The organism is Kitasatospora phosalacinea (genome assembly GCF_000716545.1).
Lineage (GTDB): Bacteria > Actinomycetota > Actinomycetes > Streptomycetales > Streptomycetaceae > Kitasatospora > Kitasatospora phosalacinea.
In genome coordinates this window covers 1-57215 of the sequence record NZ_JNWZ01000030.1, presented here as the reverse complement: position 1 = coordinate 57215, position 57215 = coordinate 1, and the positions used below count along the sequence as shown (strand labels likewise).

Annotated in this window: 47 protein-coding genes, 2 tRNA genes, 1 rRNA gene and 1 riboswitch (1 of these 51 running past the window's edge); of the genes, 13 read left to right on the top strand and 37 right to left on the bottom strand. The window is 72.5% G+C overall.

The window, feature by feature from the left end:
* Window positions 1-2135, bottom strand: partial view of a valine--tRNA ligase gene (locus tag OO48_RS16970; protein ID WP_033217030.1) — the 5' portion only. 505 nt of this gene lie to the left of the window's left edge; 2135 of the gene's 2640 nt are visible here — the first part of the coding sequence; it begins with the start codon at window positions 2133-2135; its stop codon lies off the left edge, out of view.
* Window positions 2136-2294: 159 nt separating this feature from the next.
* Here OO48_RS16970 and OO48_RS16965 point away from each other — a divergent pair, with 159 nt between their 5' ends.
* Together OO48_RS16965 and OO48_RS35205 are read left to right on the top strand one after the other, a co-directional pair.
* Window positions 2295-3215, top strand: a complete 921-nt coding sequence (locus OO48_RS16965; protein ID WP_033217028.1) for a proline-rich domain-containing protein — start codon at window positions 2295-2297, stop codon at window positions 3213-3215.
* A 37-nt stretch (window positions 3216-3252) separates the two neighbouring features.
* Entirely contained in the window at window positions 3253-4077 is an 825-nt protein-coding gene (locus tag OO48_RS35205) for a hypothetical protein (RefSeq protein ID WP_051732220.1), read from the top strand.
* Window positions 4078-4180: 103 nt separating this feature from the next.
* Here OO48_RS35205 and clpX read toward each other — a convergent pair whose 3' ends face one another.
* From clpX to OO48_RS16935, 5 genes are all read right to left on the bottom strand, one after another.
* Window positions 4181-5467, bottom strand: coding sequence for an ATP-dependent Clp protease ATP-binding subunit ClpX (gene clpX / locus OO48_RS16955; RefSeq protein WP_014135752.1), 1287 nt, complete (start codon window positions 5465-5467; stop codon window positions 4181-4183).
* A gap of 280 nt (window positions 5468-5747) precedes the next feature.
* A complete protein-coding gene (locus OO48_RS16950) occupies window positions 5748-6410 on the bottom strand; it encodes an ATP-dependent Clp protease proteolytic subunit (protein WP_033217026.1) in 663 nt (220 codons plus the stop codon).
* 44 nt (window positions 6411-6454) lie between these two features.
* On the bottom strand, window positions 6455-7084 hold the full coding sequence (locus OO48_RS16945) for an ATP-dependent Clp protease proteolytic subunit (protein WP_033217098.1): 630 nt from the start codon (window positions 7082-7084) through the stop codon (window positions 6455-6457).
* A gap of 249 nt (window positions 7085-7333) precedes the next feature.
* Entirely contained in the window at window positions 7334-8725 is a 1392-nt protein-coding gene (gene tig, locus OO48_RS16940) for a trigger factor (RefSeq protein WP_033217024.1), read from the bottom strand.
* Between the two features lie 258 nt (window positions 8726-8983).
* Window positions 8984-9057, bottom strand: a tRNA-Pro gene (locus tag OO48_RS16935).
* 151 nt (window positions 9058-9208) lie between these two features.
* On the opposite strand from OO48_RS16935, the gene OO48_RS16930 reads away from it, so the two are divergent.
* Window positions 9209-9282: transfer RNA gene (locus tag OO48_RS16930), tRNA-Gly, on the top strand.
* A 65-nt stretch (window positions 9283-9347) separates the two neighbouring features.
* Here the strand turns inward: OO48_RS16930 and OO48_RS16925 are convergent.
* The 5 genes from OO48_RS16925 to OO48_RS16905 all read right to left on the bottom strand — a co-directional run bounded on the left by OO48_RS16925 (window position 9348) and on the right by OO48_RS16905 (window position 14445).
* Window positions 9348-10391 (bottom strand): M23 family metallopeptidase, encoded by a 1044-nt coding sequence (locus OO48_RS16925; protein WP_033217022.1) that lies wholly within the window; start codon window positions 10389-10391, stop codon window positions 9348-9350.
* A gap of 5 nt (window positions 10392-10396) precedes the next feature.
* Window positions 10397-10550, bottom strand: a riboswitch (cyclic di-AMP (ydaO/yuaA leader).
* A gap of 381 nt (window positions 10551-10931) precedes the next feature.
* The gene (locus tag OO48_RS16920; RefSeq protein WP_033217020.1) at window positions 10932-11126 is read right to left on the bottom strand and encodes a hypothetical protein; all 195 of its coding nucleotides are present in this window, start codon (window positions 11124-11126) and stop codon (window positions 10932-10934) included.
* A gap of 399 nt (window positions 11127-11525) precedes the next feature.
* Complete coding sequence (locus OO48_RS16915) at window positions 11526-12737, bottom strand: PP2C family protein-serine/threonine phosphatase (RefSeq protein ID WP_425338552.1); 1212 nt, start codon at window positions 12735-12737, stop codon at window positions 11526-11528.
* A gap of 554 nt (window positions 12738-13291) precedes the next feature.
* The gene (locus OO48_RS16910; protein WP_033217018.1) at window positions 13292-13777 is read right to left on the bottom strand and encodes a ribose-5-phosphate isomerase; all 486 of its coding nucleotides are present in this window, start codon (window positions 13775-13777) and stop codon (window positions 13292-13294) included.
* 71 nt (window positions 13778-13848) lie between these two features.
* On the bottom strand, window positions 13849-14445 hold the full coding sequence (locus tag OO48_RS16905) for a biotin transporter BioY (protein WP_033217016.1): 597 nt from the start codon (window positions 14443-14445) through the stop codon (window positions 13849-13851).
* A gap of 287 nt (window positions 14446-14732) precedes the next feature.
* Between OO48_RS16905 and OO48_RS16900 the strand changes: the two genes are divergently transcribed.
* Window positions 14733-16127 carry an amino acid permease gene (locus OO48_RS16900; protein WP_033217014.1) on the top strand — a complete coding sequence of 465 codons (1395 nt, stop codon included), beginning with the start codon at window positions 14733-14735 and terminating at the stop codon, window positions 16125-16127.
* Window positions 16128-16182: 55 nt separating this feature from the next.
* Here the strand turns inward: OO48_RS16900 and OO48_RS16895 are convergent, their stop codons facing one another.
* The gene (locus tag OO48_RS16895) at window positions 16183-16818 is read right to left on the bottom strand and encodes a mycothiol-dependent nitroreductase Rv2466c family protein (protein ID WP_033217011.1); all 636 of its coding nucleotides are present in this window, start codon (window positions 16816-16818) and stop codon (window positions 16183-16185) included.
* 185 nt (window positions 16819-17003) lie between these two features.
* Between OO48_RS16895 and pepN the strand changes: the two genes are divergently transcribed.
* A complete protein-coding gene (gene pepN / locus OO48_RS16890; RefSeq protein ID WP_033217009.1) occupies window positions 17004-19589 on the top strand; it encodes an aminopeptidase N in 2586 nt (861 codons plus the stop codon).
* A gap of 61 nt (window positions 19590-19650) precedes the next feature.
* On the opposite strand, the gene OO48_RS16885 is transcribed toward pepN, so the two are convergent.
* From OO48_RS16885 to acnA, 5 genes are all read right to left on the bottom strand, one after another.
* Window positions 19651-20604, bottom strand: coding sequence for a carbohydrate ABC transporter permease (locus tag OO48_RS16885; RefSeq protein WP_033217007.1), 954 nt, complete (start codon window positions 20602-20604; stop codon window positions 19651-19653).
* Between the two features lie 10 nt (window positions 20605-20614).
* Window positions 20615-21547, bottom strand: a complete 933-nt coding sequence (locus OO48_RS16880) for a carbohydrate ABC transporter permease (RefSeq protein WP_033217000.1) — start codon at window positions 21545-21547, stop codon at window positions 20615-20617.
* A gap of 127 nt (window positions 21548-21674) precedes the next feature.
* Window positions 21675-23072 carry an N-acetylglucosamine/diacetylchitobiose ABC transporter substrate-binding protein gene (ngcE, locus tag OO48_RS16875; protein ID WP_033216998.1) on the bottom strand — a complete coding sequence of 466 codons (1398 nt, stop codon included), beginning with the start codon at window positions 23070-23072 and terminating at the stop codon, window positions 21675-21677.
* A gap of 387 nt (window positions 23073-23459) precedes the next feature.
* Entirely contained in the window at window positions 23460-24791 is a 1332-nt protein-coding gene (locus OO48_RS16870) for a glycoside hydrolase family 18 protein (protein ID WP_033216996.1), read from the bottom strand.
* A gap of 168 nt (window positions 24792-24959) precedes the next feature.
* Window positions 24960-27677 (bottom strand): aconitate hydratase AcnA, encoded by a 2718-nt coding sequence (gene acnA / locus OO48_RS16865; protein ID WP_033216990.1) that lies wholly within the window; start codon window positions 27675-27677, stop codon window positions 24960-24962.
* A 363-nt stretch (window positions 27678-28040) separates the two neighbouring features.
* On the opposite strand from acnA, the gene OO48_RS16860 reads away from it, so the two are divergent.
* The 4 genes from OO48_RS16860 (at window position 28041) to OO48_RS16845 (ending at window position 30763) form a co-directional block, all read left to right on the top strand.
* Window positions 28041-28562 (top strand): SigE family RNA polymerase sigma factor, encoded by a 522-nt coding sequence (locus OO48_RS16860; RefSeq protein WP_051732219.1) that lies wholly within the window; start codon window positions 28041-28043, stop codon window positions 28560-28562.
* 120 nt (window positions 28563-28682) lie between these two features.
* A complete protein-coding gene (locus OO48_RS38370) occupies window positions 28683-29540 on the top strand; it encodes a hypothetical protein (RefSeq protein ID WP_033216988.1) in 858 nt (285 codons plus the stop codon).
* Window positions 29541-29638: 98 nt separating this feature from the next.
* Window positions 29639-30043 carry a type II toxin-antitoxin system VapC family toxin gene (locus OO48_RS16850; RefSeq protein ID WP_033216987.1) on the top strand — a complete coding sequence of 135 codons (405 nt, stop codon included), beginning with the start codon at window positions 29639-29641 and terminating at the stop codon, window positions 30041-30043.
* 165 nt (window positions 30044-30208) lie between these two features.
* The gene (locus tag OO48_RS16845) at window positions 30209-30763 is read left to right on the top strand and encodes a hypothetical protein (protein ID WP_051732218.1); all 555 of its coding nucleotides are present in this window, start codon (window positions 30209-30211) and stop codon (window positions 30761-30763) included.
* A 117-nt stretch (window positions 30764-30880) separates the two neighbouring features.
* Here OO48_RS16845 and argF read toward each other — a convergent pair whose 3' ends face one another.
* The 3 genes from argF to OO48_RS16830 form a co-directional block, all read right to left on the bottom strand.
* The gene (gene argF, locus OO48_RS16840) at window positions 30881-31882 is read right to left on the bottom strand and encodes an ornithine carbamoyltransferase (RefSeq protein ID WP_033216986.1); all 1002 of its coding nucleotides are present in this window, start codon (window positions 31880-31882) and stop codon (window positions 30881-30883) included.
* A 197-nt stretch (window positions 31883-32079) separates the two neighbouring features.
* Window positions 32080-34686, bottom strand: a complete 2607-nt coding sequence (locus OO48_RS16835) for a polynucleotide kinase-phosphatase (RefSeq protein ID WP_033216985.1) — start codon at window positions 34684-34686, stop codon at window positions 32080-32082.
* Window positions 34683-36368, bottom strand: a complete 1686-nt coding sequence (locus OO48_RS16830) for a 3' terminal RNA ribose 2'-O-methyltransferase Hen1 (protein ID WP_051732217.1) — start codon at window positions 36366-36368, stop codon at window positions 34683-34685. Before OO48_RS16830 ends, OO48_RS16835 begins: the two co-directional genes overlap by 4 nt.
* A 101-nt stretch (window positions 36369-36469) precedes the next feature.
* On the opposite strand from OO48_RS16830, the gene dapD reads away from it, so the two are divergent.
* A complete protein-coding gene (dapD, locus tag OO48_RS16825) occupies window positions 36470-37459 on the top strand; it encodes a 2,3,4,5-tetrahydropyridine-2,6-dicarboxylate N-succinyltransferase (protein ID WP_425338551.1) in 990 nt (329 codons plus the stop codon).
* Between the two features lie 316 nt (window positions 37460-37775).
* Here the strand turns inward: dapD and OO48_RS38365 are convergent, their stop codons facing one another.
* The 8 genes from OO48_RS38365 to OO48_RS16785 form a co-directional block, all read right to left on the bottom strand.
* Window positions 37776-38690, bottom strand: a complete 915-nt coding sequence (locus tag OO48_RS38365) for a DUF6099 family protein (RefSeq protein WP_051732216.1) — start codon at window positions 38688-38690, stop codon at window positions 37776-37778.
* A gap of 192 nt (window positions 38691-38882) precedes the next feature.
* On the bottom strand, window positions 38883-39236 hold the full coding sequence (locus tag OO48_RS16815) for a nucleotide pyrophosphohydrolase (RefSeq protein WP_051732215.1): 354 nt from the start codon (window positions 39234-39236) through the stop codon (window positions 38883-38885).
* The gene (locus OO48_RS16810; RefSeq protein WP_157845470.1) at window positions 39233-40486 is read right to left on the bottom strand and encodes an AAA family ATPase; all 1254 of its coding nucleotides are present in this window, start codon (window positions 40484-40486) and stop codon (window positions 39233-39235) included. The genes OO48_RS16815 and OO48_RS16810 overlap by 4 nt, the downstream gene beginning before the upstream one ends.
* A 189-nt stretch (window positions 40487-40675) precedes the next feature.
* Window positions 40676-41506: a putative RNA methyltransferase gene (locus OO48_RS16805; protein ID WP_033216981.1), complete on the bottom strand. Its 831-nt coding sequence runs from the start codon at window positions 41504-41506 to the stop codon at window positions 40676-40678.
* A gap of 129 nt (window positions 41507-41635) precedes the next feature.
* Complete coding sequence (locus OO48_RS16800; RefSeq protein WP_033216979.1) at window positions 41636-42049, bottom strand: hypothetical protein; 414 nt, start codon at window positions 42047-42049, stop codon at window positions 41636-41638.
* Complete coding sequence (locus OO48_RS16795) at window positions 42046-42282, bottom strand: toxin-antitoxin system HicB family antitoxin (protein WP_014135783.1); 237 nt, start codon at window positions 42280-42282, stop codon at window positions 42046-42048. Before OO48_RS16795 ends, OO48_RS16800 begins: the two co-directional genes overlap by 4 nt.
* A gap of 431 nt (window positions 42283-42713) precedes the next feature.
* On the bottom strand, window positions 42714-44045 hold the full coding sequence (locus OO48_RS16790; protein ID WP_051732226.1) for a class I SAM-dependent RNA methyltransferase: 1332 nt from the start codon (window positions 44043-44045) through the stop codon (window positions 42714-42716).
* Between the two features lie 491 nt (window positions 44046-44536).
* Entirely contained in the window at window positions 44537-46597 is a 2061-nt protein-coding gene (locus OO48_RS16785) for an APC family permease (protein WP_033216974.1), read from the bottom strand.
* A 245-nt stretch (window positions 46598-46842) separates the two neighbouring features.
* Between OO48_RS16785 and OO48_RS16780 the strand changes: the two genes are divergently transcribed.
* Together OO48_RS16780 and OO48_RS16775 are read left to right on the top strand one after the other, a co-directional pair.
* A complete protein-coding gene (locus tag OO48_RS16780) occupies window positions 46843-47511 on the top strand; it encodes a potassium channel family protein (protein ID WP_033216972.1) in 669 nt (222 codons plus the stop codon).
* Window positions 47511-48167, top strand: coding sequence for a potassium channel family protein (locus tag OO48_RS16775; RefSeq protein ID WP_033216970.1), 657 nt, complete (start codon window positions 47511-47513; stop codon window positions 48165-48167). Before OO48_RS16780 ends, OO48_RS16775 begins: the two co-directional genes overlap by 1 nt.
* 48 nt (window positions 48168-48215) lie before the next feature.
* Here OO48_RS16775 and OO48_RS16770 read toward each other — a convergent pair whose 3' ends face one another.
* The 4 genes from OO48_RS16770 to OO48_RS16755 all read right to left on the bottom strand — a co-directional run bounded on the left by OO48_RS16770 (window position 48216) and on the right by OO48_RS16755 (window position 52701).
* Window positions 48216-48968, bottom strand: coding sequence for a DUF3159 domain-containing protein (locus OO48_RS16770; RefSeq protein ID WP_106970341.1), 753 nt, complete (start codon window positions 48966-48968; stop codon window positions 48216-48218).
* Window positions 48965-49375, bottom strand: a complete 411-nt coding sequence (locus OO48_RS16765) for an OB-fold nucleic acid binding domain-containing protein (protein WP_033216968.1) — start codon at window positions 49373-49375, stop codon at window positions 48965-48967. The genes OO48_RS16770 and OO48_RS16765 overlap by 4 nt, the downstream gene beginning before the upstream one ends.
* A gap of 66 nt (window positions 49376-49441) precedes the next feature.
* On the bottom strand, window positions 49442-50122 hold the full coding sequence (locus OO48_RS16760) for a response regulator (protein ID WP_033216966.1): 681 nt from the start codon (window positions 50120-50122) through the stop codon (window positions 49442-49444).
* Window positions 50119-52701, bottom strand: a complete 2583-nt coding sequence (locus OO48_RS16755) for a sensor histidine kinase (RefSeq protein ID WP_033216964.1) — start codon at window positions 52699-52701, stop codon at window positions 50119-50121. The genes OO48_RS16760 and OO48_RS16755 overlap by 4 nt, the downstream gene beginning before the upstream one ends.
* Window positions 52702-52838: 137 nt before the next feature.
* Here OO48_RS16755 and OO48_RS16750 point away from each other — a divergent pair, with 137 nt between their 5' ends.
* Window positions 52839-53669 carry a patatin-like phospholipase family protein gene (locus OO48_RS16750; RefSeq protein ID WP_081952177.1) on the top strand — a complete coding sequence of 277 codons (831 nt, stop codon included), beginning with the start codon at window positions 52839-52841 and terminating at the stop codon, window positions 53667-53669.
* A gap of 67 nt (window positions 53670-53736) precedes the next feature.
* On the opposite strand, the gene OO48_RS16745 is transcribed toward OO48_RS16750, so the two are convergent.
* The 5 genes from OO48_RS16745 to rrf all read right to left on the bottom strand — a co-directional run.
* On the bottom strand, window positions 53737-54402 hold the full coding sequence (locus OO48_RS16745) for an ABC transporter ATP-binding protein (RefSeq protein WP_245194684.1): 666 nt from the start codon (window positions 54400-54402) through the stop codon (window positions 53737-53739).
* Window positions 54403-54413: 11 nt separating this feature from the next.
* A complete protein-coding gene (locus tag OO48_RS16740; RefSeq protein WP_209439493.1) occupies window positions 54414-54905 on the bottom strand; it encodes a hypothetical protein in 492 nt (163 codons plus the stop codon).
* Between the two features lie 237 nt (window positions 54906-55142).
* Window positions 55143-55640, bottom strand: coding sequence for a hypothetical protein (locus OO48_RS38360; RefSeq protein ID WP_157845469.1), 498 nt, complete (start codon window positions 55638-55640; stop codon window positions 55143-55145).
* 628 nt (window positions 55641-56268) lie between these two features.
* On the bottom strand, window positions 56269-56973 hold the full coding sequence (locus tag OO48_RS16730) for a SigE family RNA polymerase sigma factor (RefSeq protein ID WP_063830693.1): 705 nt from the start codon (window positions 56971-56973) through the stop codon (window positions 56269-56271).
* 141 nt (window positions 56974-57114) lie between these two features.
* Window positions 57115-57215, bottom strand: a 5S ribosomal RNA gene (gene rrf, locus OO48_RS16725); the annotation flags it as partial.

The following is a 57215-nucleotide window of genomic DNA, read 5'->3' as shown; positions in this document are numbered from 1 at the left end:
TCGGCGCCGGTGAGCGTCGTCCACAGCGCGTCGGTGACGAACGGGACGATCGGGTGCAGCAGGCGCAGCGTCACGTCCAGCACCTCGCCGAGGACGCGGCGGGCGTGGTCGGCCTGCGCGCCCCCCTTGTTCAGCGTGGTCTTGGAGAGCTCGACGTACCAGTCGAAGACCTCGTCCCAGGCGAAGTGGAACAGCGCGTCGGAGACCTTGGCGAACTCGAAGTCCTCGTACAGCGCGTCGACTTCGGCGACCGTGGCGTTCAGCCGGGACAGGATCCAGCGGTCCGCGGCGGTGAGCTCCTCCGGCGCGGGCAGCGGGCCCTGGACGGTGGCGCCGTTCATCAGGGCGAAGCGGGTGGCGTTCCAGATCTTGTTGCAGAAGTTCCGCGAGCCCTTGACCCAGTCCTCGCCGATCGGCACGTCGGCGCCGGGGTTGGCGCCGCGGGCCAGCGTGAAGCGGACCGCGTCGGCACCGTAGGCGTCCATCCAGTCCAGCGGGTCGACGGCGGTGCCGGAGGACTTCGACATCTTCTTGCCGAACTCGTCGCGGACCAGGCCGGTCAGCGCGATGGTCTTGAACGGGATCTCGCCGTCCATCGCGTACAGGCCGAACATCATCATCCGGGCGACCCAGAAGAAGATGATGTCGTGGCCGGTCAGCAGCACGTCGGTCGGGTAGAACTTCTCCAGGTCGGCCGTCTTCTCCGGCCAGCCGAGGGTGGAGAACGGCCACAGGCCGGAGGAGAACCAGGTGTCCAGCACGTCCGGGTCCTGGACCCAGCCCTCGCCGGCGGGGGGCTGCTCGTTCGGGCCGACGCAGACGACCTCGCCGTCCGGGCCGTACCAGACCGGGATCCGGTGGCCCCACCAGAGCTGGCGCGAGATGCACCAGTCGTACATGTTGTCGACCCAGTCGAAGTAGCGGCGCTCCAGCTCCTTCGGGTGGATCTCGACCCGGCCGTCGCGGACCGCGTCGCCCGCGGCCTTCGCCAGCGGCTCGACCTTGACCCACCACTGCAGCGACAGCCGGGGCTCGACCACGGTGTGGCAGCGCGAGCAGTGGCCGACCGCGTGCTCGTAGGGGCGCTTCTCGGCGACGATGCGCCCCTGCTCGCGCAGTGCGCCGACCACCGCGGCGCGCGCGTCGTGCCGGTCCAGGCCGAGGAACGGGCCGTGCACCGTGATGGTGCCGCGCTCGTCCATCACCGTCAGGTTCGGCAGGTTGTGGCGCTGGCCGATGGCGAAGTCGTTCGGGTCGTGCGCGGGCGTCACCTTGACGGCGCCGGTGCCGAACTCCGGGTCGACGTGCTCGTCGGCGACGACCGGGATCTCACGGTCCGTCAGCGGCAGCTTGACGGTCCGGCCGACCAGGTGCGCGTAGCGCTCGTCGGACGGGTGGACGGCGATCGCGGTGTCGCCCAGCAGGGTCTCGGCCCGGGTGGTGGCGACCACGATCGAGTCGTCGCCGTCGCCGTAGCGGATCGAGACCAGCTCGCCGGGGACGTCCTCGTGCTCGACCTCGATGTCGGACAGCGCGGTCAGGCAGCGCGGGCACCAGTTGATGATGCGCTCGGCGCGGTAGATCAGGCCGTCGTCGAAGAGCTTCTTGAAGATGGTCTGGACGGCCTGGGAGAGGCCCTCGTCCATGGTGAAGCGCTCGCGCGACCAGTCAACGCCGTCACCGAGGCGGCGCATCTGGCCGAGGATCCGCCCGCCGTAGTTCTCCTTCCACTCCCAGACCTTGTCGACGAAGGCCTCCCGGCCCAGGTCGTGCCGGGACAGGCCGGCCTCGGCGAGCTGCTGCTCCACCTTGTTCTGGGTGGCGATGCCCGCGTGGTCCATGCCCGGGAGCCACAGCGCCTCGAAGCCGAGCATCCGCTTGCGGCGGGTCAGCGCGTCCATCAGCGTGTGCTGGAAGGCGTGGCCCAGGTGCAGCGCGCCGGTGACGTTCGGTGGCGGGATGACGATGGTGTACGCCGGCTTCTCGCTCTTCGCGTCGGCCGTGAAGTAACCGCGCTCCACCCAGCGCTCGTACAGCTCGCCCTCTACCTCGGCCGGGGCGTAGGTCGTCGGGAGGGTGGCTGCGTCGGCCCCGGGGTGCGAGCTCGCGGGGCGCTGGTTCGTCGTGTCGGTCACGACACACAGTTTACGGAAGGCCGGACCGCGGTTACGAACCGATTGTGCCCGGACCACTCGGGCGCACCGGGGGGGCCGTACGGTAGCGTGCCGCATGGTAGGCCACTTGACGACCACGGGGCCGCGCGACACCGGTGCGGCGGGGGAGACTGACGACGGATGTACGGCCAGGGGCAGGGACCGCAGCAGTACCCGCAGGGGCAGCCGCAGCAGCCGTACGGCGCGCCGCCGCCGCAGCCCGGCTACGGACAGCAGCCGCCCGCGTACGGCGCGCCGCAGCAGCAGCCCGGGTACGGCTACCCCCAGCAGGCCCCGCCGCAGCCCGGTTACGGACAGCCCGGTTACGGCCAGCCCGGTTACGGACAGCAGCCGCCGCAGCAGTACGGCGTGCCCCCGCAGCAGGGTTACGGCGGCTACCCGCCGCCGCCCGCGCCGTCCAAGCGCAGGGGCGGGCTCGTCCTCCTGATCGTCGTCGTGGTGCTGGCCGCGATCGGCGGCGGCCTCTGGTGGGGCCTGAAGGGCGGCGACAGCGCCGACCCGTCCAAGGGCGCCGGCACCAAGGGCAAGTACAAGCTGGCGGAGACCGGGGGCGTCGCCGGCTACACCAAGAAGGGCACCGAGGAGGCCGACGGCCTGGACGGCCTGGAGGCGGTCGGCACCTTCGAGGCCTCGATCAGCGTGACCTACTCGAAGAACACCTCCCAACTGGTCAACATCAACGGCACCTGGGGCAGCGTCGACGACCCCGACAAGGCCGCCAAGGCGCTGACCGCCCGGGCCGAGCAGAGCATCGACGAGAGCAACTCCGAGGCCACCTCGGACAGCAAGAAGGTCACCTGGAAGGTGCCGTTCAAGAGCTTCGACGCCAAGGACCCGAAGGACCCGGGCAGCCGGCTGTACTGCGCCGTGGCCGCCTCGGCCAGCACCGGGCGGGAGCAGCCGGCCTGCGTGTTCGCGTCGCACTCCACGCTCGGCTCGGTCACCGCGGTCAACCTCGACAAGACCGCCAAGGCGATGACGCTGGACGAGATGGTCACGCTGGCCCGCCAACTCCGGGACGCCTCGACCGTCGCCAAGTAGCCCCCCGCACAACCTCCATGTGAACGGAGCCCCAGCCGTGTCCGACAACCAGTTCGGCCCGCCGCAGCCCGGTTTCGGGCCGCCGCCGGCCCCCGGCGCCCCGATACCCCCGCAGGGCGCCCCGGCCGCCCCGCCGCAGCCCGGATACGGCTACCCGCAGCAGGGCGCCCCCCAGCCTGGGTACGGGTACCCGCAGCAGCAGCCCCAGCAGCCCTGGGGCGGCGCCGCGGTGCCGCCCCAGGGCTACCCCGCCGGCGTGCCCGGCTACCCGCCCGGCTACCCGGCTCCGCCGCGGAAGTCCCGCAAGGGCCTGTGGATCACGCTGTCGATCGTGTCCGTCCTGATCCTCGGCGGCGTCGGCGTGGTCGGCTACTTCGCCTACGACACCGTCTCGAAGACCGGCAAGTACAAGCTGAACGACTTGCCCGGGACCTTCCACGACATGGACAGCTCGGAGAACGCGACCCAGGCCCAGGCGCTGGCCGCCGGGATCAAGCAGGACGCCTCCACCAGCGGCGGTGCGCCGGACGGCGCGGTCGCCGCCATCTACACCTCGGACGAGCTCGAGATCAGGGTCGGCGCCTACTACGGCAAGATCTCCGACCCGAAGGCCCAGATGGACGCCGAGTTCAAGGACATGCCGGGCTCCGGCCCGCGCAAGTCGATGGACCCGGGCCCGCTCGGCGGCAAGATGGACTGCGCCACCGGCAAGGACGACGAGGGCCTGTCCGCCAACTTCTGCATCTGGGCCGACAACTCCGCCCTGATGCTCGTGATGGAGCGGTCCTCGGACGAGGTCGACCTGGGCAAGATCGCCGCCGACGCCCGCGAGCTGCGCCAGGCCACCGAGGTCGTCAAGTAGGCCTCCGCCGCACGGCGGTCCGCCGACGGGCGGGCAACGGAGGAGGGCCCCGCACCGGTCACCGGTGCGGGGCCCTTCCCGTGTCGTCGTGCGGCGGTGCGGCTCAGGCGCTCTTCTCCCGGCGCTCGCGCTTGATCATGTCGCGCGGGACCAGGGTCGGGATGGCGTGCTTGGAGACCACGTCCCCGGTGACCACCACGCGGGCGACGTCCTGACGGGAGGGCACCTCGTACATCACGGACATCAGCACCTCCTCCATGATGGCCCGCAGGCCGCGCGCGCCGGTGCCGCGCAGGATCGCCTGGTCGGCGATCGCCTCCAGCGCGTCCCGGGTGAACTCCAGCTCCACGCCGTCGAGTTCGAACAGCTTGCGGTACTGCTTCACCAGCGCGTTCTTCGGCTCGGTGAGGATCTGCAGCAGCGCCTCGCGGTCCAGGTTGTGCACGCTGGTGATGACGGGGAGGCGGCCGATGAACTCCGGGATCATCCCGAACTTCACCAGGTCCTCCGGCATCACCTGGCGGAAGTGGTCCGCCGAGTCGACCTCGCGCTTGGAGCGGATGGTGGCGCCGAAGCCGATGCCCTTGGCGCCGGCCCGGCCCTCGATGATCCGTTCCAGGCCCGCGAACGCGCCGCCCACGATGAACAGCACGTTGGTGGTGTCGATCTGGATGAACTCCTGGTGCGGGTGCTTGCGGCCGCCCTGCGGCGGCACCGAGGCGGTGGTGCCCTCCAGGATCTTCAGCAGCGCCTGCTGCACGCCCTCGCCGGAGACGTCCCGGGTGATCGACGGGTTCTCGCTCTTGCGGGCGACCTTGTCGATCTCGTCGATGTAGATGATCCCGGTCTCGGCCTTCTTGACGTCGTAGTCGGCCGCCTGGATCAGCTTCAGCAGGATGTTCTCGACGTCCTCGCCGACGTAGCCGGCCTCGGTCAGCGCCGTGGCGTCCGCGATCGCGAACGGCACGTTCAGCATCCGGGCCAGGGTCTGCGCCAGCAGCGTCTTGCCGGAGCCGGTCGGGCCCAGCAGCAGGATGTTGGACTTGGCCAGCTCGATCGCGTCGTCCCGGCCGCTGCCGCTGCGCCCGGCCTCGCCGGCCTGGACGCGCTTGTAGTGGTTGTAGACCGCGACCGACAGCGCCTTCTTGGCGAGGTCCTGGCCGACCACGTACTGGTCGAGGAACTCGTAGATCTCGCGGGGCTTCGGGAGTTCCTCGAAGCGCACCTCGGAGCTCTCGGCGAGCTCCTCCTCGATGATCTCGTTGCACAGGTCGATGCACTCGTCGCAGATGTACACGCCTGGCCCGGCGATCAGCTTCTTCACCTGCTTCTGCGACTTGCCGCAGAACGAGCACTTGAGCAGGTCGCCACCGTCTCCGATGCGTGCCACGAGGTGCTTCCCCTTCGCCAGGGGCCCCGCGGGGGTCGGGGCCTGGTGCTGTGAGACCGGCTGCGCCGTCGGCGGTCGGTCTGGTATCCGACGGTACTCTGCCTAGCCGCTGTTTCCGCCGACTTCGACCGCTCTGCCCTACGCCCTGGGCGAATTGATACCGAACAGATGCCGTCGCGGGCGCATGGACCCGACTGCCCATTGTGCGGGACGGACGCCCGGACCGGAACGCCCCGGGGCGGGGCGTACGTCACGTACGCACCGCCCCGGGGCAGGAGGGTCAGTCGGTGTACGAGTTCTTCCGGGTCGAGACGATCTGGTCGATCAGCCCGTACTCCAGCGACTCCTCGGCGGTGAGGATCTTGTCGCGCTCGATGTCCTCGCGGACCCGCTCGACGTCCTTGCTGGAGTGCTTGGCCAGCATGGTCTCCAGCTGTTCGCGCATCCGGAAGATCTCCCTGGCCTGGATCTCCAGGTCGGACACCTGGCCGCGGCCGGTCTCGGTGTACGGCTGGTGGATCAGCACCCGGGCGTTCGGCAGCGCGAGGCGCTTGCCGGGGGTGCCGGCGGCCAGGATGACCGCGGCGGCCGAGGCGGCCTGGCCCATGCAGACCGTCTGGATGTCCGGCTTCACGAACTGCATGGTGTCGTAGATCGCGGTCAGCGCGGTGAACGAGCCGCCGGGCGAGTTGATGTAGAGCGAGATGTCCCGGTCCGGGTCCATCGACTCCAGGCAGATCAGCTGCGCCATGATGTCGTTCGCCGAGACGTCGTCCACCTGCGAGCCGAGGAAGATGATGCGCTCCTCGAACAGCTTGGCGTACGGGTCGTACTCGCGGATGCCCTGCGAGGTGCGCTCGACGAAGCGCGGGACGATGTAGCGGCCCTCGGCGCGCATGTCCTCCAGGCGGGCCTTGGCGCCCGACAGGCTGGGGATGTTCATGGTTTCTGGTCCTCCGAAGCGTGCGGTCAGGGATGCGATGCCGGTCAGCCGGCCAGGCCGGCGCCGGTGCCGCCGCCGCCCGGGACGTCCGCGGCGCTGTGCATGATCTCGTCGATCAGGCCGTACGCCTTGGCCTCCTCCGGGGTGAACCAGCGGTCGCGGTCGGAGTCCGCGGTGATCTGGTCGAAGGACTGGCCGCTGTGGAAGGCGATGAGCTCCGACATCCGCTTCTTGGTGCGCAGCAGCTGCTCGGCCTGGATCCGGATGTCGGTGGCGGAGCCGCCGAGGCCCGCGGAGGGCTGGTGCATCAGGATGTTGGCGTTCGGCAGCGAGAAGCGCTTGCCCTTGGCGCCCGCGGTCAGCAGGAACTGGCCCATCGACGCCGCCATGCCCATCGCGATGGTGACCACGTCGTTCTTGATGTACTGCATGGTGTCGTAGATCGCCATGCCGGCCGAGATGGATCCACCCGGGGAGTTGATGTAGAGGTAGATGTCCTTCTCGGGGTCCGCCGCGAGCAGCAGCAGCTGGGCGGTGATCTTGTTGGCGATGTCGTCGTCGACCTGCTGGCCGAGGAAGATGATGCGCTCGTTGAGCAGCCGGTTGTAGACCTGGTCGCCCAGGCCGCCACCCACGTCGCCGCCGGCGGCGTGCGGTGCCATCGGGCCAGGCATCTGCATCTGCGGGAACGTCACTTAGCCACCTGCTCAGTCGATCTGCGTGTGTGTCGCTGTCCACCGACCCTAACGCGCAGGCCCCGCCGCTGAATCCCCCACGCAGAACTGTTCGCTGTGAGCGCAGGGTGAGCAGGCCGAACGCGTGCGGGCGGGCCGGACGGACGCGAACGGGCCCGGACACCGTGCGGTGTCCGGGCCCGTTCCCGGTGCTGCGACGCCCCGTCGGCGGCCCGACGGTCAGGAGGCTCAGGCCTCGGCGGACTCCTCGGAGGTCTCCGCCGCGGCGGCCGCGGCGGCCTCGGTGGTCTCCTCCTCGTCGTCCTCGAAGGAGACGGTCTCGCCGTTGGTGTCGGTCACCTTGGCGGCCTCGACGACCAGGGCCAGCGCCTTGCCGCGGGCGACCTCGCCGACCAGCAGCTGCACCTGGCCGCCCTGGACGACCTGCTGGGCGAACTGGTCCGGGGTCAGGCCGGAGCCGGCGGCGCGGCGGATGAGGTGCTCGGTGAGCTCCTCCTGGTTGACGCCCAGCTCCTCGTTCTTGACGATCTGGTCCAGCACGAACTGGGTCTTGATGCCCTTCTTCGCCTGCTCCTCGGTCTCCTTCTCGTAGTCCTCGAGGGACTTGTCCTGGGAGGCGAGGTAGGTGTCGAGGGTCAGGCCCATCGGCTCCAGCTGGTGGTGCTCCAGGTTGTGCTTGCGGGTGCCGATCTCGTCCGCGAGCAGCTTCTCCGGGTACTCCATCTCGACGCGCGCGAGCAGCTCGTCGAGGACCTTCTCCTGGGCCTGAGTGGCCTGGTCGAACTCCTTCATGCGCTCCAGGCGCTTGACGGAGTCGGCGCGGAGCTCCTCCAGGGTGTCGAACTCGCTCGCCAGCTGCGCGAACTCGTCGTCCAGCGCGGGGAGTTCCTTCTCCTGGACGGTGGTCACGGTGACGGTGACCTCGGAGTCCTTGCCGACCTGGGTGCCGCCCTTGAGGGTGGTGGTGAAGGTCTTGGACTCGCCGGCGGACAGGCCGATCACGGCCTCGTCGATGCCGTCCAGCAGGCGGCCGGAGCCGATCTCGTAGCTCACGCCGGTGGCGGTGCCGTCCTCCGGCACCTCGCCGTCGACCTTGGCCTCCAGGTCGACCACCACGATGTCGCCCTCGGCGGCGGCGCGCTCGACGTCCTTGACGGAGGCGAAGCGCTCGCGCAGCTGCTCCAGGGACTTCTCGACGTCCTCGTCGCCGACCTCGATCGGGTCGACCACGACCTCGATCTCGGAGAACTCGGGCAGGGTGACCTCGGGGCGCACGTCGACCTCGGCGGTGAACTTGAGGTCACCGCCGTCGGCCAGGTTCTCGACACCCTCGATCTCGGTGATGTCGGGCTGGCCCAGGACGTCGATCTGGCCCTCGTCGACGGCCTGCGTGTAGAAGCGCGGAAGCGCGTCGTTGACGGCCTCCTCCAGCACCGCGCCCCGGCCGAAGCGCTGGTCGATCACCTTGTTCGGAATCTTGCCCTTGCGGAAGCCCGGAACGGTGACCTGCTGGTTGATCTTCTTGTACGCCGCGTCGAGGCTGGGCTTGAGCTCCTCGAAGGGCACCTCGACGGTGAGTCGAACCCGGGTGGGGTTCAGAGTCTCGACGGCGCTCTTCACGGTTGGGTCTCCTAGGGGGCTTGCGGTCAGGGCGATAGGCGGTTGGGGCTGCATTGCTGTCCGTACTACCGCCAGCGGTCCATCCTACCGGTACCACGAAAGCGGCTGTGCCCGGCACCGGGGCTGGCCCGGGGGCGGGGCGTGCGGGCCGCACCGGCGGGGCTGCGGAGGGGGCTGCGGGGACTTGCGGGAGGGACGCCGCAGGGCGCCGCAACGACAACAGGGCCCCGCCCTACGACGAGACCCTGCCGCACACGGTCGGGGTGACCGGATTCGAACCGACGGCCTTCCGCTCCCAAAGCGGACGCGCTACCAACCTGCGCCACACCCCGTGGTGCCGAGCAGAAGAGTACACGTCGGCCCGCCTCCGGCCGGGGCGATATCGGCGAGCCGACAACGGCGAAGGAGTGTGCAATCCACCGACCCGACCAGGTACGCTGGGCCCGTCCTCACCACCTCAGCGGTGGCGGCGGACGCTCCTTTGCGGGTGTAGCTCAATGGTAGAGCCCCAGTCTTCCAAACTGGTCACGCGAGTTCGATTCTCGTCACCCGCTCCACGAGGCCGACGGCCCCGACCGCACCAGCGGTCGGGGCCGTCGCCGTTCCCGGGTGGTGCCGGGGATCAGACGTTGACGCCGTGGGCCGCCAGGTAGGCGACCGGGTCGATGTCGGAGCCGTAGTCCGGGGTGGTGCGGATCTCGAAGTGCAGGTGCGGGCCGGTCACGTTGCCGGTGGCACCGGACAGGCCGATCTGCTGGCCCGCGGTCACGGACTGGCCGGCCGAGACCGAGATCGAGGACAGGTGCGCGTACTGGGCGTACTTGCCGTCGGCGAGCTTGATGACGACCTGGTTGCCGTAGGCGCCGCCGTTGCCGGCCGAGACCACGGTGCCGTTGGCGACGGCCTTGAGGCTGGTGCCGGTGGCGACCGGGAAGTCGATGCCGGTGTGGTAGCCGCTGGACCAGCTGGAGCCCGCCACCTTGTAACCGGTGGTGACGCTGCCCGGCGCGGGGGCGACGTAGCCGGAGGAGGAGCTCGCGGAGGAGCTGCCGGAGGCGGCGGGGGCGGTGGAGGTCGACGGCTTCGCGGCCGACGGCTTCGCGGTGGCGGACGACGCGGAGGACGACGACGGGGCCGGCTTCTGGGTCTGGGCCTTGGTCTGGGTCTGGACCTTGGTCTGGGCCGGGGCCTGGGCCTTCGCGGTGCCGGTGCTCGACTTGGTCGAGGTCTTCGGGGCGGCGGCGGTGGCCGCGGCGTCCGAGGAGGAGGCGGTGGCGGAGGTCGTCACGGCGGCCTTGCCGTGGACGGTCAGCTGCTGGCCCGGGTAGATCAGGTTCGGGTTGCCGCCGATGACCGAGCGGTTGTCCTGGTAGAGCTTCTCCCAGCCGCCGTCCACGTTCTTCGCGTCGGCGATCTTGGAGAGGGTGTCGCCGGCGGCGACCCGGTAGGACTCCGCGGCGGCGGTGTCGGTGGTGTGGTCGGCGACGGGGGTGGCGTCGACCGAGACGCTGCCCCACTGGCGGCCGCCGTCGTGCTGGTCGGCGGTGCCGTGCGCGGAGGCGGCGGTGACCGGAAGGCCGATCGCGGCGCCGGCGACGCCGACGGCGATGGCGATGCGGGCGACGGTGGCCAGGCGCGGCTTGCGGTGCTTGCCCTGGACGGACATGAAGCTGTTCCTCTCCGACGCCTGCGAGGTGAGCTGTCGGGTTCGGGCGAGAGTTGCCCGGCCGCGTTCTCCGCGGCTTCACCCCGAGCCGTGCCCGTGCGTTCCGGGCCCGGCGTACTACCTGTGGTTCCCCCGCTCCTGCCGTGGCGTGGTGTCTGGTCGGCACCGGGCGGCGGCAGGACTAGGCGTTCCGCTCGGCGGCCAGCCCGGCCGATGTCCGGGCTGCGGAGGAAGCAAAACCCACGGCTCGCGAAGCTGGCAAGCGCCGAAAAGCCCCGGTCCCGGGCTCGGGAGGGGGCTGACGGTCCGCCAGGTCACGCTGTGCCCACGCGGGGCTGCGGTGCGCGTACGGGATCATGACGGTGCGCTTACGAACCGCGTACGGTGGGCGACTTCGGCCACCGTGCGCGCCCGGGCGACGACCTGGCGTGACGAAACGGGTGACCCTGGTCACCCGGGGGCAGGACTTTGGGACGGCCCGGGGGTGTCTCCCGTCCGTCGGGCGACCGCTGCGGGGCGACCGCTGCGGGGGCGGGCGGGTCAGCCCGCGATGCCGGAGATCGCCTTGGAGATCGACTCGAGGAACTGCTGGATCGGCCCGGCCATGGTCGACTGGCTGAGCATGAAGCCGAACAGGGCGGCGATCACCGCGTGACCCGTCTTCAACTGCTTGTTGCGGATGAAGATGGCGACGATGATGCCGAACAGGACCAGTGCGGAGACGGAGAAGGCCACCGGGACTCACTTCCTCGATTCGTGGCGGGGATTCGGGTCGGAACCGGCGACGGCTCCAGGCGGAAACCGGCCCCTGCCCCCCGTGTCCCCACCACTCCATCCGGACTCAGTGTGGTCGCTCGTGCGGAGTGCGTAAAGGACTTGCCCCGTCGCCCGGGGCCCCAACCCGCGTGCTGGGGCTGATTTCCGCCGACCGTGACGATAGCGGACGGGTCCTGACGAACCGTCGGCGGGATGCGGTCCGCCGCGGCGGGGGCGGCAAAGCGGCAGGCAGACCGGGCAGCCGCCCACGGAGCGGGTATGCCAACGGAATTGGCCGAAGATCAACGCCCGGGTTTGACACTCCGCAGACACTCCGTGCTCACCTTTTCCGCACTCCTCCGCGCCCCCGCGCCGCGCTCAGCGGCGCCAGACCAGCAGCACCGCGCGGTCGTCGTTGACGTGCTTGGCCACGCTGTCGATCAGCCGGACCGCCGCCCCCGGGCGCCCGGCCACCGGGATGGTGGCGACCAGCCGGTCGGCCTCGCCCATCAGCCGGTCCATGCCCTCGCCCAAGTCCCGGCCGGGGATCTCCACCATGCCGTCGGTGCACAGCATCAGCACGTCGCCGGGGCCCAAAGTACCGCGCACGCCTTCGAACTTGGCGTCGTCGTAGACGCCGAGCAGCGGACCCTCGGCCTCCTTGACCTCCCAGTGGCCGGCTCCGGCGAGGCGGTGCATGCCGGGGAGGTGGCCGGCCGAGAGGAGTTCGTACTCGCCGGTGTCCAGGTCGAGGACCAGGTGCACGGCGGTGGCGAAGCCCTCGGCCCAGTCCTGGCGCAGCAGGTAGCCGTTGGCGGCGGGCAGGAAGTCGTGGGCGGGCAGCGAGCCGAGCAGTCCGCCGAAGGCGCCGGAGAGCAGCAGGGCGCGGCTGCCGGCGTCCATGCCCTTGCCGGAGACGTCGGCGAGGACGACTTCGAGCACCCGGCCGCCGGGGCCGGTGCGGGCGGCGACCATGAAGTCGCCGGAGAAGGACTGGCCGCCGGCCGGGCGCAGTGCGGTGTCGGTGTGCCAGCCGTCGGGCAGCCCCGGGACGCGGCCCTGCACCCGGATCCGCTCGCGCAGGTCGAACAGCATGGTGGAGCCGCCGCGCCAGGGCACGCCGATCCGGCGGCGGAACTGGGCGACCAGCAGCCCGGCGACGCCGACCGCGCCGACCACCAGGGCGGCGCCGGGGGTGACGCCGTGGGCGTACGCCTCGGGGCGCTCGCTGGCCACCTGCTCGCCCGTGTGCACCACGGACTCGGTGATCAGGCCGCCGGCCGCGGCGGCGTACAGCAGCACCAGGGTGCCGGGGCGCAGCAGCAGCGCGCCGGCCAGGATCGGCAGGACCAGGGCGGTGGGCGGGGCCCAGTCGGGGGCGACGACGTTGAGCAGCACCAGCAGCGGGACGGTCAGGGCGAGCGCGGCGAACGCCCACCAGTCGGCGCCGTCGCCGCGGAAGTAGTCGACACCGGTGCGGCGCAGCCTGCGCCGGGCCCGGTACAGCGCCGCGCGCAGCCGGGCCGTCACGGGCTCGCGGGACGGTCGACCGCCCCGGCCCGTCGCACTGGGACGCGCGCTGCCGGCCATGGGGACCGACCTTATCCACCGCCGGTGCCCGCGTCGACGGGCCGGGTGGCACCGGGTGCAACGGAAGTGGCGCGCCCGGCGGGTTTCGGCCGCCGGGGACGTGCCGGGCCGGGCCGGTGACCGGATCGCGGGGGTCGCGGGACGCCTGATGGGGAGCCGGCATGACGACAGGACAGTCCGGTCCGACCGTACGGGAGTTGCGCGCCGAGGAGCGGGAGAGCTGCTGCCGGACGGTCGACGTCGCCTTCGGCGGCGCCGAAGAGGCGCCCGGGGTCAGGGAGTTGTGGCGGTCGCCGATCGGGACGGGGCGTTCGCCGGCGGTCCGCGAGGGCGGGCGACCGGGGGGCGGGGCGACGCCGTCCGGCTTCCGGGCGGCGGTGCAGAGCGGCGCGGTGGCGCCGGTGGCGGTGCTGCGCGGCAGGGTGCGGGAGTCGCGGCCGGGGGGCGTCGGAGCCGGCCTCGGCGGCGTTCCGCTCGGGCCTGGAACCCTGGGCGCCGCACGGGTTCCGGACCGCGACGGCGGAGGGCGCCCGCCGGGGCGCCCTCCGGGTCGCTCAGCCCTGCGGGTGGTGGGCCGGGATCGGCGGGAGTTCGCCGGTGGTCTCGTACTCGGAGAGCATCTCGATCCGGCGGGTGTGCCGGGCCTCGCCGCTGTAGGCGGTGTTGAGGAAGATCTCGACGAACTTGGTGGCCTCGTCGAGGGTGTGCATCCGGCCGCCGACCGAAATGACGTTGGCGTTGTTGTGTTCGCGGCCGAGGGCGGCGGTCTGCTCGCTCCAGGCGAGGGCGGCCCGGACGCCCTTGACCTTGTTGGCGGCGATCGCCTCGCCGTTGCCGGAGCCGCCGATCACCACGCCCAGCGCCTCGGGGTCGGCGGCGGTGCGCTCGGCCGCCCGGAGGCAGAACGGCGGGTAGTCGTCCTCCGCGTCGTAGATGTGCGGGCCGCAGTCGACCGGCTCGTGGCCGGCCCCCTTCAGCCACTCGACGAGGTGGTTCTTCAGTTCGTATCCGGCGTGGTCGGAGCCAAGGTAGACGCGCATGGGCACGAGTGTGACATGCCGCCGGACCCGCTCCCCGACAGGGGCGCGGGCCCGGCGGCGGTGACCGTCCGTCAGCGGCGGCCGACCAGCTTCCAGGTCAGCGGCAGGGCGCCCGTCGCGAGCGCCACCTTGAGCGCGTCGCCGACCAGGTACGGGTACAGGCCGAGGTGGGCGGCCTCGCCCAGCGGGACGTCCAGGGCGTAGGCCAGGTAGGGCACGCCGACGGCGTAGATCGCCAGGCTGCCGAGGGCCATCGCGCCGGCGGTCGCCAGCGGGCTGCGGTCGGCGCCGCGGCGGGCCAGCGCGCCGGTCAGCGCGGCGGCGAGCACGAAGCCGATCACGTAGCCGAAGGTGGCCAGGCCCGCGCCCGAGGTGCCCTCAGCGAACCAGGGCAGGCCAGCCGCGCCGGCGGCCAGGTAGAGGCCGAGGGCGGCGGCGCCGCGGCGGGCGCCGAGCGCGGTGCCGACCAGCAGCGCGGCGAAGGTCTGGCCGGTCACCGGCACCGGGGAGCCGGGGACGGGCACCGAGAGCTGCGCGGCCAGGCCGGTCAGCGCGGCGCCGCCGGCGACCAGGGCGAGGTCGCGGGTGCGGGCACCGAGCCGGGTGGAGGCCTGCGGCAGCAGGTCCGCGAGGACGGCGGTGGACGGTGTCGGCGCGGCGATGGCCATGGCTGCTCCCTGGGTTTCCGTTGGCTCCGGTGCGGGTGATCACCTGTGAACCTACGTGCTGTCAGGTGCTTCGCGCGGCGTCGGGCGTGACAAAAGCCGACCGCTCCGGCTTGTCGGATCCGGCCTGTGACCGGGCCCTCATCCGCACCGTGGGCGTCCGGTCGGCCACCTCGCGTCACGCTCGCGTCCGGATGGCGGTACCGCTTGGGAGGACCGGATCCCTTGTCGAATAGTGGACAGACCCTTCTCGAACGTGACCAATCAGTCGAACAGTCTGGATCCGCCGCATGACCCGCACCCCCACCCCCGAGACCGCACCCGTCCGGGAGCCGGCCACCGAGGACGCGGGCCTGTCCCACGGGCTCAAGCAGCGCCACCTGTCGATGATCGCGCTCGGCGGCGTGATCGGCGCCGGGCTGTTCGTCGGCTCCGGGGCCGGGATCGCGGCGGCCGGGCCGGCCGTGGTGCTGGCCTTCGCCGCCTCCGGGCTGCTGGTGATGCTGGTGATGCGGATGCTCGGCGAGATGTCCGCCGCCCGCCCCGCCTCCGGCTCCTTCTCGGTGCACGCCGACCGGGAGATCGGGCCGTGGGCCGGGTTCACCGTGGGCTGGCTGTTCTGGGTGCTGCTGTGCGTGGGCGTCGCGGTGGAGGCGATCGGCGCGGCCGGCATCGTCTCCGGCTGGCTGCCGGCCGTGCCGTCCTGGGCCTGGGTGGCGGTGTTCATGGCGTTCTTCTGCCTCACCAACCTGGCCGCCGTCCGCAACTTCGGCGAGTTCGAGTTCTGGTTCGCCGCGATCAAGGTGCTGGCCATCAGCGCCTTCCTGGTGATCGGCGTGCTGGCGGTCTGCGGCCTCCTGCCCGACGTCCCCGCGCCGGGGTCGGGCAACCTCACCGGCCACGGCGGCTTCTTCCCGAACGGCGCGAGCGGCCTGGTCACCGGCCTGCTCGCCTCGGTGTTCGCGTACGGCGGCCTGGAGACGGTCACCATCGCCGCCGCCGAGTCCGAGGACCCGCGGCGCAGCGTGGCGATCGCGGTGCGCACCGCGATGTGGCGGATCGCGCTGTTCTACGTCGGTTCGATGGCGGTGATCGTCACGCTGGTGCCGTGGGACGACCCGGAGGTGGTCAAGCCGGGCCCGTACGTCGCCGTGCTGGACTCGCTGGGCATCCCGGGCGCGGCCCAGCTGATGAACGTGGTGGTGCTGATCGCGCTGCTGTCCGCGATGAACGCCAACATCTACGGCTCCTCGCGGATGGCCCACTCGCTGATCGCCCGCGGCCACGGCCCGCGCGCGCTGTCCCGGCTCTCCGGGGGCGTGCCGCGCCGCGCGGTGCTGGCCTCCTGCGGGTTCGGGTTCCTGGCGGTGCTGCTCTCGTACTGGTGGCCGGAGACGGTGTTCTCCTGGCTGCTGAACATGGTCGGCGCGGCGGTCCTGGTGGTCTGGGCGTTCATCTGCGTCGCCCAGCTGCGGATGCGGCGCCACCTGTCGGCGGCCGAACTACCGGTCCGGATGTGGGCGTTCCCCTACCTGACGCACCTGGCGCTGGCCGCGATCCTGGCGGTGCTGGTGCTGATGACGCTGGACTCCGCCAACCGCGTCCAGCTGTACTTCACGGCCGGGCTGACGCTGGCGCTGGCGGTGGCGGGGCACCTGCGCGGCCGCCGGGCGGTCGCGCCCTGACGCGCGGGAACCCCGCTCCCCCGGTGCGGGGGGCGGGGTTCCGTCGTGCGCGGGGCTACTCGAAGGACGGGCCCACCGTGCGGGTGCGCTTGATCTCGTAGAAGCCGGGGGTGGAGGCGACCAGGATCGTGCCGTCCCACAGCCGGGCCGCGGCCTCGCCGCGCGGGGTCGGGGTGACGACCGGGCCGAAGAAGGCGACGCGGTTGCCGTCCGGGCCGTCGACGGCGATCACCGGGGTGCCGACGTCCTCGCCGACCAGGCCGATGCCCTCGGCGTGCGAGGCGCGCAGCGCGTCGTCGTACGCGTCGGTGTCGGCGGCGTCGGCGAGCTCCTCGGGCAGGTTCGCGGCGCGCAGCGCGGCCACGACGGTCTCGCGGGTGTTGGGCAGGCCCTGGTTGTGGAAGCGGGTGCCGAGCTCGGTGTAGAGCGGGCCGAGCACCTTCTCGCCGTGCGCCCGGGCGGCGGCGGTCAGGACCCGGACCGGGCCCCAGCCGGCGGCCAGCATCTCGCGGTACCGCTCGGGCAGGTCGTCCCGGTTCTCGTTGAGGACGGACAGGCTCATCACGTGCCAGCGGGTGTCCACCGGGCGGAGCTTCTCGACCTCCAGCATCCAGCGGGAGGTCATCCAGGCCCACGGGCAGATCGGGTCGAACCAGAAGTCGGCGATCTTGCGGGAGTCTGCGGTCGTCACTGACGGCGCCCTTCGGGTCGGCGGGTCGGAAGCGGTCGGGGTTTCCCCTCGGGATGGAACCCCGGAGCGGCCCGGATGATTCCTCCTCCAGTGCAATGGCACAGGTGGTCGGGCGTGAAAGGATGCCCCCGAAGGGGTGCCATGAACACTCCGAAACCGTGTGTTCCGTACAGAGGAGTGCCGACGTGCCGGGCAAGAACCTGAGCCGTGAGGAGGCCCGCGACCGGGCCGCGATCATCCGGGTGGAGAGCTACCGCGTCCACCTGGACGTCAGTGCGGCGGCCGACCCCGGCCGGCCCGCCTTCCGTTCCACCACCCGGATCTCGTTCGACTGCGCCGAGCCGGGCGCGAGCAGCTTCGCCGACCTGCTGGCCCCCGAGGTGCTCTCGGTCGAGCTGAACGGCCTCGCGCTGGACCCGGCCGAGGTGTTCGACGGCACCCGGATCGCGCTGCCGGTGCTGGCCGCGCACAACGAGCTGACCGTGGTCGCCGAGTGCGCCTACAGCCGCACCGGCGAGGGTCTGCACCGCTTCGTCGACCCGGTGGACGGCGAGACCTACCTGTACACCCACTACGAGCCGGCCGACGCCCGCCGGGTCTTCGCCAACTTCGAACAGCCGGACCTGAAGGCCCCGTTCACCTTCACCGTGACCGCCCCCGCCGCCTGGGACGTGTACGCCAACGCGGTGCCCGCGCGCGTCACCGGAGAAGGCGCCGCCCGCACCTGGGAGTTCGCCCCGACCCGGCCGATCTCCACCTACCTGACCGCCGTGGTGGCCGGCCCGTACCACGTGGTGCGCGACCACTACTCGCGCGAACTCGCCGACGGCACCGTGCTGGAGATCCCGCTGGCGGCCACCTGCCGGCGCTCGCTCGCCCCCCACTTCGACGCCGAGGAGATCCTCACCGTCACCAAGCAGGGCCTGGACTTCTTCCACCAGGAGTTCGACTACCCGTACCCGTTCGGCAAGTACGACCAGTGCTTCGTCCCCGAGTACAACATCGGCGCGATGGAGAACCCGGGCTGCGTGACCTTCCGCGAGGAGTTCGTCTTCCGCTCGAAGGTCACCGAGGCCGCGTACGAGTCCCGGGCCAACGTGATCCTGCACGAGATGGCCCACATGTGGTTCGGCGACCTGGTCACCATGAAGTGGTGGGACGACCTGTGGCTGAAGGAGTCCTTCGCCGACTTCATGGGCGCCTACGCGCAGATCGGCGCGGGCACCCGCTACCGCTCCGCCTGGATCACCTTCGCCAACCGCCGCAAGGCCTGGGCGTACCGGCAGGACCAGTTCCCCACCACCCACCCGATCACCGCGGACATCCGCGACCTCGAGGACGCCAAGCTCAACTTCGACGGCATCACCTACGCCAAGGGCGCCTCCGTCCTCAAGCAGCTGGTCGCCTACGTCGGCCGGGACGCCTTCTTCGAGGGCGCGCGCGCCTACTTCAGGAAGCACGCCTTCGGGAACACCGTCCTCACCGACCTGCTGGACGCCCTGGAGGAGACCAGCGGCCGCGACCTGCGCGCCTGGTCCGCCGCCTGGCTGCAGACCTCCGGCGTCAACACGCTGACCCCCGAGGTGGTCTGCGACGACGAGGGCCGGATCACCGAGCTGGCGATCCGCCAGGACGGCGCGCCGCTGCGCCCGCACCGGATCGCGGTCGGCCTGTACGACCGGGCCGAGGACGGCGCGCTGCTGCGCACCGACCGCTACGAGCTGGACGCGGCCGGGGAGCGCACCGTGGTCGCCGAGGCGGCCGGGCGGCCGCGGCCCGCGCTGGTGCTGGTCAACGACGACGACCTGACGTACTGCAAGGTCCGCTTCGACGAGCACTCGCTGGAGACCCTGCGCACCGGCCTCGGCGACCTCGCCGACGGCCCGGGCGCCGACGGGCCGAGCCTGGCCCGGGCGCTGGCCTGGTCCGCGGTGTGGAACCTCACCCGGGACGGCCTGATGCCCACCCGGGACTACCTCGACCTGGTGCTGCGCTTCGCCGGCCGGGAGTCCGACATCGGCGTCCTGCAGTCCCTGCACCAGCAGGCGGGCGGCGCGCTGGCGGTGTACGCCGACCCGGCCCGGCGCGCCGATTACGCCACCGCGCTCGCCGAGTGCGCGCTGCGCGAGCTGTCGCAGGCCGCCCCCGGCAGCGACCACCAGCTGGCCTGGGCCCGGTTCCTGGCCGACACCGCCGAGCGCGCCGACCACCTGCGACTGCTGCGCGGACTGCTCGACGGCACCGGCCGGATCGACGGCCTGACCGTCGACCAGGAGCTGCGCTGGAACTTCTGGCTGGCGCTCGCCTCGCACGGGGCGGCCACCACCGAGGAACTGGCCGCCGAACTGGCCCGCGACAACACCGCCAGCGGCCGCCGCCAGCAGACCCAGTGCCTGGCCGCGCTGCCCACCCCGGGCGCCAAGGCCGCCGCCTGGACCTCGGTGGTCGACTCCGACGAGCTGCCCAACGCCCTGGTGGAGGCCCAGATCGCGGGCTTCAACCGGGCCGGGCAGCGGGAGTTGACCGCCGCGTACGCCGAACCGTACTTCGAGATGCTGGAGTCGGTCTGGGCGGAACGCTCGATCGAGATCGCGATGCGGATCGTCGGCGGCTTCTTCCCGCGCTACCAGACCGACCCCGGGACGCTGGCGGCCGCCGACGCCTGGCTGGCCGGGCACCCGGACGCCGCCCCGGCGCTGCGCCGGCTGGTGCTGGAGTGCCGGGACGACCTGGCCCGGGCGCTGCGGGCCCAGGAGTGCGACGCCCGGTGACGCGGAGCGGGGCGGCTCCCTCTTCCGGAGAGGGAGCCGCCCCGCGCGCGGACGGTTCGGCCTACTTCAGGGTGGCCGAGGTCAGGCCCGCCTGGACCTGGCGCTGGAAGGACAGGTACACCACCAGCACCGGCAGCATCGCGATCGTCATGCCGGCGAACAGGCCGGGGAAGTCGCTGGCGTAGCCGGACTGCTGGGCCAGGTTCATCAGGCCCTGGGCGAGCATCGAGCGGTCCGGGTCACCGCTGCTCTGCTGCTGCATCAGGGTCAGCGGCAGCAGGTACTGGTTCCACTGGCCGAGCACGTTGAAGATGAACACGCTGATCAGGCCGGACTTCGCCATCGGCACCATGACCTGGAAGAACGCCCGGCTGTGCGAGCAGCCGTCGATCATCGCGGCCTCGTGCACGGCGCTGGGCAGCGACCGGAAGAACGAGTGCAGGAAGAACACGGTGAACGGCAGCGAGTAGGCCGTGTACACCAGGATCAGCCCGGCGTACTGGTTCAGGCCGAGCCACGGGATCACCGAGCCGAGGTTCTTCATCATGAAGAACAGCGGGACGAGCGCCAGGTAGACCGGGAACATCGCGCCGGCCACGAAGAAGTAGTAGATGACCCGGTTGCCGCGGAACTCGTAGCGGGCCAGCACGTAGGCGGCCATCGCGCCGAGCAGCATGGTCAGCGTGAGCGAGCCCGCCAGCACGATCACGGTGCTGACGAAGAAGTCGCCGATGCCCTTGTCCCAGGCGCGGGTGAAGGCGTCGAAGCTCCAGTGCGAGGGCCAGCTCCAGGCGCTGTCGCCGATCTCGGTGTTGTTCTTGAACGAGCCGATGACGATCCAGATCAGCGGCACGATGATCAGTACGGCCCACAGGGCCAGGAAGCCGTGCGAGAAGACGTTGAGGACTCCCCCGCCGTCGGCGAAGCGCTGCGCCCTGCCGGGCTTGCGCGGCTCGCCGGTCCCGCCGCTGCGCTGGGCCGGGATGCCGGTGGTCGCGTCGGTGTTGGTGCTCATGCCGGGAACCTCAGAACTCGATCTTCTCGCGCCGGGTGACCCGGAGCGAGACGACGGACAGGACCAGGGTGATGAAGAAGATCACCACACCCATGGCGCAGGCGTAACCGGCCTTGCCGTAGGTGATGAAGTTGCGCATCAGCAAGGTCGCCATGATCTCGCTGTGGTGGTCCGGACCACCGCCGTAGTACGCGCCGGGGGTCATGGTGGAGACCAGGGCGAAGGCGTCCATCGCGGCGATCGCGAGGTAGACCCAGGCGGTCTGGATGCTCTCCCAGAGCAGCGGCAGCGTGATCTTGAAGAAGGTGGTGCCGCGCTGGGCGCCGTCCAGCAGGGCCGCCTCGTAGATGTCCTTCGGGATGCTCTGCATGGCGGCCGAGAACAGCACCAGGTAGAAGCCGACGCCGGACCAGATCAGCACGCCCATGACGCACCACAGGCCGAAGGTCGGGTTGGAAGCGAAGTCCCAGGGGTGGTTCTCGTCGACGATGCCGAGCGCGATCAGGACGCCGTTGAGCAGACCGCCCTTGTCGGTCCGGTACACGCCCTGGAACAGCACCGACAGGATGGCGACCGACAGCACCTGCGGGAAGAAGAAGACGACCTTGTAGAAGGCCGAGCCGCGCACGCCCTGCACGCCGCCGGTGCCGCTCTTGCCGCCCACGTTGAGCATGAAGGCGAAGAACAGCGCCAGCAGGATGGTGGCCAGCGGCAGCACGATCAGCAGCAGCAGGTTGTGCCGCAGCGCGCCGAGGAAGGCGCCGTCCTTGAACAGCGCGGTGTAGTTGTCCAGCCCGATGAAGTTCATCTCGGACGAGGCGCCGGACCAGTCGGTCAGCGAGTAACCGAAGGTCTGCAGGTAGGGCCAGATGACCAGGAGGATGTACAGCGCGACGGGAACCACGAGGAACCCGAAGATGAAAGGTGTTTTACGGTGTCGCATGGGAGCTGCTCCTGTCCGCCGACAGCCTGTGGTCAGACAGGCGTGGAACTGCGGTATCGCGTGGAACGGCCGGGGCCCGCGCGCGGGCCCCGGCTCTGCGGTGACTGGCCGTCGGCCTGCCGGGGCGTCAGACCTTCTTGGAGGTCGCGGCCTTGCCGCGGGACACCCACTCCTCCGGGGTGATGCGCTTGTTGACCAGCTCGTTGGTGGCGTTCTCGACCTCGGCGTCGAACGCGGTCTGCAGGTCCTGGAAGCTGAAGTTGAAGGTGACGTCGCCGGCCGCCTTGACCGCCGCGGCCGAGGACTTGGTGCCCGGCTTGAGCGGGACGTCCGCGTTGACGCCGTCCTTCAGGACGGTGAGCGAGTTCGCGGTGGCCACGAACTTCGAGGAGCCGTCCTTGGTCAGCATCATGCGCAGGAACTCGAGGCCGCCGGCCTTGTTCTTGGCCTTGCTCGGCACCATGAACGGCTCGCCGGCGCCGGCCCACAGGGCGGTGGCGGGCAGCTTGTCGTTCGGCAGCGACGGGATGGGCAGGAAGGCCATGTCGAAGTCGGCCGGGGTGGAGGCCAGCATCTCGTTCTCCAGCCAGGAGCCGGACGGGATGAAGGCGGCCTTGCCCTGGCACCAGGCGGTCTGCGACTCGGTGTGGGTCATGCCGTTGGTGCCGGGGAGGAGGAAGTCACCCTCCATGATCTTGTAGAACGCCTTGACGCCGGCCAGCACCGCCGGGTCGTCCCAGGCCGCCGTGTCACAGGCGTTGATCTTCTTGACCAGGTCCAGGCCGCCCTGCTTGGCGATCAGGCTGAAGATGACGTAGTTCGCGTAGTAGGGGTACTTGCCCTGGTGCGCGAAGGGGGAGATGCCGGCGGCCTTGATGGTGCCGCAGAGGGTGATGAACTCGTCCCAGGTCTTCGGCGGGGTCCAGCCCTTGTCCTTGAAGAGCTTGGCGGAGTACCACAGGCCGAACACGGTGTAGACGTAGTTCAGCGAGTACATCTTGCCGTCGATGGTGCCCTGCTCGACGGTGCCCGGGAGCAGGACGTCCTTGATCTTCTTGGTCGGGTCGTCCAGGTACGGGGCCTCCAGCAGCACCGTCAGGTCGGTCAGCTGACCGGCGCTGACCAGGACGTCCGCCTTCATGGCCTGGGCACCGGAGTTGTCGAAGACGTCCGGCGGGCTGCCGGCGTTGAAGCGCGGCTGCAGCTTGCCGCTGATCTCCTGGGTGCCCAGGTGGGAGACGTTCGCGCCCGCGTACGCCTTCTTGTAGGCGTCCTCGAAGACCTTGGCGTAGTCGTCGCCGTAGCCGCCCTTGAAGATCACGACGTCCAGCGCGTCACTGGCCTTCACGCCGAACGGGTTCTTGTTGTCGCTGCCGAGCGTCGGGGAGGCGCCCGACTTGCTGTCACCGCTGCCGGAACCGCCGGCGCAGGCCGCGAGCAGCGAGGTGCCGCCCGCCGCGAGGACGGTGATCGCGGCCGCGCGCTTGAACAGGTCGCGACGGTTGTACTCAGTTGCAGAGCCCATGAGTGCCCTAACCCCTCAGTTCCAGAAGAAGTGGACCGAAGCTGACGGCGCGTCAACTCCCGTGGCCCGAAAGGTGCCCAGCGGCGAAGGTGCCGGTCAGAGGCGGTGTGATGATGCTGCAAAGGTATAGTCCACTGTCCACCCAGCGGCAATAGTCAGCGGGTCTGATAACAAACCTGACAGTCGAACTGTTGTCGGCGATGCAGCATGTGCAATGTGCAGGAACCCTGCTTATTGCGTGTCCGCGCCAGGTATGGACCGGAATCTAGCGCGTTGATGCTCGTTTGAACATGGAAACGCGCAGCTTCGCGCAGCACGGTGTTCGAACCGTGATGCGCGAAGCCGCGCGCGGAGCCGCCCCTGATCCGGGGTCAGCGGGTCAGCGGGTCAGCGGCCCTGGAGGCCCTCGTCCAGGGCGGCGACCAGGGTGCCCCGGGAGTCGTCGTTGTCGAGCGACCAGGCCATCACGCCGCCCAGCTCGTTCTCCTCGACGTACCGGGCCTTGCGGGTCAGCAGGTCCGGGGTGTCGTACGTCCAGAACTCGGTGCCGTCGTACTTCCAGGTCGCGCCGTGCGAGCGGTCGGTGAAGACCGTGCCCGGCAGGTCCTTGATCTGGTTGTACGGCAGGTTCCCGCCCCGGGCCAGGCCGGTGGCGGACTGGTACAGGCCGTTCTCCTTCGGGCCGGCCGGCACGCCCGTCCAGCCGTAGCCGTAGAACGGGACGCCCACCACGGCCTTCTTCGCGGGCAGGCCGCGGTCCAGGTAGGTCCGCACCACCCGGTCGACGCTGAGCTTCAGCCCGGAGGCGTCGGCCTTGTCGGTGTACAGGTTGGCGTCGTGGTTGGTCGGCCCCTGGGCCTCCCACGGGCCGTGCAGGTCGTAGGTCATCAGGTTCAGCCAGTCCACCGACCTGGCGACCTTCTTGACCTCCAGCTGGTCGATCTTCGCCTCGCCGGCCGGGACGGCCGCGGTGAGCAGGTAGTGCGGGCCCTTCCTGCCGGACAGCGCGTCCAGCTGGCGGCGGAACTCCTGCATCAGCAGGGTGTAGTTCCTCCCGTCCTCGGGGCGCACCACGTTGCCCCCGTCACCGCCGCCGCCCGGGTACTCCCAGTCGATGTCGATGCCGTCGAACACCCCGGCGCCGGCGCCCGCGCCGCCCTCGGCGGAGCCCAGCTGCGGCAGGTCGCCCTTGAGGTACAGGTCGATGCAGGAGGAGACGAACTTCTTCCGGGACTCGTCGGTGAGCGCCGCGTCCGAGAAGTACTTGGACCAGCTCCAGCCGCCCAGCGAGACGACCGCGCGCAGTTGCGGGTTCTTCGCCTTCAGCTTGCGGATCTGGTTGAAGTTGCCCTTGAGCGGTTGTTCGGCGGTGTCCGCCACGCCGTCCACCGACTCCTCGGCGCCCACCGGGCGCTGGTAGTCGGCCCAGGCGTCGCCCACCCCGGCCGCGTTGGCCTCGAAGCAGGTGCCGTCGGCGGAGACGTTGCCGAAGGCGTAGTTGATCACGGTCAGCCTGCCCGCCTGGCCGCTGGCCTGGACGTTCTTGGCGGAGAAGCCGCTGTAGATGCCCCACTGGGTGAAGTAGCCGACCCGCTGGCCCTCCAGCCGGTGGTTCCTGCCGCGGCCGTCGTCCCCGTGCGCCTGCGCGGCGGCCGGGGGGACGAGCAGGGCGCCGAGCGTGGCCGCGACGAGGAGCGCGGCGGAGCTGCGTCTGGTCATTCCGTGAATCTCTCCGATTCAGCGTCAATTGGTATGGACCATGTGCTGTGGAGAGGTTTAGTCCACTCGGCGGTGCCCGCACAAGGGGAACGGCAGGATCCGCGCCGGGGAACGGCGAAGGCCGCACCGCCCCTCACGGGTCGGTGCGGCCTTCCGCCACTGCTCGGATCAGCCGATGAGGCTGCGCAGCACGTACTGCAGGATGCCGCCGTTGCGGTAGTAGTCCGCCTCGCCGGGGGTGTCGATGCGCACCACCGCGTCGAACTCGACGGTCTCGCCCGCCGGACCGACCGCCTTGACCTTGACGGTCTTCGGGGTGCGGCCCTCGTTCAGCTCGGTGACCCCGGTGAACTCGAAGGTCTCCTGGCCGGTCAGGCCCAGCGAGTCGGCGTTCTGGCCGGCCGGGAACTGCAGCGGCAGGACGCCCATGCCGATCAGGTTGGAGCGGTGGATGCGCTCGTAGGACTCGGCGATGACGGCCTTGACGCCGAGCAGCGCGGTGCCCTTGGCCGCCCAGTCGCGGGACGAACCGGAGCCGTACTCCTTGCCCGCCAGGACCACCAGCGGGATGCCCGCGGCCTGGTAGTTCTGCGAGGCGTCGTAGATGAACGACACCGGGGCGTCGGCCTGGGTGAAGTCGCGGGTGTAGCCGCCCTCGGTGCCCGGCGCGATCTGGTTGCGCAGGCGGATGTTGGCGAAGGTGCCGCGGATCATCACCTCGTGGTTGCCGCGGCGCGAGCCGTACGAGTTGAAGTCGCGCTTCTCCACGCCGTTGGCGGTCAGGTACTGCGCCGCCGGGGTGCCGGGCTTGATGTTGCCGGCCGGGGAGATGTGGTCGGTGGTGACCGAGTCGCCCAGCTTGGCCAGCACGCGGGCGCCGGCGATGTCGGTCACCGGGCTCGGGGTCTTGGCCATGCCCTCGAAGTACGGGGGCTTGCGGACGTAGGTGGACTCGGCGTCCCACTCGAAGGTGTCGCCGGTCGGGACGGGCAGCGACTGCCAGCGGTGGTCGCCGGCGAAGACGTCCGCGTAGTCCTTGGTGAACATGTCCTGGTCGATGGAGCCGGCGACCACCTCGGCCACCTCCTGCTCCGACGGCCAGATGTCGGCGAGGAAGACGTCGTTGCCGTCGGCGTCCTTGCCCAGCGCGTCCCTGGTGATGTCCACGCCCATGTTGCCCGCGATCGCGTAGGCGACCACCAGCGGCGGGGAGGCCAGGTAGTTCATCTTGACGTCGGGGTTGATCCGGCCCTCGAAGTTGCGGTTGCCGGAGAGCACCGAGACGACGGCGAGGTCGTTGTCGTTGACCGCCTTCGACACCTCCTCGGGCAGCGGGCCCGAGTTGCCGATGCAGGTGACGCAGCCGTAGCCGACCAGGTTGAAGCCCAGCTTCTCCATGTACGGGAGCAGGCCGGCCTTCTCGTAGTAGTCCATGACGACCTTGGAGCCGGGCGCCAGGGTGGTCTTGACCCAGGGCTTGACCTGCAGGCCCTTCTCCACGGCCTTCTTCGCCAGCAGGGCGGCGCCCAGCATGACGGAGGGGTTGGAGGTGTTGGTGCAGGAGGTGATCGAGGCGATCACGACCGCGCCGTTGTCGATCTCGTAGGACGAGCCGTCGGGGGCGGTGACCAGGGACGGCCGGTGGATGCCGTTGCTGGACGCCGGGGCGTCGGAGGCGGGGAAGGACTCCTCGCCGGCCTCGTCGACGCTGATGTAGTCGCGCACGGCGGTGCGGAAGCGCTCGGCGGCCTCGGCCAGCACCACGCGGTCCTGCGGGCGCTTCGGGCCGGAGATCGACGGGACGACGGTGGAGACGTCCAGCTCCAGGTACTCGGAGTAGACCGGCTCGACCGACGGGTCGTGCCAGAGGCCCTGCTCCTTGGCGTACGCCTCGACCAGGGCGAGCTGCTGCTCGTTGCGGCCGGTGAGCTTGAGGTAGTTGATGGTCTCGGCGTCGATCGGGAAGATCGCGCAGGTCGAGCCGAACTCCGGCGACATGTTGCCGATGGTGGCGCGGTTGGCCAGCGGGATCGAGGTGACGCCCTCGCCGTAGAACTCGACGAACTTGCCGACCACACCGTGCTTGCGCAGCATCTCGGTGATGGTGAGCACCAGGTCGGTGGCGGTGGTGCCGGCCGGGAGCTGGCCGTTCAGCTTGAAGCCGACCACGCGCGGGATGAGCATCGAGACCGGCTGGCCGAGCATCGCGGCCTCGGCCTCGATGCCGCCGACGCCCCAGCCCAGCACGCCCAGGCCGTTGACCATGGTGGTGTGCGAGTCGGTGCCGACGCAGGTGTCGGGGTACGCCTGGCCGTTGCGGACCATGACGGTGCGGGCCAGGTGCTCGATGTTGACCTGGTGGACGATGCCGGTGCCGGGCGGGACGACCTTGAACTCGTCGAACGCGGTCTGGCCCCAGCGCAGGAACTGGTAGCGCTCCTTGTTGCGGCCGTACTCGATCTCGACGTTCTGGACGAAGGCGTCCGGGGTGCCGAACTTGTCGGCGATGACGGAGTGGTCGATGACCAGCTCGGCCGGCGCCAGCGGGTTGATCTTGGACGGGTCGCCGCCCAGCTCCTTCACGGCCTCGCGCATGGTGGCCAGGTCGACCACGCAGGGAACGCCGGTGAAGTCCTGCATGATCACGCGCGCCGGGGTGAACTGGATCTCCTCGGACGGCTCGGCCGTCGGGTCCCAGCCGCCGAGGGCGCGGATGTGGTCGGCGGTGATGTTGGCGCCGTCCTCGGTGCGGAGCAGGTTCTCCAGCAGGACCTTGAGGCTGTACGGCAGCCGCTCGGCACCCTCGACGGCGGAGAGCTTGAAGATCTCGTACGACTCGTCGCCCACCTGCAGCGAGCTGCGGGCGTCGAAGCTGTTCGCGGACACGACTGACTCCTTCTTGGTCCACCCGGTGATAAGGTAAGCCTTAGCTAACCTGACTGCCGCCGCTTACCGAGCCGATGATGGAAGGCCTGCGCCTCTCGGCAAGTATCTTGACGTCAAGATAAAGCGTAGCGCGGAATGTATCTCGATGTCGAGATAAACCATAGTGCATGGGCTCCGCCCGTACTCCACCGGCTCGCCCCACCAGGGTGCACCTTCCCCGCCCCCGGAGCACGACCGGGGCGCAACGGAACCGGCCCCCTCGCGCGTCTGTCCCTTGTGCGGGGCCTCTCGTGCACGGGCCCTGGGCACGGGGCCTGTGCACGGCCCCCGTGACGGGGACGCCGCACGACGACGGGAGCGCGGATGGTGGTGCGACGGCGCAGGGCCGCCGAGGAGCAGCGCGAGTTCGAGGAGTTCGCGCACGCCCGGGGCGCCGCGCTGTTCCGCACCGCGCTGCTGCTGTGCGGCGACTGGCACCTCGCCGAGGACCTCACCCAGACCGCCCTCGCCCGGATCTACGCCTCCTGGAACCGGGTGAAGCACGCCGAGAGCCCCGCCGCGTACGCCCGCACCGTGCTGGTCCGCTGCTACCTCTCGCACCGCAGACTGCGCCGCAGCACCGAACTGCCGGTGCTCGAGAGCATCCCCGAGCAGGCCGCGCCCGACCACGACCCCGCGCTGCGGGTCGCCCTGCTCGCCGCGCTCGCCGAACTGCCGCCCAAGGACCGGGCGGTGCTCGTGCTGCGCTACTGGGAGGACCGGAGCGTCGACGAGACCGCCGCCGAGCTCCAGCTCTCCCCCGGCACCGTCCGGGTCCGCGCCCTGCGCGCCCTGACCAAGCTGCGCCGCCGGCTCGCCCCGCAGCTGGACAGCCTGGTGCCGTGACCGGCCGCCCGCCCGTTCGGCCGGGCACCGCCCCGTCCGGTGCCGCTCCGTCCGGTACCGCCGCCCCGTTCCGCACCGTCCCGCGCTCGTAGCGGCCGTCAGAAAGCGAGAAACCTCCCGATGCCCGAGCAGGAGCTGAGCGACGTCTTCGTGCGGGCGGTCGGCGACAGCGTGCCCGACCTCGGCCTGCTGGTCGCCGGGGCCACCACCGAGGGACGGAGCATCCGGCTGCGGCGGAGGCTCGCGTTCACCGGGGCGACCGCCGCCGTCGCCGTGCTGGCCGTGGGCGGCGGGCTGCTGCTGCGCCCCGCCGCGCCCCCGTCCGCCGCGTCGGCCACCGTGTCGGCCGCCGGCCCCGGGGCCGTCCCCACCGCCGTCCCGCCCGTCTCGAACCGGGACGTCGTGCTCGAACTCGTGCGGGAGCTCACCCCGGCCGGGCTGTCCGGGGAAGGGCCGGAGGTCGACGGTGCGGGCACCGTCGGCTCGCCGGAGGAAGGGCCGGAGGTCTCGGTCCTGGTCCGGTTCCGCGACGCCTCCGGGGCGGACGCCGGAACGGTCGAGGTGCTCGCCCAGCGCGCGCCCCGCTCCCTGGGGATCCCGCCCACGGACTGCGACGAACCCCCGGCCACCGATAGCTGCGACATCGGCGGCACCGGGGACTTCGACTCCGTGACGGTCACCCTTCCCGCCGGGAACGGCCGCCCCCTCGGCTACCGGGCGGACCTGCTGGACCGTACCGGCCTCCGGATCGTCGTGACGTCCACCGGCCTGACGGGCGGCGCCCCGCCGCTCGACCGGACCGTCGTCGGCAAGCTCGCGGCGGTCCTGCACCAGAACCTGTTCCCCGACTCGGAACGGGCCCTGGCGCTGGCCCGGGAGAAGGCGGCCGCGCACGCCGCCTCCCCGCCCGCGTCCCCCGAGCCCACCCTCACCCGGCCGGCGGGCGCCACCGGCACGGGGGACGGCCCGGGCCGGTAGCGGGCGGGTGGGCCGGCCCGGGCCGGTAGCGCACGGGCGGGGCGGGGGCGGGCACCCCGGTGGCGGGGCGACGGACGCGGGCGGGCTACCGTGAGCGGGTGATCGTGGTGGACGCTTCTGCGGTGGTGCTGTCGCTCTCCGACCGGGGGCCCCGGGGCGACGCCGCCCGGGCCGCGCTGGCCGCCGACCCCGAGTGGGTGGCGCCCGAACACGTGGTGATCGAGGTGATGCAGTCGCTGCGCGGCCTGTACCTCGCCAAGCAGCTGACGGCCGACGAGGTCACCGAACTCACCCGCCGACTGCCCGGATTGAGCATCCGCAAGGTGGAGGTCGCCCCGCTGCTCGGCCGGATCTGGGAGCTCAAGGACAACCTGACCCCGGACGACGCCGCCTACGTCGCGGTCGCCGAACGCTACGGCGCCCCGCTGATCACCGCCGACCTGCGCCTGATGCGCGCCAGCGGGCCGCGCTGCGAGATCCGCGGCATCGCGGCGGCGGGCTGACCCGCGCGCCGGCGGGAGTGCCGGGCCGGGTGCCGTCAGAGCGCTGTTCGAACCCGGTTCCCGTACGGGTGACTGCGGGCGGCGGTGCGGCACGGCGGCGTGCGCGGCGGTGCGGGGGCGGCCACCGTGTCGGGTGTTCCCTGACGGTCCGTCGGAAGGTCCGCGATGCCCCTGTCCTCCGCTGCCGGTGCGCTGATGGTGCCGCTCGCCCTGCTGCCGATCGGCCCGCCCGGCGCCCCGGGCCCGGCGGGCCCCACCGGGCCCGCCGGTCGGGGCGCCGACCGGGTGGTGGACGCCCGGTTCGACCGGGCGGACGGCTTCGTCCCGGCGCGGGCGATCACCCACGCGCCCGACCTGGTGCCGTACGGCTCGCAGGTGCGGGTCACGGTCGGCCGGGCGGCCGGGCACACCTCCGTCACGGTGGAACTCGCCGGGGTGACCGGTCCGCACGAGTTCCCGGCGCACGTGCACACCGGCTACTGCGGCTCCGACCCGGCGGCCTCCGGTCCGCACTACCAGCAGGTGGCGGGGTCGGACGCGGCCGACGCCGAGGTGCGGATGACGGTGCGCACCGGCCCGGACGGGGGCGGGGCCGCCTCGGCGACCGTCCCGTGGGAGTTCCGGCCCGGCGAGGCGCACTCGCTGGTGCTGCACGCGGGCACCCCCGCCGGGCCGCACGCCGCGGCCGACCGGGCGGCCTGCGTGGACGTCGACTTCTGAGGCCCGCCGGGCCCGCGCGCCCGGGCGTGGGGACCCCGGAACGCCGAAACGCCGGAACGCCGGAACGCCCGCCGGGCTGGTGCGTCCGGCGGGCGTTCGGGCGTGTCGGGGCGGCGGTCAGGACCCGAGGGTCGCCACCATCACCGCCTTGATGGTGTGCAGCCGGTTCTCGGCCTGGTCGAAGACCACCGAGTGCGCGGACTCGAACAGCTCGTCGGTGCACTCCAGCTCCGACATGCCGGTGAGCTCGTGCATCTGCCGGCCGACCTCGGTGCCGAGGTCGTGGAACGCGGGCAGGCAGTGCAGGAACTTGACCGCCGGGTTGCCGGTGGCGCGCACCGTGTCCATCGAGACCTGGTAGGGCTTGAGCAGCGCGATCCGCTCGGCCCAGACCTCCTTGGGCTCGCCCATCGACACCCAGACGTCGGTGTAGAGGAAGTCCGCCCCGGCCACGCCGGCCGCCACGTCCTCGGTGAGGGTGATCCGGGCGCCGCTGGTCTCGGCCAGCGAATCGGCCGCCTTGCGGACCTCCTCGCTCGGCCAGAGCGAGGCCGGGGCGACGATCCGGATGTCCATGCCCAGCAGCGCGCCGGTGACCAGCACCGAGTTGCCCATGTTGAAGCGGGCGTCGCCGAGGTAGACCAGGGTGGTCTCGTTCAGCGGCTTGGCGGAGTGCTCCTGGATGGTGAGCACGTCGGCCAGCAGCTGGGTGGGGTGCCACTCGTCGGTCAGGCCGTTCCAGACCGGGACGCCCGCGTGCGCGGCCAGTTCCTCGACGATCTCCTGCCCGTCGCCGCGGTACTCGATGCCGTCGAACATCCGGCCCAGCACCCGCGCGGTGTCCTTGATCGACTCCTTGTGCCCCATCTGCGACCCGGCCGGGTCCAGGTAGGTGGTGGAGGCGCCCTGGTCGTGGGCGGCCACCTCGAAGGCGCAGCGGGTGCGGGTGGAGGTCTTGGCGAAGATCAGCGCGATGTTCTTGCCGCGCAGCCGGGGCTGCTCGGTGCCCGCGTACTTGGCGGCCTTCAGCTGGGCCGCCAGGTCGACCAGGTGACGGAACTCCTGGGGAGTGAAGTCGAGCTCCTTGAGGAAGTGCCTGTTCCGGAGGTTGAACGCCATACCGGTCTCCTGGGTCGGTCAACGGACTGAAGTGGGAAGTGTATACGAGGATTCGAATATTCATGCAACACTTCGTCGGCTGACGCCCGGCCGCGGCCTTACGCGGCCGGGGCGCCACCCGGGAACCACCGGAACGCGGCCGGAACGCGGCCGGGAGTCGCCGGGGCGCCGCCCGGTCAGAGCAGGGGGTCCACCGGTCAGAGCCGGGGGTCCACCGGCTCGGACTCCAGGGCCAGCACCGCGAACACCGCCTCGTGCACCCGCCACAGCGGCTCGTCGGCCGCCAGCCGGTCCAGCGCCTCCAGGCCGAGCGCGTGCTCGCGCAGGGCGAGCGAGCGCTTGTGGCCGAGCGAGCGCTGGCGCAGGCCGTCCAGTCGCCGGGTGTAGTCCGGGCCGTAGATGATCCGCAGGTAGTCGCGGCCGCGGACCTTCAGCCCGGGCTGGACCAGCCGCCCGGAGCCGTCCCGGTGCAGCGGGTCGACCGGCTTGACCACCATGCCCTCGCCGCCGGCCGCGGTCAGCTCCTCCCACCAGGCGACGGCGGCCGCGACCGAGGACTCGTCCTCGGTGTCGACCAGCAGCCGCCCGGTGCGGTGCAGCACCGGCGCGGCGCCGCCCGCCTCCCCGGCGAGCCGCCGGTCGGCGTCCACCAGCCGGTCGATCAGGGCGAGGTGCTCGGTGTGCGGGCGCAACGCCAGGTTGGCGCCCTCGGCGGCGAGCAGCTGGAACGGGGCCAGCCGGATGCCGTCGAGGCCCTCGGTCGGCCAGCAGTAGCGCCGGTACGCCTCGGTGAAGGCCCGGGCGTCGGCGGACCGCTCCCGCTGGCGCTCCGCCAGCTCCGCCACGTCCAGCCCGCGGGCGGCGGCCCTGGTGAGGGCGTCGAGCGCGGTGGGCAGGGCGGCCCCGGCGGCCGCGCCGACGGCGGCGTACTGGCGGCGCAGCAGCTCGGCCGCCTTGAGCGACCAGGGCATCAGTTCGGCGTCCAGCAGCAGCCAGCCGGTGTCGAGCTCGTCGAACAGGCCGGTGTGCTCGGCGGCGGCCCGGAGCCGGTCGAGGACCGCTTCGGTGAGCGCGCCGTCGTTCAGGAAGGCGCGGCCGGTCCTGGTCCAGATCGCGCCGGGGCCGGGCAGGCCGAAGCGCTTCTCCAGGGCGGCCTCGTCCCGGGCGACCAGGACGACCGCCCGCGAGCCCATGTGCTTCTCCTCGCAGACCACCTGCCGCACCCCGTCATGCCGGTAGGCGTGGAACGCCTCCTCGGGGTGCTCCAGCAGGCCCTCGCGCCGGGAGGTCGGCGAGGGGGCCATGGTCGGCGGCAGGTAGGCGAGCAGCCGCGGGTCGAGCGCGAAGCGGCTCATCACCTCCAGCGCGGCGGCGGCGTTCTCCTCCCGGACGGCGACGTTGCCGAGCCGGGAGGTCTCCACCACCCGGCGCCCGGTCACGTCGGCCAGGTCGAGCGGGCGGCCCTCGCGGCCGCCGGGCGCGTCGGTGTGCATCGGGCGGACCGGCTCGTACCACTCCCGCTCGGCCGGGACGGAGACGACCTCCCGCTCCGGGTAGCGCAGCGCGGTCAGGCTGCCGCCGAACACGCAGCCGGTGTCCAGGCAGATGGTGTTGTTGAGGAAGCTCGCCACCGGCACCGGGGTGTGGCCGTAGACCACCAGGGCGCGGCCGCGGTACTCCTCGGCCCACGGGTAGCGCACCGGCAGGCCGTACTCGTCGGTCTCGCCGGTGGTGTCGCCGTACAGCGCGTGCGAGCGGACCCGGCCGGAGGCGCGGCCGTGGAACTTCTCCGGCAGGCCGGCGTGGCAGACCACCAGCGCGCCGCCGTCCAGCAGGTAGTGGCTGACCAGGCCGCGCATGAACTCCCGCACCCGGGCCCGGAACTCCTCGCTCTCGGCGGAGAGCTGGTCGATCGACTCCTGCAGGCCGTGCGAGACGGTGACCTTGCGGCCGCCCATCCAGCGGCCCAGCTTGTTCTCGTGGTTGCCGGGGACGCAGAGGGCGTGGCCGGCCTCGACCATGCCCATCACCAGGCGCAGCACGCCCGGGGTGTCCGGGCCGCGGTCGACCAGGTCGCCGACGAACACCGCGGTGCGGCCCTCGGGGTGCGCGGCGTCGACGGCGCGGCCCCGCTCGTCGCGGGTGATCGCGTAACCGAGCCGGCCGAGCAGGGTCTCCAGCTCGGAGCGGCAGCCGTGGATGTCGCCGACGACGTCGAACGGGCCGGTCAGGTGCCGCAGGTCGTTGTACCGCTTCTCCGGGACGATCTCGGCGTGCTCGACCTCCTCGACCCCGCGCAGCACGTGCACCTTGCGGAAGCCCTCGCGCTCCAGCCCGCGCAGCGAGCGGCGCAGGTCCCGCTGGTGGCGGGGGATCACGTGCGCGGGCAGTTGCCGGTCCGGCCGGCGCCGGTTGCGTTCGGCGCACACCTCGGCCGGGACGTCCAGCACGATGGCGATCGGCAGCACGTGGTGCTCCCGGGCGATCGCGACCAGCGCCCGGCGGGCGTGGTCCTGGACGTTGGTGGCGTCGACCACGGTGAGCCGGCCCGCCGCGAGCCGCTTGCCGACGATGTAGTGCAGCACGTCGAAGGCGTCGGCGGAGGCGGCCTGGTCGTTCTCGTCGTCGGCGACCAGGCCCCGGCAGAAGTCGGAGGAGACCACCTCGGTGGGCTTGAAGTGCTTGCGGGCGAAGCTGGACTTGCCGGAGCCGGTGCTGCCGATCAGCACCACCAGCGAGACGTCGGTGACGGGCAGCCGGCGGCCGGCCCGGGCAGGGGTCCGCTCCGGGGTTTCGGTGGTCATCGGTGGGCGCTCCCTTCCGGGGCGAGGTCGTTCGACGGGACGGTGGCGGCCGCGACGGCCGCCGGGGCCTCGGAGTGGGTCTCCGGGGCGTCGGGGGCGAGGCGGAAGTGGGCGAGCTGGGTGGGCGCCCCGACCTCGGGGTCGAGCGGGCCGACCGGTTCGAGGTCGACGGTGTACCCGTACGCCTCGGCGACCCGCCGCGTCCAGGCCGCGAACTCGGCCCGGCTCCACTCGAAGCGGTGGTCGTCGTGGCGCATCCGCCCGGCGGGCAGGGTCTCCCAGCGCACGTTGTACTCGGCGTTCGGGGTGGTCACCACGACCGCCGCGGGCCGGGCCGCACCGAACACCGCGTACTCGAGCGCGGGCAGCCGGGGCAGGTCGAGGTGCTCGATCACCTCGCACAGCACCGCCGCGTCGTAGCCCTTCAGCCGGGCGTCGGTGTACGTCAGCGCGCCCTGGACCAGCTTGACCCGGCGGGCCTGGCGCTCCGGCAGCCGGTCCAGGTGGAGCCGGCGGGCGGCGATCGTCAGCGCCCGCGAGGACACGTCCACCCCGAGCACCTCGGTGACCCGCGGCTCCTTGAGCAGCGCGCCCACCAACTCGCCCTGCCCGCAGCCCAGGTCGAGCACCCGGGCCGCGCCGGTACGGGCCAGCGCCGCCAGGATCGCCGTCCGCCGCTGCGCGGCGAGCGGCCCCCCGCGCTCGCGGTCGGTCTCGCCGGTCCGGGCGGCGTCGACCGCGTCGGCCGCGTCGGCGCCCGCAGCCCGCTCGGCCGGTCCAGCGGTGTTCACCTCCTCCGTGGCATCCGTGGCATCCGTGGCATCCGTGGCGCCCGGCGTGCCCTCGGCGTCCGGGTTCTCCGGAACGTCCGGGACGGCGTTGTCGAACTCCTCGGCCTCGCGGTCGTCGGCCTCGGCCAGCCTGGCCAGGGCGAGGCGTTCCGTGGCGAGCCTGGTCAGCGACCAGCGGCGGGAGAGGTAGCGGCGGACGATCAGGGCGCGTTCGGGATGGTCGGCGAGCCAGCCCTGGCCGGCCGCGAGCAGCTTGTCGACCTCGTCGGGGGCGACCCAGTAGTGCTTGGCCCCGTCGAGGACGGGCAGCAGCACGTACAGGTGCTGCAGCGCGTCGGCCAGCCGCAGGGTGCCGGTCAGTTCGAGCCGCACGTACCGGGAGTCGCCCCACTCGGGGAAGGACTCGTCCAACGGGACGGGCCGTACGTCGACCCGCCAGCCCAGCGGGGCGAACAGCCGCTCCACCAGGGCGGGGCCGTCGCCGCCGGCCACCGGGACGGCGGGCAGCGCGATCCGCAGCGGCCGCGCCCGGCCGGGCAGTTCGGGCCGGTGGGCGCACTCGCCCTTCATCGCGGACCGGTAGACCGTGCGCAGCGCCACCGCGAGCAGCGAGGAGGCGGCGTACGGGCGGTCGTTGACGTACTGGGCGAGCGCGAGGTCGGGCGAGCCGGAGCGGCCCTTGCCTCGGCCCTGGCGGAGCAGCGCCGCGGGGTCGACCTCCAGCAGCAGCGCGGCGGTGCACGCCCGCTCGCCGGACTCGGGGTAGAAGACGTGCGCGCTGCCGTGCGCGGTGTCGAACCGCTGCACCTTGTCGGGGTGCTTGTGCAGCAGGAAGCCCAGGTCGGAGGCGGGGTCCTCGGCAGTGCCGGTAGTGGAGATCGATACGAACACCCGGCCGAGTATGACCGGCGGGGCCGTCCGTGAGCACCAGGTTTTGTCCGTCCGGTGAGCGTGTTGGTCAGCCATCGGCCCGATTGGTTACGGTGCGGGATGTGACTGCTGAAACCTCCACTCCCGCAAGCGGCGCGGTGGCCGCCGGCCTGGCGACCATCGCCGCCGACGGCACCGTCCTCGACACCTGGTTCCCCGCGCCCGAGCTGGCCGCCGCGCCGGGCCCGTCCGGCACCGTCCGGCTGAGCGCCGAGGAGGCCGAGCTCGCGCTCGGCCCCGGCGCGGCCGAGGCGCTCCGCACCGACGCCCGGCGCGGCGTCGAGGTGGTGGCGGTGCGCACCGTGATCTCCTCGCTGGAGGAGAAGCCGCTGGACGCGCACGACGTCTACCTGCGGCTGCACCTGCTCTCCGCCCGTCTGGTGAAGCCGCACGGCCAGAACCTCGACGGCATCTTCGGCCTGCTGGCGAACGTCGCCTGGACGTCGATCGGCCCGACCCCGGTCGCCGACGTGGAGCGGGCCCGGCTGGCGGTGCGCGCCGAGGGCGGGCAGCTGGCCCTGTACGGCATCGACAAGTTCCCCCGGATGACCGACTACGTGGCCCCGGCGGGCGTCCGGATCGCCCACGCCGACCGGGTGCGCCTGGGTGCGCACCTGGCCGAGGGCACCACCGTGATGCACGAGGGCTTCGTCAACTTCAACGCGGGCACCCTGGGGACCTCGATGATCGAGGGCCGGGTCAGCGCGGGCGTGGTGGTCGGCGACCACAGCGACATCGGCGGCGGCGCCTCGATCATGGGCACCCTGTCCGGTGGCGGCAAGCAGGTCGTCTCGGTGGGCGAGCGCTGCCTGCTGGGCGCCAACGCGGGCATCGGCATCTCGCTGGGCAACGACTGCGTGGTCGAGGCGGGCCTGTACGTCACCGCCGGCACCCGGGTCACCGCGCCGGACGGCTCGGTGGCCAAGGCGGTGGAGCTGTCCGGCCAGGACAACCTGCTGTTCCGCCGCAACTCGCAGTCCGGCGCGGTCGAGGTGATCGCCCGCTCCGGTTCGTGGGGCGGTCTGAACGCGGATCTGCACTCGCACAACTGACCTCCTGTCAGATGGTGTTCGCCCGACGGCCGGTGTCCGCTCCCCAGCGGCCCGGCCGTCCGGCCGTTCCGGCCGTTCTGGCCGTGGCGGCCCGGCGACCGAACCGCCCGGCACCTCGACACCCCGGTGCCCCGGCACCCCGGCGCTCCCGACGCCCCGTCCCCGGTGCCGTAGCCGTAGCCGAGCGGGGGCGGCCCCCGCAAGCTCGGCTCACTCCTGCGGCTGACCGGGCCCGCCGGTTGGACCTCAACGAGTGGTCCGGGGTGACCGCGTGCGGCGGGGACTCGTTGGACCGGCGGCGCCGACCCCCGGCGCTTCACACCGCACCACCGAGTTGAAGGGGCCCCCTCATGTCCGAGCCCTCGACCGAGCCGCCCACCGCGGCCGCCGCCGCGGGCGGCCCGCCCGCCACTCCGAAGTCGCTGTTGGAGCAGATGCAGGAGCTGCTCGCCTCGATCAACACCGACCTGGCCGGATTCGACTCCGACCTGCGCTCCTCGCCCGCCCGCGGCGGGCAGGACACCCCGGCGGACGGCTCGCCCCGCAGCTGAGCGCCGCACGCCGCCGGGACCGGCGGACCCAGCGGGATCACGAGCCTCGGCTCCTCCCGCCGGGCCGCGCCCGGCACTCCCGGCCCGGACGGCCCCGCCGCCCGCGCCGCCCGTACCTCCCCCGGCTCGCCCGACTCCCCCGACTCGCCCGGTCCGCTGCCGCCCGGCTCGCCGTCCGGGGCCCGCGCGCCCGTCAACCTCCGCTGCTCACGCAGGAGTTCGGCCACCAGGTCGCGGCATTCGGAGCCGGCGTCGAGCCCGTCGATGCAGCTCCAGTACAGGCTCTCGGTCTCCGCCCCGCAGGCGAGCACCACCAGGCTCTCGTTCGCCTCCTCCAGCAGCAGCGCGAGTTCGGCCAGCACCGGCTCCAGCGCGCCGAGCGCGCTGAACCGCTCGACCAGCGTCGGCCCGGACCACTCCGGGTACACGCCGACCGGGCCGCCGGGCAGGTCGTCCAGCCCTGGTTCGGGCGGTTGCCGCAGGCAGCTCGCGGCGTGCGCGCCGGCCTCGCAGAGCAGCTGCCCGAGGGTGGCGAACGCCTCCCCGTCGTGGTCGGCGACCCGGGCGCCGACCGCTTCGGTGAGCAGCCCGGTCTGCCACGCCTCGTGCAGGATGTCCGCGGTCGTCCTGGCTTCGGCCAGGGCGTGCCGGACGGTCTTGATCAGTCGCAGCGCCTCCACGGTGCGCTCCCCTCGTCCACCGCCGCCGTCCTTCGGCGGTCGGTCACGGGGATCAGCGTGCCGCCGCTCCCGGGGGCGCTCCAGCGGGTTCGGCCGGCCTGTGGACAACCCGGCCCTGTGGACAACCGAGGTCACCCGGGCGGGTGAATTCCGGATGGTCCTTCCCGCCGCCGGGAACTCGCGGGAACCCGCCTAGGGCGCCGGGAACCTGCTCTCGTTGCGTTCGATCTTCTCCGCCAGCGCCCGCAGCGGGTCCACCTCCAGCACGGTGCACAGCTGCAGCAGGTAGGCCAGCACGTCGGCCACCTCGTCGCGGACCCGGTGCGCCGAGTGCGCGTCCGACATCACGTCGGCGGCCTGTTCCGGCGTCAACCACTGGAAGACCTCCAGCAGTTCGCCGGCCTCGACGGTCAGCGCCGAGGCCAGGTTCTTCGGGGTGTGGTACTGCTGCCAGCTCCGGGCGGCCGCGAACTCGGCCAGTCGCCGCTGCAGTTCGGGCACCGTCAGCTCCGCGTCCGGCCCGGCCGGTTCCACTTCGTCGTTCATTCCCCCAGGTCTACCACCGCGTCCTCACCGCGCGCCGGGCCCTGCACCGGTACCCGGGCGGCGGGGTCGGTGCGGCGCAGCAGGCTGTGGCCGGTGGCCGGATCGCGTCGGCACTCGACCAGTTCGACGCCGTCCGGTCCGAGCGCCGGGCCCGGCTCCTGGAGCGTGGCGAGCAGCCGGATGTCGCCCTTGCCGGTGACCTCGCGGGCCAGCCGCAGCAGGGCGGCGATCTGGTCGGCCGCCAGGCCCGCCCCGAGGTCCTCGGCGAGCAGCACCAACTGCCGGTGCGCGTCCGGCACTTCGATGGCGGGGTCGACGTCGAGGACGGCGGCGCCGGTGAGCAGGACGGCGGCGAAGGCGAGCAGCCGCAGCATGCCGTCGGAGGCCTGGTCGGCGCCGGTGCGGCCGAGCACGCCCTCGTCGAAGACCGCGAGCAGCCGCTGCCGGTCGCCCTCGCCGCGGCGGGCGACGCCGAGGCCGAGCAGCGGGTGCGGGGCGGCGGCCTGGACGGCGCGCAGCAGGCGGGCCCAGCGGCGCGGGCACTCGTGTTCCAGCCGGTCGAGCACGGCGGAGATGTTGGCGGCGGTGCCGAGCAGCCTGGCCTGCGGTTCGGGCCGGCCCCAGCCGCGCATCGCGGCGGGCACGGGGTGCAGCGCGAACACCTCGCGCAGCGCGGTGAGCACCTGTTCGGCGGCGGCCAGCACCTTGCGCTCGCCTTTGGACGATCCGGCCACCCGCAGCGGCAGTTGGGCGGTGACCAGGCTGCCGCTGGGCAGCGGGGCACGGATGTCGCCCTGCCGGGAGTCGTTGTGCCAGGTGACGTTGACCCGGCCGCGGGTGAGGTCCTGTTCGCCGGTCTCCATCAGGGTGCGGTCGTCCAGGGTGAGGCATTCGCGGGCGATCCGGACCCGCCCGTCGGTGCGCACCACCACTTCGAGCCGGATCGTCCCGACGCAGGAGCGCACGGTGCAGCCCAGGATGATCGCGTTGCGCCCGTGCGGCACGCAGCCGGTCAGTCCGCCGCGCACCGGGACGGCGAGCGGGCCGCGCGGGCCGCCGACGCCGTCCAGCGACGGCCTGATCTCCTCCCCGAGAGCGAGCCGGGAGAGCACGCTCAGCGCGTCCAGCGCGTTGGACTTGCCCGCCCCGGACGGCCCGTGCAGCACGGTCAGCGGCGACATCGGCAGGGTGGCCCGCCGGTAGGACTTGAAGGAGGTCAACCGCAGTTCCTCGACGGTGGGGCGCTTCACCGTCGGAACGGACGCCGCGGGGACGGGCGTCCGCCGCACGTCGCGGGCAACGGTCGGCAGGGGTGGGGCCACGGGGGCTTCGCTGATCACCCGGAGCACTCTAGGTCCGCCCTGAGCTGGAGAAACGTCTCTCCTGACGCCCTTTCACCCCTTCGAGTCCCAACCGTCCGGGGTGGCGCGCCGGGCCGTTCACTCGTACGCGGTGACCAGCACCGATCCGGTGACCTCCACCGGCTCGGGCAGCGCCGCCAGCGCGGCGGCCAGCGCGGCCGGGTCGGTGTGCCAGGCGCTCGGGCCCATGCCGACCACGGCGGCGGCGTCCGCCCGCGACAGCCGCAGCGCGAACTCCACCTCGGTGCGCTCCACCGGCGCGAACCACGGGCCGAGCTTCTGCCCGATCCGCCGGTCCTTGTCCTCGTCCACCGACAGCAGGCCCAGCGCACCCACCAGTTCCCGCAGGTGGCGGGAGGTCGGGGCGGCCACCAGCAGCCGCCCGCCGGGGCGCAGCACCCGCCGCATCTCGGGGCCGTTGCGCGGCGCGAACACGTTCAGCAGCACGTCGGCGGCGGCGTCCCGCAGCGGCAGCGGCCGCCAGGCGTCGCACACCACCGCGCCGATCCGCGGGTGCGCCTTCGCGGCGCGGCGCAGCGCGTACTTGGACAGGTCCAGCGCCGCGCCCGCCGCACCCGGCCGGGCCTCCAGCACCCGGGCCAGGTAGTGGCCGGTGCCCGCGCCGAGGTCCGCGACCAGCCCGCTCCGGGCCGGCGTCCCCGCCGCGGCCCGGGCCAGCTCCCGTTCCAGCGGGGCGTAGTGGCCGGCCGCCAGGAAGTCGCTGCGGGCCGCGACCATCTCGGCGGTGTCGGCGGTGCCGGCCTTGGCGTCCCCCGCCAGCAGGCTCACGTAGCCCTGCCGGGCCTGGTCGAAGCCGTGGCCGCCGGCGCAGCGCAGGGTGCGGGCGTCCAGCGCCAGCGGGCGGGCGCAGTGCGGGCAGACCAGGTAGGGCTCGATGTCCTGCAGCAACTCGCTCGCATCCTCGGCGCAGATCGTTCGGTGCCCGGGAACCGTCAGGGGCCGGGGGAACGTCGAGGGTATCCCGCCCGCGGGCGCCTCGTCGCTCTCCCGGCCCCTGACGCGGCCCGCGGCGGCGGCTCACTCCTCGCCGTCGTCGCCGACCTCTTCCTCCTCCGACTCGTCGACCACCCACATCGCCAGCCGCTCCGCCACGCCGGTGATGCCGAGCTTGCCCTCCCGGATCGCCCGGGCCAGGCTGCGCACCTCGCGCGCGGTGGTCGCCACCCGGCAGCCGCTGGCCACCAGGTACGCGTAGGCCACGGCGGTGGCGAACAGCTCGTTGTTGCGCTCCAGCGCGGGCACCCGGATCAGCTGGTGCATCAGCGCCGCCGCCCGGTCCTGCGGCTCGGGGTAGACCGCGATGTCGAAGATCTCGGCCTGGTGCCTGGTGATCGCCGCGAGCAGCGATCCGTAGTCGGTGACCTGCGGGTCACCGGGCGTGTACTGCTCGGCGGTCATGAGCAGCCACGAGAGGTCGACCTCAAGTTTCAACGGCGCACGTCCTGGAGTTCGCTGGGCGAGCCGAACTCGGCGAGGAACACCGCCTCGTGCTCCTTCATGAACTGCGCCGCGGCGTCCACGAAGTTGCGTCCGGCCTCGCCCATGTCCTGCTGCACCAGCCGTTCGATGTACTGGTTCATGCTGATCCCCTGCTGCTCCGCCCGCTCGCGGGCCATCTCGGCGGTGGTCGCGTCCACCCTGACGTTCAGCTGCTTCTTGGCCATCCTTCAACGCTAGCGCCGAGGTGCTAGCACAACAAGGGCGCAAACCGGCCGCTCCCCGCTCCCCCACCATGTCCGCCCGCGCCCCCGCGAAAACCGGCCGTCCGTCTCGATCCGCCAACGCCCCGGCGCCGCAGGCGGATCCCCGCCCCACCCGCCGGTACGACGATCGCCCCGTCCTACGGATCGAGGCGCCCGGTGCGGTCCCCCGAGCCAGTCAGGGCCCTCGCGCTGCTGCTCACCCCCCTGCTCCGCGCCGCCGCCGGGCACGAGAGCATGGCGAACGATATGTACGCAGCGTCACCATGCCCACACGTTCCGAGGATGCTACTCCTGCCGGATCTTCACGCCATCCCCTTGAGCGGAGCCGTCCCCGGGAAACGCCGTACGGGCGCGGAAAGGCTTCCGCGCCCGTACGAACCACCCGTCGGCTGCTACTCGGCCGGCTCCAGGATCGCCACACACTCGAAGTGCTGGGTCATCGGGAACAGGTCGAACGCCCGCAGCGAGACCGGGCGGTAGCCGCCCTCGCGGAAGAAGGCCAGGTCGCGGGCGAGGGCGGCCGGGTCGCAGGCGACGTAGGCGATGCGGCGGGCCTCCAGGGAGCTGAGGTGGGCGACGGTGTCGCGGCCGGCGCCGGCGCGCGGGGGGTCGAGGACGATCAGGTCGGTGGAGGTGATGCCGGTGCGGGGCAGCAGGGTCTCGACCTTGTCGCACTCGATCCGGACGTGCTCCAGCGCGGCCAGGTTGTGCCGGGCGTCGTTGACGGCCTGCTTGCCGGACTCGATGCCGAGCACCGCGCCCTCCTCGCCGACCCGTTCGGCGAGCGCGCCCGCGAACAGCCCGACGCCGCAGTACAGGTCGAGCGCGCTCTCGCCCCACTGCGGGTCGAGCCCGGTGAGGACGGCGTCGACCAGGGTGTCGGGGGCCTCGGGGTGGATCTGCCAGAAGCCGCCCTCGGAGACCCGCCAGGTGCGGTCGACGGCGCGCTCGCGGACGAAGGTGCGGCCGTGGACGCGGTGGAAGAGGTCCTGCTCGTCGATCCGGGCGATGGACGTCTCGCGGTCCAGTTCGACCAGCGGCAGCTGCTCGCCGGGCCGGGGCCGCAGGATCACCTGCCGGTCCGAGGAGCCCGAGGCGGCGATCGCCTCGACCGAAGCCACCCCGGTCCAGTCCCGCGACTCGATGCCGAGCTCGGTGACGCCGGGCGCGGCGATCAGGCAGCGGTCGATCGGCTGGACGTCGTGCGAGCGGTGCTTGCGCAGGCCGATCGCGCCTTCCTCGGCCACCGCGTACTGGACCCGGGTGCGCCAGGCCGGCACCTCGCCCGCGGGGAGCTTGCCGCCGACCGGTTCGACCGAGCCGTCCCAGTGGGCCTCCTCGGGGGTGAGGCCGGCCAGCTTGGCGAGCTGCTCGGTGAGGACGGCGGCCTTGAGCTTGCGCTGTCCGCCGGGGGTGACGTGCTGCCAGTCGCAGCCGCCGCACCTGCCGGGGCCGGAGAACGGGCAGGGCGCCTCGATCCGGTCCTTGGCGGCCTCCAGCACCTCCACCGCGTCGGCCCGCAGGAAGCGCGAGGTGGTGGTGCCCTCGGTGACCTGCGCGACCACCCGCTCGCCGGGCAGCGCGTGCCGGACGAACAGCACCCGGCCCTCGTGCCGGGCCACGCAGTGCCCACCGTGCGCGACCGGCCCGACCTCGACCTCGTAGCGCTCGCCGACCAGCGGGTCGCCGGACGGCTGCCGCAGCACCGGCTGGGCGGGCCGCAGCGCCTTCGGCGCGCGCACCGCCCCGGGCTTGCGCCCCTGCCGGGCGGGCTTCTTCGCGCCCGCGCCCTTCGGGGCGCCCTGCGCCGGCTTCGGGGCCCGCTCCTTCGGGGCGCTCCGGGCGGCCCGCCCGGGGGCGGGCTCCGCGGGGCGCTGCTCGCCGGGCACCGGCGGCAGGCTGCGGGCGGTGTTGCCCTCCCGGTCGGTGGCCTCCGGCCGGGCGGGCCGGCTGCTCCAGCGCGGGTGCGCGACCTGCCCCGGCTTGGCGCCGGACGTGCGGCCGGGGCGGCCCTGGCGACCGGAGGAGCGGGACGGGTTGTTGCGGGTCACGGGGGGTGGCTTCCTTACGGGAGACAGCGGGGCACGAGCGGTGGAGCGGGTGGGACGGGTGGAGCGCGCCGTGCGGCGGACGCGGCGGCCCGCGGCGGACCGGGAACGATCCGCCACGGGCCCATTGTGAAGGCCGCGCGGGGCCGGACGGACCGCGCGGGCGCTCAGTCGCGCGGCGCGGCGTCCGGCCCGGCCGGACCCGATCCGCCGGACGGCGGTCCGCTCGGGGTCGGCCGCCGGCGCGGCTCGCCGCGGCGCACCGCACCGGGCGCGGACCACGCCTTGGGCGCCTTGCGCCGCTCGGAGGACTCCAACTGCCAGGGTACGGAAGTCACCATCACGCCGGGCTTGAACAGCAGCCGCCCCTTGAGCCGCAGCGCGCTCTGGTTGTGCAGCAGGTGCTCGTACCAGTGGCCGACCACGTACTCGGGGATGTAGACCGCGACCACGTCGCGCGGGCTGGAGCGGCGCAGGTTCTTGACGTAGTCCAGCACCGGCCCGGTGACCTCGCGGTACGGCGAGTCGAGGACCTTCAGCGGCACGTCGATGCCGCGCTCCTCCCAGTCCTGCCGGAGCGCCGCGGTGTCCGCCGGGTCGACGTTGACGGTGACGGCCTCCAGGGTCTGGGCCCGGGCCAGGCGGGCGTACGCGAGGGCGCGCAGCGCGGGCTTGTGCAGCTTGGAGACCAGCACGATGGCGTGCACCCGGGTCGGCGGGGTGGCGTCGTCGGGCTCCTCGGCGGCCTTGAGCTCGGCGCTGACCCGGTCGTAGTGGCGGCGGATCGCCTTCATCACGACGAACAGCACGACCATCGTGGCGATGGCGATCCAGGCGTGGCTGATCTTGGTGGCGAGCACCACGATCAGCACGGCCATGGTCATCACCAGGCCGAAGGTGTTGATCGCCCGGCTGCGCTGCATGTGGGCGCGCTTCTTCGGGTCGGTCTCGGTGCGCAGCAGCCTGGTCCAGTGCCGGATCATGCCGGACTGGCTCATGTTGAACGCCACGAAGACGCCGACGATGTACAGCTGGATCAGCCGGTTCGGGTCGGCCCCGAACGCGACGATGAACAGGATCGCCGCGCCGGCCAGCAGGATGATGCCGTTGGAGTACGCCAGCCGGTCGCCGCGGGTGTGCAGCTGCCGCGGCAGGTAGCGGTCCTGGGCGAGGATCGCGCCGAGCACCGGGAAGCCGTTGAAGGCGGTGTTCGCGGCCAGCACCAGGATCAGGCCGGTGACGCCCGCGATGAAGTAGAAGCCGGGCGTGAAGTTCGAGAACACCGCCTCGGAGATCTGCGCCAGCGCGGTCTTCTGGTGGTAGTTCTCCGGCGCGCCGATCAGCTGCTCGGTCGGGTTCTCGGCCATCTGCGTGCCGGTCAGGTGGGCCAGGTAGATGATGCCCATGAACATCGTCACGGCGATGGTGGCCATCATCAGCAGCGTGGTCGCCGCGTTCTTGCTCTTCGGCTTGCGGAAGGCCGGCACGCCGTTGGAGATCGCCTCCACGCCGGTCAGCGCCGCACAGCCCGAGGAGAACGCCTTCAGCAGCAGGAACACCAGCGCGAACCCGGCCAGCGAGCCGTTGCCCGGCGTCGCCTCCAGGTGGTACGCGGAGCTCTCCGCGGGCAGCGCGGCCCCGAACCCGAAGTGCCGCACCAGGCCGTAGAGGACCATGCCGATGACGCCCACCATGAAGGCGTACGTCGGCACGGCGAACGCCGAGCCGGACTCGCGCACGCCGCGCAGGTTCATGCCCATCAGCACGATGACCAGGAACACCGACAGCGCCATCTCGTGCCCGCGCAGCGCGGGCACCGCCGAGACCACGTTGGCGACGCCCGAGGTGGTGGACACCGCCACGGTGAGGATGTAGTCGACCATCAGCGCGCTCGCCACCACCAGGCCGGAGTTCGGCCCGTGGTTGACGGTGGCGACCTCGTAGTCGCCGCCGCCGCTGGGGTAGGCGTGCACGTTCTGCCGGTAGGAGGCGACCACCGCGAGCATCACGATGGCGACGACGACGCCGATCTGCCACGAGAAGTGGATGGCCGAGGCGCCGGCCAGCGACAGCGTCAGCAGGATCTCCTCGGGCGCGTACGCGACGGAGGAGAGCGCGTCCGAGGCGAACACCGGCAGCGCGATCCGCTTGGGGAGCAGCGTCTCCCCCAGCTTGTCGCTGCGCAGCGCACGCCCGATCAGGATGCGTTTCGGTAGGTCAGCAGGCATAGGCACAACAAGGGATCGTAAGGGCTCCCGGTGGCACCGGATGCCTCGCGGGGCCACCTTGGTCGCGACTGTGTTCGGTGGACCGGCTAGCGTGTCGGCAGAAGGAATCGCGGGCAACACCGAATTGCCCCTCGCGTCGGATCACAGGCGCGACCGCCCACTCGCCCCCGCAATCGGGCGCACGGAAGGACGATGAACGATGTTTACGCAGGTCACGACCCCAACGGACCGGGTGAGGTAGGCGCGTGCACATCGTCATCATGGGCTGCGGACGCGTAGGCTCCGCCCTCGCCAGAACGCTCGAGAAACAAGGCCATTCGGTCGCGGTCATCGACCAGGACCCGACCGCCTTCCGCCGGCTCGGCGCGGGCTTCAACGGCCGCCGGGTCACCGGCGTCGGCTTCGACCAGGACACCCTGAAGGAGGCCGGCATCGAGGAGGCGGGCGCCTTCGCCGCCGTCTCCAGCGGTGACAACTCGAACATCATCGCGGCCCGGGTGGCCCGCGAGAACTTCGGCGTCGAGCACGTCGCGGCCCGCATCTACGACCCGCGCCGCGCCGAGGTCTACCAGCGCCTGGGCATCCCGACCGTCGCCACCGTCCGCTGGACCGCCGACCAGATGCTGCGCCGGCTGCTGCCCAGCGGCGCCGAGCCGGTCTGGCAGGACCCCTCGGGCTCCGTCCAGCTCGCCGAGGTCGCGTTCGCCCCGTCCTGGATCGGCCACCGGCTCTCCGAGCTGGAGGAGGCCGCCGGCGTCCGGGTGGCGTTCGTCACCCGGGTCGGCGAGGGCACGCTGCCCACCCCGCAGATGGTGGTCCAGGAGGGCGACCTGGTACACGTGATGCTGCGCCGCAACGAACTGACCGCGGTCGAGGCGGCGTTCGCGAAGGCCCCCGAGGAGGCTGGTCACTGATGCGCGTCGCCATCGCCGGAGCCGGAGCCGTCGGCCGTTCCATCGCCGGGGAGCTCCTGGAGAACGGCCACGAGGTCCTGCTGATCGACAAGAACCCGAACTCCATCTCGGTGGAGCGCGTCCCGCTCGCCGAGTGGCTGCTCGCCGACGCCTGCGAGATCACCTCGCTGGACGAGGCCGCGCTGCAGCGCTGCCACGTGGTGATCGCCGCCACCGGCGACGACAAGGTCAACCTGGTGGTGTCGCTGCTCGCCAAGACCGAGTACGGCGTGCCGCGGGTGGTCGCCCGGGTGAACAACCCGAAGAACGAGTGGCTGTACAACGAGTCCTGGGGCGTGGACGTCGCGGTCTCCACCCCGCGCCTGATGTCGGCGCTGGTGGAGGAGGCGGTGAGCGTCGGCGACCTGGTCCGCCTGATGCGCTTCTCCCAGGGCAACGCCAACCTGGTCGAACTGACCCTGGCCGCGGACACCGACCTGGTCGGCACCCGGGTCGGCGACGTCGCCTGGCCGGTGGACACCGCGCTGGTCACCATCATCCGCGCGGGACGGGTGCTGGTCCCCGGTGGCAACGACACCCTGGAGGCCGGCGACGAGCTGCTGTTCGTCGCCGCCCAGGAGCGCGAGGAGGAGCTGGAGACGCTGCTGGCCGGCTGATCCGTCCCGGGAAGGCGAAGGGCCCCGCGCACCGCGCGGGGCCCTTCGTCACTTCTCCGGCCCTTCCTCGGCCTCGTCCAGCTCCGCCTTGATCGGCGGCGGCGCGGTCAGCAGGATCCGCCAGGTCACGTACATCGCCAGCAGCAGCGGCGGGATGCCGAGCGCGACCTTCAGCCAGCCCAGCAGGTTGATCTGCCCGGCGGCCCACAGCGGGAACAGGATCAGCGGCTTCAGGCCCATGATCAGCACCCAGGCCCAGGTCGCCTTGGTGTAGGCGGCCAGCCGGCCGGGGTTCTGCTTGCGCCAGGTGAACATCTCGCCGGTGATCGGGCCGAGCATCACGCCGATCATCGGCCAGCGGGCCAGGGCGGAGACCGCCAGCGCCAGGCAGTAGCCGACGTTCCACAGCAGGCCGGGCAGGTAGAAGTCCTCGGCCTTGCCGGTCTTCATCGAGACCCAGGCACCGATCGCCACGCCGAACACGCCGGAGAAGGCGTGCTGGATGGTCTCCCGGCGGGCCAGCCGGACCACCACGAACACCGCGCACAGCGCCAGCGCCGACCAGGCGGCGGCCGGCACCTCGTGGGTGATGTTGAACGCGACGATGTACACCAGGCCGGGCAGCGTCATGTCGACCATGCCGCGCACGCCGCCGAAGGCCTTGAGCACCGTCTCGGCGGCCTCCTTCGAGGCGTCCCGCTCGGGCTGCTGTCCGGGCTGCGGCTCGTCCACCCCGGGCCGCCCGTCGTCCTGCGGGCCCTGCGGGCCGTGCGCGCTCACCCTGATCGCCTCATTGCTCACGCGGACTCGCTCCCGTGTCCCACCGGACGCAGCTCGTAACGGGGGTTGAAGAGCACGCGGCGCCCGCGTGCGTGGCTGATCCGGCCACTGGCGATCAGGCGGCGGCCCGGCTCGATGCCCACGATCGAGCGACGGCCCAGCCACACCACGTCCAGCGCCTCGGTGCCGTCGAACAGCTCGGCCTCCAGCGCGGGCACCCCCGCGCGCGGGCGGAGCGTGACGGTGCGCAGCGTGCCCGCGACGGTGACGATCTCGCGGTCGCCGCAGGCGGCGATCGGGGTGCAGCCCGCCTCCGCGGTGTCCTGCCGCAGCTCCTCGGCCTCCAGCTCCTCGGAAGAGGAGGTCAACCGGCTCAGCATGCGGCGGAAACGGCCTTGCGGCTGGTCGCCGATGTTGTCACCACTCATGCCGGAAGGGTACCGGTTCGCCGGGGCCGGACGGCAGGGCCGCGGGTGGCGCGGATCACGGCGGGGTCACGGCTCGAAGCGGTAGCCCATGCCCGGTTCGGTGATGAAGTGCCGCGGGTGCGAGGGGTCGGCCTCCAGCTTGCGGCGCAGCTGCGCCAGGTAGACCCGCAGGTAGTTGGTCTCCTTGCGGTAGGCCGGCCCCCACACCTCCCGGAGCAGCTGGGTCTGGCTGACCAGCCGCCCGGAGTTGCGCACCAGCACCTCCAGCAGGTGCCACTCGGTGGGGGTGAGCCGGACGTCCGCGCCGTCCCGGTTGACCTTCTTCGCGGCCAGGTCGACGGTGAAGCCCTCGGTGGCGATCACCGACTCGCCCTCGGCGGTGACCGGTTCGGCCCGGCGGACGGCGGCCCGCATCCGGGCCAGCAGTTCGTCCATGCCGAACGGCTTGGTGACGTAGTCGTCGGCGCCGGCGTCCAGCGCCTCGACCTTCTCGTCGGAGGCGTGCCGGGCGGACAGCACGATGATCGGCACCCTGGTCCAGCCGCGCAGGCCGCGGATCACCTCGACGCCGTCCATGTCGGGCAGGCCGAGGTCGAGGACGACCACGTCGGGGTGGCGGGCGGCGGCCAGTTCCAGGGCGCCCGCGCCGTCGTGCGCGGAGTCCACCTCGTACTTGCGGGCCTTGAGGTTGATCACCAGGGCGCGGACGATCTGCGGTTCGTCGTCCACCACCAGGACCCGGGTCATGCGGGACCGGCCTTTCGTTCGTCGGAGGGGTGCCGCGCCACGGGCGCGGCGGGGACGGCGGGCAGCGAGACCACCATGGTCAGTCCGCCGCCCGGGGTGTCCTCGGCGGTGACGGTGCCGTCCATCGCCTCGGCGAAGCCGCGGGCCACCGCCAGGCCGAGGCCCACGCCGGCCCCGCGCGGGGCGTCGCCGTGGCGCTGGAACGGGGCGAAGATCCGCTCCCGGGCCGCCTCGGGGACGCCGGGGCCGCGGTCGACCACCCGGAGCTCGACCCGCCCGGCGCGCTCCAGCAGATCCGCCTTCACCAGGACGGGTGACCCGGGCGGCCCGTACTTGACGGCGTTCTCCACCAGGTTGGCCAGCACCCGCTCCAGCAGCCCGGCGTCGGCCCGCACCATCGGCAGCGACTCCGCCACGTCCAGCCGAACGCTGCCGGGCGGGACGCCGCCGAGCACGAACGGCACCACCTCGTCCAGGTCGGTGGGCTGCAGCAGCGGGGTGACGGTGCCGGTCTGCAGGCGGCTCATGTCCAGCAGGTTGTTGATCAGGTGGTCCAGCCGGTCCGCGCCGGACTCGATGCCGGCCAGCAGCTCGGCCTCGTCCTCCGGGTCCCACTCGACGTCCTCGGCGCGCAGCGAGGAGACCGCGGCCTTGATCCCGGCCAGCGGGGTGCGCAGGTCGTGCGAGACGGCGGCCAGCAGCGCGGTGCGGATCCGGTTGCCCTCCGCCTCGCGGCGGGCCGCGGCCGCCTCCCCGGCCAGCCGGCGGCGCTCCAGCAGGACGGCGGCCTGGTTGGCGAACGCGCCGAGCACCCGCCGGTCCTCGGCGGGCAGCACCCGGCCGCGCAGCACCAGCGCGAGTCGCTCGCCGACCGGGACATCCACGTCGGCCTCCTCCGGGCCGGCGGGCGGACGCGGCCCGACCGAGGCGGCGGTCTGCCAAGTGCCGTGCGCACCGTGCGGATCCGTGCGCTCCAGCAGCGCCACCGCCTCCTGCTGGAAGGTCTCCCGGACCTGCTCCAGCAGCGCGGTCAGCACCCCTTCGCCGGTGGGCGCGCCGCGCAGCACGGTGCCGGCCAGCGCGGACAGCGTCTGCGCCTCGGCCTGGGCGCGGGCCGCGACGTGGCTGCGCCGGGCGGCCAGGTCGACCACGGTGGCCACCGCGATGCCGACCGCCGCGAAGATCGCCACCGCGGCGATGTTCTCCGGCTGGGCGATGGTGAAGGTGTGAACGGGGGGCGCGAAGTAGTAGTTGAGCGCCGACGAGGAGACCAGCGCGGAGGCGACCGCCGGGTACAGCCCGCCGACCAGCGCCGCGCAGACCGTCAGCGACAGGAAGAGCAGCATGTCGGTGGAGAGCCCCGGCCCGTGCAGCCCGGTCAGCGCCAGCGCCAGCAGCGGCGGCCCGGCCACGCCGATCACCCAGCCGGCGACCGTCCTGGTCCGCCCCAGGTCGGTCACCCGGCGGATCGGGATCCGGCCCCGGCCGCGCGCCGCGTGCTCGTGGTTGACCATGTGGACGTCGATGTCCCCGGAGTCCCGGGTCACCGTGTAGCCGACGCCCGGGCCGTACACGTACTGCCAGACCTTGCGGCGGCTGGTGCCGATCACGATCTGGGTGGCGTTGACGCCGCGCGCGAAGTCCAGCAGGCCGGCCGCCGGGTCGTCACCGAGCACCGGGTGGAAGCTGCCGCCCAGGCTCTCCACCAGGGCCCGCTGCTCGATCAGCGCCCGCGGGGAGGAACCGGACAGCCCGTCGGAGCGCGAGATGTGCACCGCCAGCAGCTCGCCCGCGCTGTTGCGGGCCGCGATCCGGGCCGCCCGGCGGATCAGCGTGGCGCCCTCCGGGCCGCCGGTCAGGCCGACCACGATCCGCTCCCGGGCCTGCCAGGTGCCCTGGATGCCCTGCTCGGCCCGGTAGCGCTGCAGGTACTCGTCGACCCGGTCGGCCGTCCAGAGCAGCGCCAGCTCGCGCAGCGCCGTCAGGTTGCCGGGCCGGAAGTAGTGCGCGAGCGCCGCGTCCACCTTCTCCGGCGCGTACACGTTGCCGTGCGCCAGTCGGCGGCGCAGCGCCTGCGGGGACATGTCGACCAGCTCGATCTGCTCGGCCCGGCGCACCACCTCGTCCGGGACGGTCTCCCGCTGCCGGATGCCGGTGATGCCCTCGACCACGTCCCCCAGCGACTCCAGGTGCTGGACGTTGACGGTGGAGACGACGTCGATCCCGGCCGCCAGCAGTTCCTCGACGTCCTGCCAGCGCTTGGCGTTGCGCGAACCGGGGACGTTGGTGTGGGCGAGCTCGTCGACCAGGACGACCGCCGGGTCCCGGGCCAGCACGGCGTCCAGGTCCAGCTCGGTGAACTCGGCGCCCCGGTGGGTGGCCGTCCGGCGCGGGACGGTCTCCAGTCCCTCCAGCAGCGCCGCGGTGCGGGCCCGGCCGTGGGTCTCCACGAAGCCGACCACCACCTCGGCGCCCCGGTCGATCCGGCGGTGCGCCTCGGCCAGCATCGCGTAGGTCTTGCCGACGCCCGGGGCCGCCCCGAGGTAGATCCGCAGCCTGCCACGGGCCGTGTGCACCATGGCTCAGAGACTACGGGCAGAAATCGCACCATCCGCTGATCAGACCGCCCCCGGCGGAGAATTGTCACGTTCTTGACGCCCCCGACGGCCCGTGCGCCAGAATGCCGGGGAATCGAACAATTCGAGGGGGAACCATCATGCGCGGACTCGTACTCGGCGGCGGCGGACTCGCCGGAATCTCCTGGGAGACCGGCCTGCTGCACGGCCTCGCCGAAGCCGGGATCGACGTCCCCGGCACCGCCGACCACGTCCTCGGCACCTCCGCCGGCTCCACCGTCGCCGGACAGCTCGCCTCCGGCCTCCCGCTCGCCGAGCTCTACCGCCGGCAGACCGACCCGGCCCTGCAGAACCACGAGATCACCCCGCCCGCCGAAGCCCTCGGCGCCCTCTTCGAAACCATCAACCGGCTGATCACCGAAATCAGCGACCTCACCGAACTGCGCCGCCGCATCGGCGCGCTCGCCCTCGCCGCCGACACCGTCCCCGCCACCGACCGGCTCGCCGTCATCGCCGGCCGCCTCCCCCGCCACGACTGGCCCGCCTGGCCGCTCACCGTCACCGCCGTCGACGCCGAGACCGGCGAACTCCGCACCTTCGACCGCCACAGCGGCGTCACCCTGGTCGACGCGGTCGCCGCCAGCTGCGCCGTCCCCGGCATCTGGCCCACCGTCGAGATCGACGGCCGCCGCTACATGGACGGCGGCATCCGCAGCTCCAACAACGCCGACCTGATGACCGGCCAGCAGGCCGTCCTGGTGCTCGCACCGATGACCGACCCGTTCCTCGCCCCCGAACTGGCCGTCCTCGAAACCACCGGCAGGGTCCTCGCCGTCACCCCCGACGAGGACTCCCTCGCCGCGGCCGGCCCCAACCCGCTCGACAACGCCGTCCGCACCCCCTCCGCCGAAGCCGGCCGCGCCCAGGGCCACCGGATCGCCGACCTGGTCCGCGAACTCTGGACGGTCTGACCACCCGGCCGTGGGGCTGTGACAGGCTGCGACCTTCCGCGGCCGCTGCGGCCCGCAGTGGGGCCGACTACTCGACGATCCTGCCGTCCCGCAGCTCCAGGACCCGGTCCGCCAGCTCCATCAACTGCGGATCGTGCGTCGCCACCAGCGCCGTCACGCCCTCGCTGCGCACCACCGCCCGCAGCAGCTGCATGATCGCCAGACCGGTGTCCGAGTCCAGCTGACCGGTCGGCTCGTCCGCGATCAGCAGCGCCGGCTCGTTCGCCAGCGCCCGCGCCACCGCCACGCGCTGCTGCTGGCCACCCGACATCTCCGTCGGCCGCTGCTCCGCGTGCTCCGCCAGACCCACCATCGCCAGCAGCGTCCGGACCCGCTCCTCGCGCTCCCGCACCGCCACCCTGCGCAGCCGCATCGGCACCCCGACGTTCTCGGCCGCCGTCAGCACCGAGATCAGGCCGAACGACTGGAACACGAAGCCGATCCGGTCCCGCCGCAGCTCCAGCCGGCCCGCCTCGTCCAGGCTCGCCAGGTCCGTCCCCGCGATGCTGACCCGCCCCGAGGACGGCGTGTCCAGCCCACCCACCAGGTTCAGCAGCGTCGTCTTGCCCGAACCCGACCGGCCCCGCAACGCCGTCAGTTCGCCCTCCCGCGCGGTGAACGACACCCCGCGCACCGCGTGCACCGCCCGGTCGCCCGCGCCGAACGTCCGGTGCACGTCCTCCACGACCACCATCGCGCCGCTGCTCACCCGTGCACCTCTTCCTCGGCCCGCCACACCCCGGTGTGGTCCTCTTCCAACGCCGGCCGCGCCCGGCGACTGAGCCGCAACGCCTCCGTGAAGTCCGGCGGCAGCTGCAACCGGCCCGCCCGGTCCGGCACCGCGCACTCCACGCCCGGCTCGCCCCGCTCGGGACGCAGCACCTCCGTCGAGGTCCGCCCGTTGCGGATCCGCACGGTCCGGCGCACTTCCCTCGCAACCATAGGGTCACGGGTGACGATCACCGCCGTCACCCCCGGCTCCTCGTTCACCGGACGCAGCGCCGCGAAGATCTCCTCGCTGGTCGCGCTGTCCGGCTCGCCCGTCGGCTCGTCCGCCGGTTCGTCCGCCGACAGCAGCGCCGGGGAGTTCTCGCACACCACCACGCCCGCCGCGGGCGGCGGCCCCTCCGAGGCCGCGCGCCTGCGCAACTCCTCCAGATCCGGCACCGCCCGCAGGCCCACGGCCCCACCCCCCATGCCGTTCCCCTCCGGCCCGAGGAGCCCACGGCTCACCACGGCCTGTCGCGCCGGAGGCACCGGCCGGTCGGCCGGGGCAGTCCCCTGTTCTGCCCCGGCCGACCGGCTCGGCGTTCCCCCACCGGCCGCCGCCCACACGACGACGGCTCCAACACTCCAACGCGGCTCGAAGCAGGCGGGTTGCATCGGATTCCGAACTTTTTCCGAGCCCTTCGTGCCCCCACCCGGCCACCTCGCTCAGCGGCCCGGCGGCCCCGAGACCCCCGGCGAGCCCGACGGCTCCGGTGACCCCAACACCTGGAACTCCGCCGCCGCGACCCGGAACGGCTCCGACACCCCCGCCTCCGGCACCACCCCGCGCCCGCTCCGGTGCACCGCCAGCACCGCCACCAGCGACCCGCTGACGTGCACCGCCACCTCCTCCACCACCGCCGAGGGCTGCCGCAGCCCGAACGCCGTCACCCCCTCGGACCGTTCCTCCACCCTCCAGCCCGCACCCGACACCACGCAGTCCGCGCCGGCCAGCAGCCGGGTCCCCGCGATCTCCGCCTCCGTCGGCGACCCGAAACCCAGCACGTACTGGTGGGCCACCGCCTCCCCGACCTCGCCGTCCGTGTACACCTCACCCCACCCCCGCTGCGCACCCGCCGACGCCACCAGCCCCGTCACGCACCCGTCCACGAACATCCCGCTCACCGCCGCCGACGGCAGCACCAGCCCCGTCGGCGTCGGCACCGGCTCGGACGTGTTCGCACTCGCGGCCGAGCTCGTACTCGCCGTTGTGGGGGAGGACGCGGGCGGCGTCGACGTGGGACGCGCACCGCCGCCCGGACCCTCCGGAGACGCCGCCCCGGACGACGACCCGGACGACGAGGCCGACGCGGAGGGTGACGCGCCGGCCGACCACGGGCCGTACCCGCCGAGCACCTTCGGCATCCGCGCCACGTCCAGCGCCAACACCCGGACACCCGGCTCCGCCGAATCCAACGGCGTCAACACCCAGGCCGGAATCGACGGCACCACCAGGACCGAGACTCCAGGAGTGGGCACCACCTTGAACGAGGACTCCGGCCGGGGCAGCGCCGACTGCTCCACCGGCACCCCCGCCACCCCGTGCTCCGTCCGGAACGGCGTCACCGAAGCCACCCCCCACAGCGCCGCGGCCCCCAACACCCCGGCCCCGGTCAACGCACCGGCCCGGCGCCGCTGCCGACGCCGCTGCCCGCGCCGCACCACCTCCGCGCTCTCCGGCGCCGGCACCCCCGACGCCACCTCACGCCGCAGCCCGTCGAACATCGCCTCCAACCGGGCAGCGCCGATCGCCGGACGGTCCTCCTCCGCGTCCACCTCAGGAAGCTCGGCCCTAGACACGCGAACCGCAGTCCTCCGCCACCCGCACCCGATCCCCCGTCAACTCCACAGCCACCGGCCCCCCTTCAACGCCGCCGACCTGCGGCATCCGTTCCTCGCCCGCACCCCGCCGTTCATCGGCGACAGCCGCCCGAACCGGCCGCAGCGGGGCGACCACCGGTTCCTCGACGACCGCCGCCGGCTCTTCCCCCAACAGCACCGCCAGCGCCTGCCGCCCCCGGTGCAAGCGCGCTTTCACCGTCCCCACCGGCACCCCCTCGTCCGCGGCGATCTCCGCCACCGACCGCCCGCCCATGTGGTGCCACACCAACGCCGACCGCTGCGCCTCCGGCAACTGCCGCAACGCCTCCACCAACGCCACCGTCTCCGGCCCCGGCCCCGGAACCGGCGACTGCCCGTCCCCGTGCCTGATCCAGCTCTGCAACGCCGTCCGAGCCCGCCGCCACCGGCTGATCGCGATCCGCTGTCCCGTCAGGCGGACCCAGGCCACCGGATTCTCGTGCGCCACCACCCGCCCCCAGTGGTTCCACGCCCGCACGAACGCCTCCTGGGCAACGTCCTGCGCCTCGCCCAGATCGCCCGTCAGCGCGTACAGGTGCGCCACCAGTTGCCCGTACGCAGCCTCGTAGAACTCCCGAAAGTCGCCGTCGCCCTGACCGGCTCTACCACCGGCCCCCTCGCCCTGCTCCACGACCATGACGCCACAGTGTGCCCTGCACCACTCCACCCGGCAACACGCGCCCCCTCGCCGGCCCCGGAAACACGGCCCGAAATCACCTTTCCCGGAAACGCGAGAAAGCCCCCCGACGTCCCGTCGGGGGGCTTTCCCACAATGATTGCTCGGCGGCGTCCTACTCTCCCACAGGGTCCCCCCTGCAGTACCATCGGCGCTGTGAGGCTTAGCTTCCGGGTTCGGAATGTAACCGGGCGTTTCCCTCA

Coding starts and splice junctions, on each gene's coding strand:
- OO48_RS16925 (WP_033217022.1), bottom strand. CDS start 10,391: ATGTCCGTCCAGGGCAAGCACCGCAAGCCGCGCCTGGCCACCGTCGCC.
- OO48_RS16880 (WP_033217000.1), bottom strand. CDS start 21,547: ATGCGACACCGTAAAACACCTTTCATCTTCGGGTTCCTCGTGGTTCCC.
- OO48_RS16915 (WP_425338552.1), bottom strand. CDS start 12,737: ATGGCCGGCAGCGCGCGTCCCAGTGCGACGGGCCGGGGCGGTCGACCG.
- OO48_RS16775 (WP_033216970.1), top strand. CDS start 47,511: ATGCGCGTCGCCATCGCCGGAGCCGGAGCCGTCGGCCGTTCCATCGCC.
- OO48_RS16950 (WP_033217026.1), bottom strand. CDS start 6,410: ATGAACATCCCCAGCCTGTCGGGCGCCAAGGCCCGCCTGGAGGACATG.
- OO48_RS16870 (WP_033216996.1), bottom strand. CDS start 24,791: ATGACCAGACGCAGCTCCGCCGCGCTCCTCGTCGCGGCCACGCTCGGC.
- ngcE (WP_033216998.1), bottom strand. CDS start 23,072: ATGGGCTCTGCAACTGAGTACAACCGTCGCGACCTGTTCAAGCGCGCG.
- OO48_RS16885 (WP_033217007.1), bottom strand. CDS start 20,604: ATGAGCACCAACACCGACGCGACCACCGGCATCCCGGCCCAGCGCAGC.
- OO48_RS16755 (WP_033216964.1), bottom strand. CDS start 52,701: ATGGTGCACACGGCCCGTGGCAGGCTGCGGATCTACCTCGGGGCGGCC.
- OO48_RS16760 (WP_033216966.1), bottom strand. CDS start 50,122: ATGACCCGGGTCCTGGTGGTGGACGACGAACCGCAGATCGTCCGCGCC.
- OO48_RS16845 (WP_051732218.1), top strand. CDS start 30,209: ATGCCCCTGTCCTCCGCTGCCGGTGCGCTGATGGTGCCGCTCGCCCTG.
- OO48_RS16765 (WP_033216968.1), bottom strand. CDS start 49,375: ATGAGTGGTGACAACATCGGCGACCAGCCGCAAGGCCGTTTCCGCCGC.
- OO48_RS16910 (WP_033217018.1), bottom strand. CDS start 13,777: ATGCGCGTCTACCTTGGCTCCGACCACGCCGGATACGAACTGAAGAAC.
- OO48_RS16740 (WP_209439493.1), bottom strand. CDS start 54,905: ATGGGGGGTGGGGCCGTGGGCCTGCGGGCGGTGCCGGATCTGGAGGAG.
- OO48_RS16945 (WP_033217098.1), bottom strand. CDS start 7,084: ATGCCTGGCCCGATGGCACCGCACGCCGCCGGCGGCGACGTGGGTGGC.
- OO48_RS16905 (WP_033217016.1), bottom strand. CDS start 14,445: ATGGCCATCGCCGCGCCGACACCGTCCACCGCCGTCCTCGCGGACCTG.
- OO48_RS16900 (WP_033217014.1), top strand. CDS start 14,733: ATGACCCGCACCCCCACCCCCGAGACCGCACCCGTCCGGGAGCCGGCC.
- OO48_RS16835 (WP_033216985.1), bottom strand. CDS start 34,686: ATGACCACCGAAACCCCGGAGCGGACCCCTGCCCGGGCCGGCCGCCGG.
- OO48_RS16745 (WP_245194684.1), bottom strand. CDS start 54,402: ATGGTGGTCGTGGAGGACGTGCACCGGACGTTCGGCGCGGGCGACCGG.
- OO48_RS16860 (WP_051732219.1), top strand. CDS start 28,041: ATGGTGGTGCGACGGCGCAGGGCCGCCGAGGAGCAGCGCGAGTTCGAG.
- OO48_RS38370 (WP_033216988.1), top strand. CDS start 28,683: ATGCCCGAGCAGGAGCTGAGCGACGTCTTCGTGCGGGCGGTCGGCGAC.
- OO48_RS16750 (WP_081952177.1), top strand. CDS start 52,839: ATGCGCGGACTCGTACTCGGCGGCGGCGGACTCGCCGGAATCTCCTGG.
- argF (WP_033216986.1), bottom strand. CDS start 31,882: ATGGCGTTCAACCTCCGGAACAGGCACTTCCTCAAGGAGCTCGACTTC.
- OO48_RS16730 (WP_063830693.1), bottom strand. CDS start 56,973: ATGGTCGTGGAGCAGGGCGAGGGGGCCGGTGGTAGAGCCGGTCAGGGC.
- OO48_RS16965 (WP_033217028.1), top strand. CDS start 2,295: ATGTACGGCCAGGGGCAGGGACCGCAGCAGTACCCGCAGGGGCAGCCG.
- OO48_RS16785 (WP_033216974.1), bottom strand. CDS start 46,597: ATGCCTGCTGACCTACCGAAACGCATCCTGATCGGGCGTGCGCTGCGC.
- OO48_RS16815 (WP_051732215.1), bottom strand. CDS start 39,236: ATGAACGACGAAGTGGAACCGGCCGGGCCGGACGCGGAGCTGACGGTG.
- OO48_RS16795 (WP_014135783.1), bottom strand. CDS start 42,282: ATGGCCAAGAAGCAGCTGAACGTCAGGGTGGACGCGACCACCGCCGAG.